Source organism: Pseudonocardia sp. Ae505_Ps2 (genome assembly GCF_001932425.1).
Lineage (GTDB): Bacteria > Actinomycetota > Actinomycetes > Mycobacteriales > Pseudonocardiaceae > Pseudonocardia.
Genome location: NZ_MCIP01000001.1, coordinates 1,132,320 through 1,188,415 on the forward strand (window position 1 = coordinate 1,132,320; position 56,096 = coordinate 1,188,415).

The 56,096-nt window shown below is 74.1% G+C and carries 54 protein-coding genes (2 of these 54 cut by a window edge); 15 read left to right on the forward strand and 39 right to left on the reverse strand.

Going from position 1 to position 56,096, the window contains the following annotated elements:
* On the reverse strand, positions 1-1,140 hold the 5' portion of the coding sequence (locus Ae505Ps2_RS05230) for an amidohydrolase family protein (RefSeq protein WP_249265373.1). The gene continues 447 nt to the left of window position 1, outside the view; 1,140 of the gene's 1,587 nt are visible here — the first part of the coding sequence; its start codon is at positions 1,138-1,140; the stop codon falls past the left edge of the window.
* Between the two features lie 84 nt (positions 1,141-1,224).
* Between Ae505Ps2_RS05230 and Ae505Ps2_RS05235 the strand changes: the two genes are divergently transcribed.
* Positions 1,225-1,869, forward strand: coding sequence for a TetR/AcrR family transcriptional regulator (locus tag Ae505Ps2_RS05235; RefSeq protein WP_075309673.1), 645 nt, complete (start codon positions 1,225-1,227; stop codon positions 1,867-1,869).
* Positions 1,870-1,969: 100 nt separating this feature from the next.
* Positions 1,970-2,629 carry a nucleoside/nucleotide kinase family protein gene (locus Ae505Ps2_RS05240; RefSeq protein WP_198932350.1) on the forward strand — a complete coding sequence of 220 codons (660 nt, stop codon included), beginning with the start codon at positions 1,970-1,972 and terminating at the stop codon, positions 2,627-2,629.
* 69 nt (positions 2,630-2,698) lie between these two features.
* On the opposite strand, the gene Ae505Ps2_RS05245 is transcribed toward Ae505Ps2_RS05240, so the two are convergent.
* The 4 genes from Ae505Ps2_RS05245 to lysS all read right to left on the reverse strand — a co-directional run bounded on the left by Ae505Ps2_RS05245 (position 2,699) and on the right by lysS (position 8,462).
* Positions 2,699-5,242, reverse strand: coding sequence for an ATP-dependent Clp protease ATP-binding subunit (locus Ae505Ps2_RS05245; protein ID WP_060714044.1), 2,544 nt, complete (start codon positions 5,240-5,242; stop codon positions 2,699-2,701).
* A 232-nt stretch (positions 5,243-5,474) separates the two neighbouring features.
* The gene (locus Ae505Ps2_RS05250; protein ID WP_075309669.1) at positions 5,475-6,302 is read right to left on the reverse strand and encodes a siderophore-interacting protein; all 828 of its coding nucleotides are present in this window, start codon (positions 6,300-6,302) and stop codon (positions 5,475-5,477) included.
* Between the two features lie 78 nt (positions 6,303-6,380).
* Positions 6,381-6,728 (reverse strand): Lsr2 family protein, encoded by a 348-nt coding sequence (locus Ae505Ps2_RS05255; RefSeq protein WP_075553453.1) that lies wholly within the window; start codon positions 6,726-6,728, stop codon positions 6,381-6,383.
* 276 nt (positions 6,729-7,004) lie between these two features.
* Positions 7,005-8,462 (reverse strand): lysine--tRNA ligase, encoded by a 1,458-nt coding sequence (gene lysS, locus Ae505Ps2_RS05260; RefSeq protein WP_075312687.1) that lies wholly within the window; start codon positions 8,460-8,462, stop codon positions 7,005-7,007.
* A gap of 180 nt (positions 8,463-8,642) precedes the next feature.
* On the opposite strand from lysS, the gene Ae505Ps2_RS05265 reads away from it, so the two are divergent.
* Complete coding sequence (locus Ae505Ps2_RS05265; protein ID WP_075309667.1) at positions 8,643-9,404, forward strand: class I SAM-dependent methyltransferase; 762 nt, start codon at positions 8,643-8,645, stop codon at positions 9,402-9,404.
* A 17-nt stretch (positions 9,405-9,421) separates the two neighbouring features.
* Here the strand turns inward: Ae505Ps2_RS05265 and Ae505Ps2_RS05270 are convergent, their stop codons facing one another.
* From Ae505Ps2_RS05270 to ftsH, 11 genes are all read right to left on the reverse strand, one after another.
* Positions 9,422-10,225: a type III pantothenate kinase gene (locus tag Ae505Ps2_RS05270; protein WP_075309665.1), complete on the reverse strand. Its 804-nt coding sequence runs from the start codon at positions 10,223-10,225 to the stop codon at positions 9,422-9,424.
* Positions 10,226-10,235: 10 nt separating this feature from the next.
* Positions 10,236-10,646, reverse strand: coding sequence for an aspartate 1-decarboxylase (gene panD / locus Ae505Ps2_RS05275; protein WP_020622271.1), 411 nt, complete (start codon positions 10,644-10,646; stop codon positions 10,236-10,238).
* Positions 10,647-10,667: 21 nt separating this feature from the next.
* Positions 10,668-11,510, reverse strand: a complete 843-nt coding sequence (panC, locus tag Ae505Ps2_RS05280) for a pantoate--beta-alanine ligase (protein WP_233147811.1) — start codon at positions 11,508-11,510, stop codon at positions 10,668-10,670.
* Positions 11,511-11,551: 41 nt separating this feature from the next.
* Positions 11,552-12,475, reverse strand: coding sequence for a DUF2520 domain-containing protein (locus Ae505Ps2_RS05285; protein WP_075553454.1), 924 nt, complete (start codon positions 12,473-12,475; stop codon positions 11,552-11,554).
* Between the two features lie 232 nt (positions 12,476-12,707).
* Positions 12,708-14,696 (reverse strand): PrsW family intramembrane metalloprotease, encoded by a 1,989-nt coding sequence (locus Ae505Ps2_RS33125; protein WP_075553455.1) that lies wholly within the window; start codon positions 14,694-14,696, stop codon positions 12,708-12,710.
* A gap of 47 nt (positions 14,697-14,743) precedes the next feature.
* Positions 14,744-15,280 carry a DUF3180 domain-containing protein gene (locus Ae505Ps2_RS05295; protein WP_075553456.1) on the reverse strand — a complete coding sequence of 179 codons (537 nt, stop codon included), beginning with the start codon at positions 15,278-15,280 and terminating at the stop codon, positions 14,744-14,746.
* A complete protein-coding gene (folK, locus tag Ae505Ps2_RS05300; protein WP_075309657.1) occupies positions 15,277-15,792 on the reverse strand; it encodes a 2-amino-4-hydroxy-6-hydroxymethyldihydropteridine diphosphokinase in 516 nt (171 codons plus the stop codon). The genes Ae505Ps2_RS05295 and folK overlap by 4 nt, the downstream gene beginning before the upstream one ends.
* Positions 15,789-16,154 carry a dihydroneopterin aldolase gene (gene folB, locus Ae505Ps2_RS05305; protein WP_020626240.1) on the reverse strand — a complete coding sequence of 122 codons (366 nt, stop codon included), beginning with the start codon at positions 16,152-16,154 and terminating at the stop codon, positions 15,789-15,791. The genes folK and folB overlap by 4 nt, the downstream gene beginning before the upstream one ends.
* Positions 16,151-16,981: a dihydropteroate synthase gene (gene folP / locus Ae505Ps2_RS05310; protein WP_075554180.1), complete on the reverse strand. Its 831-nt coding sequence runs from the start codon at positions 16,979-16,981 to the stop codon at positions 16,151-16,153. Before folP ends, folB begins: the two co-directional genes overlap by 4 nt.
* A gap of 49 nt (positions 16,982-17,030) precedes the next feature.
* The gene (gene folE / locus Ae505Ps2_RS05315) at positions 17,031-17,645 is read right to left on the reverse strand and encodes a GTP cyclohydrolase I FolE (RefSeq protein WP_020626238.1); all 615 of its coding nucleotides are present in this window, start codon (positions 17,643-17,645) and stop codon (positions 17,031-17,033) included.
* Between the two features lie 32 nt (positions 17,646-17,677).
* Entirely contained in the window at positions 17,678-20,260 is a 2,583-nt protein-coding gene (gene ftsH / locus Ae505Ps2_RS05320) for an ATP-dependent zinc metalloprotease FtsH (RefSeq protein ID WP_084786205.1), read from the reverse strand.
* 345 nt (positions 20,261-20,605) lie between these two features.
* On the opposite strand from ftsH, the gene Ae505Ps2_RS05325 reads away from it, so the two are divergent.
* Entirely contained in the window at positions 20,606-21,616 is a 1,011-nt protein-coding gene (locus Ae505Ps2_RS05325; RefSeq protein ID WP_084786206.1) for a hypothetical protein, read from the forward strand.
* Between the two features lie 7 nt (positions 21,617-21,623).
* Here Ae505Ps2_RS05325 and hpt read toward each other — a convergent pair whose 3' ends face one another.
* The 4 genes from hpt to dacB all read right to left on the reverse strand — a co-directional run bounded on the left by hpt (position 21,624) and on the right by dacB (position 25,885).
* Positions 21,624-22,184 (reverse strand): hypoxanthine phosphoribosyltransferase, encoded by a 561-nt coding sequence (gene hpt / locus Ae505Ps2_RS05330; protein ID WP_020623080.1) that lies wholly within the window; start codon positions 22,182-22,184, stop codon positions 21,624-21,626.
* 58 nt (positions 22,185-22,242) lie between these two features.
* Positions 22,243-23,373, reverse strand: a complete 1,131-nt coding sequence (gene tilS / locus Ae505Ps2_RS33130; RefSeq protein WP_083695361.1) for a tRNA lysidine(34) synthetase TilS — start codon at positions 23,371-23,373, stop codon at positions 22,243-22,245.
* Positions 23,352-24,329, reverse strand: coding sequence for a zinc-dependent metalloprotease (locus Ae505Ps2_RS05340; RefSeq protein ID WP_233147812.1), 978 nt, complete (start codon positions 24,327-24,329; stop codon positions 23,352-23,354). Before Ae505Ps2_RS05340 ends, tilS begins: the two co-directional genes overlap by 22 nt.
* A gap of 146 nt (positions 24,330-24,475) precedes the next feature.
* Positions 24,476-25,885, reverse strand: a complete 1,410-nt coding sequence (gene dacB / locus Ae505Ps2_RS05345; RefSeq protein ID WP_020628414.1) for a D-alanyl-D-alanine carboxypeptidase/D-alanyl-D-alanine-endopeptidase — start codon at positions 25,883-25,885, stop codon at positions 24,476-24,478.
* Positions 25,886-26,111: 226 nt separating this feature from the next.
* Here dacB and Ae505Ps2_RS05350 point away from each other — a divergent pair, with 226 nt between their 5' ends.
* On the forward strand, positions 26,112-26,600 hold the full coding sequence (locus Ae505Ps2_RS05350; protein WP_020628413.1) for an inorganic diphosphatase: 489 nt from the start codon (positions 26,112-26,114) through the stop codon (positions 26,598-26,600).
* 43 nt (positions 26,601-26,643) lie between these two features.
* Here the strand turns inward: Ae505Ps2_RS05350 and Ae505Ps2_RS05355 are convergent, their stop codons facing one another.
* Both Ae505Ps2_RS05355 and Ae505Ps2_RS05360 read right to left on the reverse strand, forming a co-directional pair.
* Positions 26,644-27,852 carry an acetyl-CoA C-acetyltransferase gene (locus Ae505Ps2_RS05355; RefSeq protein ID WP_075309655.1) on the reverse strand — a complete coding sequence of 403 codons (1,209 nt, stop codon included), beginning with the start codon at positions 27,850-27,852 and terminating at the stop codon, positions 26,644-26,646.
* Positions 27,853-27,865: 13 nt separating this feature from the next.
* The gene (locus tag Ae505Ps2_RS05360; protein WP_075309653.1) at positions 27,866-28,318 is read right to left on the reverse strand and encodes a MaoC family dehydratase; all 453 of its coding nucleotides are present in this window, start codon (positions 28,316-28,318) and stop codon (positions 27,866-27,868) included.
* A 222-nt stretch (positions 28,319-28,540) separates the two neighbouring features.
* On the opposite strand from Ae505Ps2_RS05360, the gene Ae505Ps2_RS05365 reads away from it, so the two are divergent.
* Entirely contained in the window at positions 28,541-29,503 is a 963-nt protein-coding gene (locus Ae505Ps2_RS05365) for an ATP-binding protein (RefSeq protein ID WP_075309651.1), read from the forward strand.
* A gap of 19 nt (positions 29,504-29,522) precedes the next feature.
* Positions 29,523-30,350 carry a transglutaminase-like domain-containing protein gene (locus tag Ae505Ps2_RS05370; protein WP_075309649.1) on the forward strand — a complete coding sequence of 276 codons (828 nt, stop codon included), beginning with the start codon at positions 29,523-29,525 and terminating at the stop codon, positions 30,348-30,350.
* On the opposite strand, the gene Ae505Ps2_RS05375 is transcribed toward Ae505Ps2_RS05370, so the two are convergent.
* Positions 30,351-31,727, reverse strand: coding sequence for an ATP-dependent 6-phosphofructokinase (locus tag Ae505Ps2_RS05375; protein ID WP_075554182.1), 1,377 nt, complete (start codon positions 31,725-31,727; stop codon positions 30,351-30,353).
* Between the two features lie 301 nt (positions 31,728-32,028).
* On the opposite strand from Ae505Ps2_RS05375, the gene Ae505Ps2_RS31785 reads away from it, so the two are divergent.
* Positions 32,029-32,205: a hypothetical protein gene (locus tag Ae505Ps2_RS31785; protein WP_020624792.1), complete on the forward strand. Its 177-nt coding sequence runs from the start codon at positions 32,029-32,031 to the stop codon at positions 32,203-32,205.
* Here Ae505Ps2_RS31785 and Ae505Ps2_RS05380 read toward each other — a convergent pair.
* The 11 genes from Ae505Ps2_RS05380 to Ae505Ps2_RS05430 form a co-directional block, all read right to left on the reverse strand.
* Positions 32,165-32,707: a flavin reductase family protein gene (locus Ae505Ps2_RS05380; protein WP_051050218.1), complete on the reverse strand. Its 543-nt coding sequence runs from the start codon at positions 32,705-32,707 to the stop codon at positions 32,165-32,167. The genes Ae505Ps2_RS31785 and Ae505Ps2_RS05380 overlap by 41 nt on opposite strands.
* Complete coding sequence (locus Ae505Ps2_RS05385) at positions 32,704-33,303, reverse strand: superoxide dismutase (RefSeq protein ID WP_075309647.1); 600 nt, start codon at positions 33,301-33,303, stop codon at positions 32,704-32,706. Before Ae505Ps2_RS05385 ends, Ae505Ps2_RS05380 begins: the two co-directional genes overlap by 4 nt.
* Positions 33,304-33,361: 58 nt before the next feature.
* Positions 33,362-34,111: an amino acid ABC transporter ATP-binding protein gene (locus tag Ae505Ps2_RS05390; RefSeq protein ID WP_075309645.1), complete on the reverse strand. Its 750-nt coding sequence runs from the start codon at positions 34,109-34,111 to the stop codon at positions 33,362-33,364.
* Positions 34,108-34,971, reverse strand: coding sequence for an amino acid ABC transporter permease (locus Ae505Ps2_RS05395; protein ID WP_020627017.1), 864 nt, complete (start codon positions 34,969-34,971; stop codon positions 34,108-34,110). The genes Ae505Ps2_RS05390 and Ae505Ps2_RS05395 overlap by 4 nt, the downstream gene beginning before the upstream one ends.
* Complete coding sequence (locus Ae505Ps2_RS05400; RefSeq protein ID WP_075553457.1) at positions 34,968-35,828, reverse strand: ABC transporter substrate-binding protein; 861 nt, start codon at positions 35,826-35,828, stop codon at positions 34,968-34,970. The genes Ae505Ps2_RS05395 and Ae505Ps2_RS05400 overlap by 4 nt, the downstream gene beginning before the upstream one ends.
* A gap of 62 nt (positions 35,829-35,890) precedes the next feature.
* Positions 35,891-36,331: a hypothetical protein gene (locus Ae505Ps2_RS05405; protein WP_020627019.1), complete on the reverse strand. Its 441-nt coding sequence runs from the start codon at positions 36,329-36,331 to the stop codon at positions 35,891-35,893.
* Between the two features lie 532 nt (positions 36,332-36,863).
* Positions 36,864-38,273 carry a fused MFS/spermidine synthase gene (locus tag Ae505Ps2_RS05410; RefSeq protein ID WP_212567610.1) on the reverse strand — a complete coding sequence of 470 codons (1,410 nt, stop codon included), beginning with the start codon at positions 38,271-38,273 and terminating at the stop codon, positions 36,864-36,866.
* A 22-nt stretch (positions 38,274-38,295) separates the two neighbouring features.
* On the reverse strand, positions 38,296-39,315 hold the full coding sequence (locus Ae505Ps2_RS05415) for an NADP-dependent oxidoreductase (RefSeq protein WP_075309639.1): 1,020 nt from the start codon (positions 39,313-39,315) through the stop codon (positions 38,296-38,298).
* A 92-nt stretch (positions 39,316-39,407) separates the two neighbouring features.
* Positions 39,408-40,568 (reverse strand): acyl-CoA dehydrogenase family protein, encoded by a 1,161-nt coding sequence (locus Ae505Ps2_RS05420; protein WP_020627022.1) that lies wholly within the window; start codon positions 40,566-40,568, stop codon positions 39,408-39,410.
* Complete coding sequence (locus Ae505Ps2_RS05425) at positions 40,565-42,646, reverse strand: biotin carboxylase N-terminal domain-containing protein (protein ID WP_075309637.1); 2,082 nt, start codon at positions 42,644-42,646, stop codon at positions 40,565-40,567. Before Ae505Ps2_RS05425 ends, Ae505Ps2_RS05420 begins: the two co-directional genes overlap by 4 nt.
* Before the next feature lie 8 nt (positions 42,647-42,654).
* Positions 42,655-44,253, reverse strand: coding sequence for a carboxyl transferase domain-containing protein (locus tag Ae505Ps2_RS05430; protein ID WP_139318899.1), 1,599 nt, complete (start codon positions 44,251-44,253; stop codon positions 42,655-42,657).
* Between the two features lie 103 nt (positions 44,254-44,356).
* Here Ae505Ps2_RS05430 and Ae505Ps2_RS05435 point away from each other — a divergent pair, with 103 nt between their 5' ends.
* A complete protein-coding gene (locus Ae505Ps2_RS05435; RefSeq protein ID WP_075309635.1) occupies positions 44,357-45,046 on the forward strand; it encodes a response regulator transcription factor in 690 nt (229 codons plus the stop codon).
* A gap of 15 nt (positions 45,047-45,061) precedes the next feature.
* Here Ae505Ps2_RS05435 and Ae505Ps2_RS05440 read toward each other — a convergent pair whose 3' ends face one another.
* Positions 45,062-47,263 carry an ATP-binding protein gene (locus Ae505Ps2_RS05440; protein WP_249265374.1) on the reverse strand — a complete coding sequence of 734 codons (2,202 nt, stop codon included), beginning with the start codon at positions 47,261-47,263 and terminating at the stop codon, positions 45,062-45,064.
* 96 nt (positions 47,264-47,359) lie between these two features.
* Between Ae505Ps2_RS05440 and Ae505Ps2_RS05445 the strand changes: the two genes are divergently transcribed.
* Entirely contained in the window at positions 47,360-47,983 is a 624-nt protein-coding gene (locus Ae505Ps2_RS05445; protein ID WP_075309631.1) for a TetR/AcrR family transcriptional regulator, read from the forward strand.
* 10 nt (positions 47,984-47,993) lie between these two features.
* Here Ae505Ps2_RS05445 and Ae505Ps2_RS05450 read toward each other — a convergent pair whose 3' ends face one another.
* Complete coding sequence (locus Ae505Ps2_RS05450; protein WP_083695364.1) at positions 47,994-49,922, reverse strand: heavy metal translocating P-type ATPase; 1,929 nt, start codon at positions 49,920-49,922, stop codon at positions 47,994-47,996.
* 100 nt (positions 49,923-50,022) lie between these two features.
* On the opposite strand from Ae505Ps2_RS05450, the gene Ae505Ps2_RS05455 reads away from it, so the two are divergent.
* From Ae505Ps2_RS05455 to Ae505Ps2_RS05465, 3 genes are all read left to right on the forward strand, one after another.
* A complete protein-coding gene (locus Ae505Ps2_RS05455; RefSeq protein ID WP_020623405.1) occupies positions 50,023-50,340 on the forward strand; it encodes a metalloregulator ArsR/SmtB family transcription factor in 318 nt (105 codons plus the stop codon).
* 64 nt (positions 50,341-50,404) lie between these two features.
* Positions 50,405-51,250: an alpha/beta hydrolase gene (locus Ae505Ps2_RS05460; RefSeq protein WP_020623406.1), complete on the forward strand. Its 846-nt coding sequence runs from the start codon at positions 50,405-50,407 to the stop codon at positions 51,248-51,250.
* A gap of 72 nt (positions 51,251-51,322) precedes the next feature.
* Positions 51,323-51,604, forward strand: coding sequence for a helix-turn-helix transcriptional regulator (locus Ae505Ps2_RS05465; protein WP_075309627.1), 282 nt, complete (start codon positions 51,323-51,325; stop codon positions 51,602-51,604).
* Positions 51,605-51,607: 3 nt separating this feature from the next.
* On the opposite strand, the gene Ae505Ps2_RS05470 is transcribed toward Ae505Ps2_RS05465, so the two are convergent.
* The 3 genes from Ae505Ps2_RS05470 to Ae505Ps2_RS05480 form a co-directional block, all read right to left on the reverse strand.
* Positions 51,608-52,219 (reverse strand): ATP-dependent Clp protease proteolytic subunit, encoded by a 612-nt coding sequence (locus tag Ae505Ps2_RS05470; RefSeq protein WP_075312677.1) that lies wholly within the window; start codon positions 52,217-52,219, stop codon positions 51,608-51,610.
* A 5-nt stretch (positions 52,220-52,224) separates the two neighbouring features.
* Positions 52,225-52,842, reverse strand: coding sequence for an ATP-dependent Clp protease proteolytic subunit (locus Ae505Ps2_RS05475; protein WP_075309625.1), 618 nt, complete (start codon positions 52,840-52,842; stop codon positions 52,225-52,227).
* Positions 52,843-52,921: 79 nt separating this feature from the next.
* Entirely contained in the window at positions 52,922-54,583 is a 1,662-nt protein-coding gene (locus Ae505Ps2_RS05480; protein ID WP_075553458.1) for a putative PEP-binding protein, read from the reverse strand.
* Positions 54,584-54,682: 99 nt separating this feature from the next.
* Here Ae505Ps2_RS05480 and Ae505Ps2_RS05485 point away from each other — a divergent pair, with 99 nt between their 5' ends.
* Entirely contained in the window at positions 54,683-55,444 is a 762-nt protein-coding gene (locus Ae505Ps2_RS05485; protein ID WP_020621686.1) for a DeoR/GlpR family DNA-binding transcription regulator, read from the forward strand.
* A gap of 26 nt (positions 55,445-55,470) precedes the next feature.
* Positions 55,471-56,096: the 5' portion of a 1-phosphofructokinase gene (gene pfkB, locus Ae505Ps2_RS05490; RefSeq protein WP_020621687.1), read on the forward strand. 322 nt of this gene lie beyond the right edge of the window; 626 of the gene's 948 nt are visible here — the first part of the coding sequence; the start codon lies at positions 55,471-55,473; the stop codon falls past the right edge of the window.

A 56,096-nucleotide genomic window follows, 5' to 3' on the forward strand; every position in this document is an offset into this window, starting at 1 on the left:
GTCGGCGGGCGCGCGCTGCAGCCAGGGATCCTCCCGGAACTCCGGGCCATCGGGGCGGTACTTGCCACGCAGGCCGACGAGGGTCGGGCAGTGCCAGACCCCGTTGTCCGCGAAGGAGCGACCCAGCGCGTCGGTGCGCTCCTCGGAGTAGGTCTCGAAGGCCCGTCGGAGCAGGGCGATCTGTGCCTCGTCCGTGGTGCTCGTGGCGGGGCCGAGGAAGCTCTCCTTCAGGAACGCGTCGAAGAACTCGGCCGCGAACGGCAGCCGGGCCACCCAGGCCTGGAACGGCAGGCCGGTCGGCTCCTGGGCCCACAGCGCCTGCGACTCCGACGACAGGGTCAGGAACACGCTCTGGCCCGTCCCGAGGTGCTCGATCGAGTCGAAGCCCGCCGCGGCCGCGTCCTCGATGTGGACCGCCGGTGGCAGGTGACCCGCGATCCGCAGCCCGCGCCGGTGCACCTCGTCCACCGCGGCGAAGAAGACCTCCGGTTCCGTGAGGATCATCTTGATGAAGTCCGCGCCCTGGTCCCACTGCCGGGCGATCTCCTCGCGGACGCCCTCGACCGAGGCCGCGTTGAAGGGCAGCAGCAGGTCGCCGGGCATCCCGAGCAGCTGCGGGGCGTACTCGTCGAGGCCGAGCCGCTGCTGCGCGCGGTCGGCGAGCAGCTCGGGCGATCCCTCCATCTGCCGCATCCCGGTGATGCCCTGGGCCAGCATCAGGGTGAGGCCCAGCTCGGTGTCCGGGAGCTGGAGCACGTGGGTGTGCATCTCGTTGTAGCCCGGCACCGCGAAACGGCCCGTCCCGTCGATCACCCGGGCGCCCGACGACGGGGCGTCCGCCGTGGCCGTGACCGCGCGGACGCGGCCACCGTCGACCAGGATGGACCGGCCGGCGACCCGGCTCCCGTCCGCGGGGTCGACGACGGTCACACCGTCGATCCGGACGGCGCTGGACGGCGCGACGACGGCCCGCGGGCGAGGCTCGGACACGGTCGCCGCCCGGATGGCCTCCGCACCCGCCGCGCCGAGCCCTACGAGTGCCACCCCCACGCCCGCTCGTGCGAGGAACCGCCGTCTGCTGCTCACCCGGGAGGGGCCCTCCACCTCGAGCTCCGCCGCCTCGTCGCCGTCGGCCGGCATCGGGTTCACCCCTCTCGCCTTTCCGATGGAAGCATCATTACTGATGATATCATCAGATTTGGCGTCGGTGCTACGTTCCGGGGCATGCCGGACACCCCGGAGGAGCCGCGCGGCGGGCGTCGGGAGCGCCGCAAGGAACGCACTCGCACGGCGCTCGTCGGGGCTGCTCGACGCCTCCTCCTCGAGCGGGACGGCAGGCAGGCGAGCATCCAGACCATCACCGAGCTCGCGGACGTGGGGTTCGGCTCGTTCTACAACCACTTCGCTTCGAAGGAAGACCTCTTCGAGGCGGCGAGGGACGAGACCGTCGCGGACTACTTCGCCTGGCTGGACGCGCGTCTCGAGGCCGATGCCGACCCGGTGCGGCGGCTCACCGAGAGCATCCGGCTCACCGGCAGGCTCATCGTCGAACGACCCGAACTGGCGCAGGCCCTGAGCCGCGCAGACCGGCCCGCGGGCACGGACGCCCTGTCGCGACGGATGGAGGCGGACGTGCGCGCCGCCCTGGCCGCGGCCGACATCGTCGTGGGTGCGGCCGAGTTCGAGACGCTCCTGGTGGCGACGCTGGGGGCCATCCGCGCCGTCGTCGAGCGCGCGGCCGACTGGACGCCGACGGAGACCGCCGCGAACGCCGAGGTCCTCGCCCCCGCCGTCACCCGGCTGTTGGGCCTGCCCGAGAACGCCGGTCGGCCCGGATCCCGTGCGGGCTCCGGGCCGTCGTCTGGATGAGCGGTCAGCCGGTCAGGCGTACTCCTCGGAGGAGGTGCTGCCACGGGCGGAACCCGGCCGCAGGGGGGCAAGAATGACGGCCGTGGACACCCCGGCACGGATCGACCGCTTCGACGAGCTGGTGGAGCGCGCGCGGGCACTCACCGCCGGACGACGACGGGCGCTGCTGGGCATCGCGGGCCCGCCCGGGGCCGGGAAGACGACCGTCGCACTGGCCCTGGTCCGCGCGCTCGCCGCCGCGCCCCCGGCCGGGCTCGGCCCGGGCCGGGTCGCCCACGTCCCGATGGACGGCTACCACCTCGCCGACGTCGAGCTGGACCGGCTGGGCCGCCGTCACCGCAAGGGCGCTCCGGACACCTTCGACGCCGACGGCTACGCCGCACTGATCGCCCGCCTGCGGGCCACCCCCACCGACGGCGCGGGCCCCGTGTACGCCCCGGCGTTCGACCGGGAGATCGAGCAGCCCGTGGCCGGGTCGATCCCGGTGCACCCGGAGTGCCGCCTCGTGGTCAGCGAGGGCAACTACCTGCTCCTCGACACCCCCACCTGGCGGGCGGTGCGGGCCGGGTTCGACGCGGTGTGGTTCCACGAGACCGACGAGGCGCTCCGGCTGGAACGCCTGGTCGCCCGGCACGTGCACTTCGGCAAGACCCCGGAGGCGGCGCGGGCCTGGGTGGAACGGACCGACGAGCCGAACGCCCGCCTGGTCGAGGCCTCCCGGGGCCGGGCCGACCTGGTCGTCGCGCTGCGCTCGGCGTAGAGCCCGCACACGACGGCGGGCCGCCCCGGAACTCCCGGGACGGCCCGCCGTCGTCGTGCGTGGGTCCTGCTACTCCTCGCCGGCCAGCGCGGTCGGCGGGGAGTCCGGCACCGGCTCGGACGGCTTGCGCTCACCACGGAAGGTGAACTTGGCCTTGTCCGACCAGGCGTTGGAGCCCTCCTCCGCGGAGGTGTCGAGGCCCTCGACGTCGACGATGACGATCTGCCCGGCCTCGATCTCGCCGAACAGGATCTTCTCCGACAGCTGGTCCTCGATCTCCCGCTGGATCGTCCGGCGCAGCGGCCGGGCGCCCAGGACGGGGTCGAACCCGCGGTGGGCCAGCAGCTTCTTGGCGTTGTCGGTGAGCTCGATGCCCATGTCCTTGTTCGCCAGCTGCTTCTCCACCCGCCCGATCATCAGGTCGACCATCTGGATGATCTGTTCCTGGTTGAGCTGGTGGAAGACGATGATGTCGTCGATGCGGTTGAGGAACTCCGGCCTGAAGTGCTTCTTCAGCTCGTCGTTGACCTTCGTCTTCATCCGCTCGTAGTTCGACTTCTCGTCGCCGCCGGAGGAGAAGCCCAGCCCCACGGCCTTCGAGATGTCCTGGGTGCCCAGGTTCGAGGTGAAGATCAGCACGGTGTTCTTGAAGTCGACCGTGCGGCCCTGGCCGTCGGTGAGACGGCCGTCCTCGAGCACCTGCAGGAGCGTGTTGTAGATCTCCTGGTGCGCCTTCTCGATCTCGTCGAACAGCACCACCGAGAACGGCTTGCGCCGCACCTTCTCGGTGAGCTGGCCGCCCTCCTCGTAGCCGACGTACCCGGGAGGGGCGCCGAACAGCCGCGAGGCGGTGTAGCGGTCGTGGAACTCACCCATGTCGATCTGGATGAGGGCGTCGTCCTCGCCGAACAGGAAGTTCGCGAGCGCCTTGGACAGCTCGGTCTTACCGACACCGGACGGGCCGGCGAAGATGAACGAGCCGGACGGGCGCTTCGGGTCCTTCAGACCGGCGCGGGTACGACGGATCGCCTGCGAGACGGAGCGGACCGCGTCCTCCTGGCCGATGATCCGCTTGTGGACCTCGTCCTCCATCTTGAGCAGACGGGTCGTCTCCTCCTCGGTCAGCTTGAACACCGGGATGCCGGTCCAGTTCCCCAGCACCTCGGCGATCTGCTCGCCGTCGACCTCCGCGACGACGTCGAGGTCGCCCGACTTCCACTGCTTCTCGCGCTCGGCCTTCTCGCCGAGCAGGGTCTTCTCCTGGTCGCGCAGGTGCGCGGCCCGCTCGAAGTCCTGCGCGTCGATCGCCGACTCCTTGTCCCGGCGGACGTTCGCGATCTTCTCGTCGAACTCCCGCAGGTCCGGCGGAGCGGTCATCCGGCGGATGCGCATCCGGGCGCCGGCCTCGTCGATCAGGTCGATCGCCTTGTCCGGCAGGAAGCGGTCGTTGATGTAGCGGTCGGCCAGCGTCGCCGCCGAGGTCAGCGCGTCGTCGGTGATCGTGACGCGGTGGTGCGCCTCGTACCGGTCACGCAGCCCGCGCAGGATCTCGATCGTGTGCTCGACCGACGGCTCGGACACCTGGATCGGCTGGAAGCGGCGCTCCAGCGCGGGGTCCTTCTCGACGTACTTGCGGTACTCGTCGAGCGTCGTCGCACCGATGGTCTGCAGCTCGCCGCGGGCCAGCATCGGCTTGAGGATCGAGGCGGCGTCGATCGCGCCCTCGGCGGCACCCGCACCCACCAGGGTGTGGATCTCGTCGATGAACAGGATGATGTCGCCGCGGGTGCGGATCTCCTTGAGCACCTTCTTGAGGCGCTCCTCGAAGTCACCGCGGTAGCGGGAACCGGCGACCAGCGAGCCCAGGTCGAGGGTGTAGAGCTGCTTGTCCTTCAGCGTCTCCGGGACCTCGCCCTTGACGATCGCCTGGCCGAGGCCCTCGACGGCGGCGGTCTTGCCGACGCCGGCCTCACCGATCAGCACCGGGTTGTTCTTGGTCCTCCGCGAGAGGACCTGCATGATCCGCTCGATCTCCTTCTCCCGGCCGATGACCGGGTCCAGCTTGCCCTCACGGGCCTGCTGGGTGAGGTTGCGACCGAACTGGTCCAGCACCAGCGACGAGGACGGGGTGCCCTCGCCACGGCCACCGGTGCCGCTCTCCTGCGGCTCCTTGCCCTGGTAGCCGGACAGCAGCTGGAGCACCTGCTGACGGACACGGTTGAGGTCGGCGCCCAGCTTGACCAGCACCTGGGCCGCGACGCCCTCGCCCTCACGGATGAGCCCGAGCAGGATGTGCTCGGTCCCGATGTAGTTGTGGCCGAGCTGCAGCGCCTCGCGCAGCGATAGCTCCAGCACCTTCTTCGCCCGGGGCGTGAAGGGGATGTGGCCGGACGGGGCCTGCTGCCCCTGGCCGATGATCTCCTCGACCTGCTGTCGCACGCCCTCCAGAGCGATACCGAGGGACTCGAGCGCCTTCGCGGCGACGCCCTCTCCCTCGTGGATCAGGCCAAGGAGGATGTGCTCGGTCCCGATGTAGTTGTGGTTGAGCATCCGGGCCTCTTCTTGGGCCAGGACGACAACACGTCGCGCTCGGTCGGTGAACCTCTCGAACAATTCGCACTCCTTGCCTGCTGCGCCTCACTGACGGCGCGACCAGCATCTGTCGTACGGTCCGGGGCTCGCCCGAACCGACACTGCGCCCTCGCGTGACACCGCGCCAGGCCACCCTCGCGGGAGACCTCATACCACTGTATCGGTCGAAGGGGCCCCGGCGCCTCCACCTGACGTGCACCGGGGTACGTGCCGGCGGTAACACGGGGGACACCTGCCGTGTTCCCGGCGACTGTCAGCCGGTCGTGGCGGCGGCCTCCTCGCGTTCCCGCTCGGCCGCCTTGAACTGCCGGAACCCTTCCTCGTCGCGCCCGCGACGCCAGTAGCCGGAGATCGACAGGTCGTCCTTGGCGACGCCGCGCTCGCGGGTGAGATGCCTGCGGAGTTCGCGCACGGCGATCGCCTCGCCGTGCACGAAGGCGTGGACACGGCCGGGGAGGAACTCCAGATCCGCGACGACGGCGGGCAGCTGCTCCGAGTCCGGGTCGCCCCCGGCGTCGCTGCGGTACAGCCACCGCACGTCCACGTCGGGGCCGGTCGGCACGGCGATCTCGTCGCCGGGGGCCTCCACCTGCAGGACGGCGACGACCGGCCGGCCGGCCGGGATCCGCTCGAGCGCGGCGCAGATCGCGGGCAGTGCGGCCTCGTCGCCCACGAGCAGGTGCCAGTCGGCGTCCGGGTCCGGGGCGTAGGCACCGCCAGGGCCGACCATCCGCAGCCGGTCACCCGGGCGGGCGGCGGCCGCCCACGGGCCTGCGAGACCGGTGTCGCCGTGGTGGACGAAGTCGATGACGAGCTCGCCGGCGGCGTGGTCGAGCGAGCGGACGGTGTAGGTCCGCTGGGCGGGCCACTGGTCACGCGGCAGCTCGGCGTGCACCCGGTCCATGTCCAGCGGCTCGGGGTACTCGACGCCGGGGAGCGGGAAGAGGATCTTGACGTAGCGGTCGGTGTACTCCGTGTCGGGGAACGCCGCCAGGCCGTCGCCACCGGCGACGACGCGCACCATGTGCGGGCTCAGGCGTTCGGTGCGGAGCACCCGGAGATCGGTGACGGGGCGGGCCATCGGGCTGCCTCCCAACGACGAAGGGGAAGGGGCCGTCGCGACGGTACCCCTCCCCCGACCCGTTCGGTGAGGTAGACCTTAGTTCTCCTGGTGGTAGGCCTCGAGGACCTCGGTCGGGATGCGGCCGCGGTCGGAGACCTTCATCCCGCGGTTGCGGGCCCACTCGCGGATCGCCTGGTTCTGCTCGCGGTCGACCGACGGACGGCGGGCCGCCGTGCTCGCCGAGCCGCTGCCGCGACGCCGGGTCGCGCCCCCGGCCCGGCGGGCCGCGGCGACGTAGTCGGCGAGCACGTCGCGCAGCTTCTTCGCGTTCCCGTCCGACAGGTCGATCTCGTAGTTGCGCCCGTCGATACCGAACTCGATCGTCTCGTCCGCCGCGTCACCGGTCAGATCGTCGACGAGCCGGACTTCCTTGATCTGCGCCATCTCCGCAGCCTCCTTGAATGGCCGAACACGTTCATGATGAGGGACCGGGGCCGACATCGGCGACTGCGCGACGCAATAGCAGGACGCAATACGACACCACCGGGTACCGGTTCCGACTCGAATCAGAGAGTATCCGAGAAATGATCGTGGCGTCGACCCGGGTCGGGAGAATGCGGCGAAACGAGCCCCACACCACTCGTACGGGTCCGACAAACACGACGTTCCCGGTCGCCGTTCGCGGCCGGGGACGTCGTCGGATGTGCGTTCGGAACCGGTTCAGGACTCCCCGCGGACCAGCGGGAACAGGATCGTCTCGCGGATTCCGAGGCCGGTCAGCGTCATCAGCAGACGGTCGATACCCATTCCCATGCCGCCGGTGGGCGGCATGCCGTACTCCATGGCACGCAGGAAGTCCTCGTCGAGCTGCATGGCCTCCGGGTCGCCCGCCGCGGCCTTGAGCGACTGGGCGTACAGGCGTTCCCGCTGCTCGACGGGGTCCACCAGCTCGGAGTAGGCCGTGGCCAGCTCCACCCCGAAGACGATGAGGTCCCAGGACTCCGACAGCCGGGGGTCGTCGCGGTGCGCACGGGTCAGCGGCCGCACCTCGACCGGGAAGTCCCGCACGAAGGTCGGCTCGAGCAGGGTGTGCTCGACCAGCTTCTCGAACAACTCGAGCACGATCTGGGCAGCCGTCGGATAATCGGTGATGTCGACGTCGTGCTCGTGCGCGATCCGTTGCAGTTCAGTCAGTTCGGTGTCCGGCGTCACATCCTGGCCGACGGCCTCGGACACCGATCCGTAGATGGTCACCGAACGCCACTCGCCACCGAGATCGTGCTCCGTGCCGTCGTGGTGGCGCACCGTGGTGGAACCGAACAGCGCCCGTGCCGAGGCCTGGATCAGCTCACGGGTCAGGACCGCCATGTCGTCGTAGGTCGCGTAGGCCTGGTAGGCCTCCAGCATCGCGAACTCCGGGGAATGCGTGGAGTCGATGCCCTCGTTCCGGAACACCCGGTTCAGCTCGAAGACGCGCTCGATACCGCCGACCACGCAACGCTTCAGGAACAGCTCCGGGGCGATCCGCAGATACAGATCGGAGTCGAGTGCGTTCGCGTGCGTGACGAACGGGCGCGCGGTGGCGCCGCCGTGCAGGTTCTGCAGCATCGGCGTCTCGACCTCGATGAAGTCGCGGCCGGTGAGCGACTCGCGGACGGTCCGCAGCACGGTGGACCGCGCGCGCACGGTCTCGCGGGCCTGCGGACGCAGGATGAGGTCGACGTAGCGCTGCCGGACCCGGTTCTCCTCGGAGAGCTCCTTGTGCGCGGTCGGCAGCGGCCGGACCGACTTCGCGGCGACCGACCACTCGTCGACCATCACCGAGAGCTCGCCCCGCCGCGAGGTGATGACCTCGCCGCGCACCGCGACGAAGTCACCCATGTCCACGACGGCCTTCCAGCCGGCCAGCGCGTCGGCGCCGACCCGGTCGAGGGAGAGCATGGCCTGCAGCTCGGTGCCGTCGCCCTCGCGCAGCGTCGCGAAGCAGAGCTTGCCGGTGTTCCGCACGAAGATCACCCGGCCGGCGACGGCGACGGTCTCGCCCGTCGCGGTGTCCGCGGGCAGGTCCGGGTGGGCCTCGCGGACCTGGCGCAGCGAGTGCGTGCGGGGGACCTCGACGGGGTACGGGTCGGTGCCCGCGGCGATCAGCTCCGCGCGCTTGGCCCGGCGCACCCGCATCTGCTCGGGGAGGTCGGCCTCGGTCGCCGGGTCGGTCGGGGTGCCGGGAGTGTTCACGGCAGGTCAGGCTATCGGCGGTACCCGGGAGCGCCCGTCGTCACCCCCCTGCCCGGCGACCGGCGCACGCGGCGGGGCGTCGGGACATCGCGCGGCGGCCGATCACCGGCCTACCGTGGGACGGTGCCCGACGACGAGGTGGACCGCGGCCGCACGTTCGGCGCCGTCGCCCCTGCCTACGACGACCACCGGCCCTCCTACCCCGACGCCGCCGTCGACCTGGCGCTGGCCGGGACCGGCCCGGGGCGGGTGCGGGTCCTCGACCTGGGCGCGGGGACCGGCAAGCTGACCCGGTCACTGGTGGCGCGCGGGCTCGACGTCGTGGCGGTGGAACCGGACCCGGAGATGCTCGCGGTGCTGCGGGCGCGCACCCCCGGCGCCGACGCCAGGGCCGGGTCCGCGGAGACGATCCCGCTGCCCGACGGCGACGTCGACGCCGTGCTGGTCGGGCAGGCCCTGCACTGGTTCGACCTGGACCGGGCCGTACCGGAGATCGCCAGGGTGCTGCGCCCCGGCGGGGTGCTGGCCGGGCTGTGGAACAGCGGCGACCCCGACGTCGGCTGGGTCCGCGAGCTGGGCGAGGTGGGTGAGCGTGGACGGCGGGTCCCCGGGAACGCGGCCGGGGGCGGCACCCCGCCCCGGATGCCCGGCGAGCCCTGGTTCACCGACGCGCACCAGGAGCAGGTCACCTGGCCGCGGGCGACCGGCGTCGAGCAGCACGTCGCCGACATCGCCACCCACTCCTGGGCACTCCTGAGCACCCCCGACGAGCGCGACGCGGTGTTCGCCGCCGTGCGTGGCTTCCTGCGCGAGCGGGTCGCCGACGCCGACGGCCGGTTCACGATGCCGATGCGCACCATCGTGTGGCGGGCCCGGCGCGCCTGAGCCCCGTCGGCAGCCCGTCAGCGGGTCCGGTGGTGGCGCAGGTGGGTCAGCCGCAGCCCGTGCAGGGTCAGGTCCGGGACATGGTGGGTGACGGTGTCGGCGCGCCCGTGGACGAGTTCCGCGAGCCCGCCGGTGACGATCACGCTGACCGGCAGCGCGTCCGGCCCCAGCTCGGCCAGGATCCGGCGGACCAGCCCGTCGACCTGACCTGCCGCCCCGTAGAGCACCCCGGCCTGGACCGCCTCGACCGTCGTGCGGCCGATCACCGAGCGCGGCTCGACCAGGTCCACCGGCCGCAGCGACGACGCCCGCTCGGCCAGCGCCTGCATCGCGATGTCGACGCCCGGGGCCAGCGCGCCGCCGAGGAACTCGCCCTTCGCGGTGACCACGTCGATGTTCGTGCAGGTCCCGAGGTCGACGCAGATGCAGGTGGTACCGAACAGGTGGTGCGCGGCGAGCGAGTTCACCACTCGGTCCGCGCCCACCTCGCGCGGGTGGTCCACCAGCAGCGGCACGCCCGTCCGCACCCCCGGCCCGACGACGAGCGTCCGCATCCGGTCCGACCAGCGCGCGAGCAGGGTGCGCAGCTCCCGCGACGGCCCGGGCACCGTGGACAGCGCGGCGACCGCGGTGACCTCGGGGAAGTGCGCGCCGAGCATCCCGGAGACGGTGAGGTCCAGCTCGTCGGCGGTGGCGGAGGTGTCGGTGCGCAGCCGCCAGCGCCGCTCCGGCACCGGGTCGAGCCCCTCCGCATCGGTCCCGGTGTCGGGGTAGAGCCCCAGCGAGACGTGGGTGTTCCCGACGTCGATGCAGAGCAGCACCGCGTCGTCCCTACCGGGCCGCGCTGGTCAGCAGACCCGAGCCTGCCGGGGCGTGCCCCGGGTCGGCGCCCAGGTCCGCGATCCGGTTGTCGGCGTCGACGAAGACGACGCGCGGGCTGTAGTCGCGCAGCTCGGCCTCGTCGTAGGAGCCGTAGGAGATCAGGATGACCAGGTCACCGGGGTGCACCAGGTGCGCGGCGGCGCCGTTGATGCCGATCACCCCGGAGCCGGGCTCACCGGTGATCACGTAGGTCTCCAGGCGGGCGCCGTTGGTGATGTCGACGATGCTGACCTGCTCGCCCTCGAGGAGGTCGGCGGCCGCCATCAGGTCGGCGTCGACGGTGACCGAGCCGACGTAGTGCAGGTCGGCCTGCGTCACGGTGGCGCGGTGGATCTTGGACTTCATCATCGTGCGGTTCACGGCGGTTCTCCTCGGAGGCGGTCAGAACGCGATGGGGGCGTTGTCGATGAGCCGGGTGGTGCCGACCCGGGCGGCGACGAGCAGGCGGCCGTCCCCGCCGCCCGGAGCGGGAGCGGGGCCGAGGTCGGCGTCGCGCAGCTCCAGGTAGTCGACGTCGACCTCCGGCTCGGTCGCCAGCTCGGCGCGGGCGGCCTCCAGCACCGCGTCGTGCCCGCGGACCGACACCGCGGCACCGGCGGCCAGCGCCCGCGACAGCACGGCGGCAGCGCGGCGCTGACCGGGGTCGAGGTAGACGTTGCGCGAGGACAGGGCCAGCCCGTCGTCCTCGCGGACGGTCGGGACGCCGACGACCCGGGTCGGGAAGTCCAGGTCGCGCACCATCCGCCGGATCAGCGTGAGCTGCTGGTAGTCCTTCTCGCCGAACAGCGCGACGTCCGGGCCGACGATGTGGAACAGCTTCGACACGACGGTGAGGACGCCGTCGAAGTGGCCCGTGCGGGAGGCGCCCTCCAGCTCGTCGCCGAGCGGTCCTGCGGTGACCCGAGTCTGCGAGCCCGGCGGGTACATGTGCTCGACCTGCGGGGTGAACACCAGCTCGACTCCCTCGTCGCGGCAGGCGTCGAGGTCGGCCTCGATCGGGCGCGGGTAGCGGTCGAGGTCCTCGTCCGCACCGAACTGCAGCGGGTTCACGAAGATCGACACGACCGGGACGACGGCGCCGGGGATCCGCTTGGCGTGCCGGATCAGCTCGCGGTGGCCCTCGTGCAGCGCGCCCATCGTGGGGACGAGGACGACCTTGCGGCCGGCGCCGCGCAGCGCACGGGTGACCGCGGCGAGCTTCGCCGGGTCGCTGTGCACGGTCAGCCGGCCGGTGCCGTACCCGTTCCGGGTGGAGCCGGGGGTGCTCACTTCTCCTCCAGTGCGGTCTCGATGTCGCGGACGCCGTCGGGGCCGAGGAGCCCGGCGGCGGCGGCGCGGTGGGCGGTCCGCCCGGCCAGCGCGCGGTAGACGGCGGCCAGGTCGGGGTCGGCGTCGCCGATGCGGGCCAGATGGGTCCGGACGGTGCCGGCGTCGCCGCGGGCGACCGGTCCGGTCAGCGCGCGGTCGCCGTGACGCAGCGCGTTGTCCAGCGCGGCCGACAGCAACGGCGCGACCAGACGCTCCGCGGGCGCGATGCCCGCGGTCTCCAGCAGCTGCACGCAGTCCCCGACCAGCGTGGTCAGGTGGTTGGCGCCGTGGGCGAGTGCGGCGTGGTACAGCGGACGCATCGCCTCCGGGATGCGGACGGGCTCGGCCGACATCTCCAGCACGAGCGCCTCGGCGACGCTCCAGCCGACGGCGTCGCGCGGGTCGCCGTGCTCCGGGTCGCCGGGTGCGGTGACGCCGATGCAGCAGGCGGCGAGCCGCTCGACGTCCTCGGGGCGGCCGGTCACGGTCATCGCCGGGTGCAGCGCCAGCGGCAGTACGCCCTGCTCCGTCGCCGGGTCCAGCACCGCGACGCCGCGCGACCCCGCCGTGTGGACGGCGATCTGGCCCGGGCGGAAGCAGCCGGCGGCGGCGAGGCCGCGGACCAGGCCGGGCAGGACGTCGTCGGGGACGGCGAGCAGGACCAGGTCGGCGCGGGAGCAGACCTCGTCGGGCGGGAGCAGGGGGACGTCGGGGAGCAGGGTCTCCGCCCGGCGCACCGAGGCCTGGGAGACCCCCGAGGCCGCGACGACGACGTGGCCCGCGCGGGCGAGCGCCGCACCGAGCACCGGGCCGACCCGACCGGCCGAGACCACCCCGACCGCGAGCCGCGCGGGGCGACCGCCATCGATCGCAGAGTCCATCACGAGAATCCGTTTCCTCCCGTTCCGGTCCTGGTGGGGTACCGGTCGGGCAATCCGCGGTCGGCGCGACCTCCGGTGGCCGCGCGCCGGAGGCGAGGGTAGACGGGCCCCGGGTCCGGGGCGCGCTCCTGAGACCGGCCTCACCCCGGCCCCGCCCGTGATCGACGGTTGTGGAGCGGAGCGTTCGCGAGGCGGACGCAGGGCTCCACGACCGGTGATCACCGGCTGGTGGTCAGCGGGGGCGGTCCGGCTCGTCGTCCGGGCGGCGCATCGGGCGGGTCGGGCCGGGGTCGGACGGGTCGTCGTGGTGGCGGCCCCGGTGCTCGGTGGCCGGGGACTCGGGGCGGCCGACGGGCCGGGTGACGCCGTCTCCCGTCCCCGGTCCGGTGCCCGCCGAGACCGGCCCGCTACCTGGCCCGGGCACGGGGCCGGGGCTGGGAACGGGGCCGGGGCCGGAAGGCCCGGACGTGCCGGGGCGGAACCCGCGGGCAGCGCCGTCGTGCCCGGCGGAGCGGGCCGTGGTGGGACCGGATCCTCCCGAGCCAGGCCCCCCTGAGCCAGGCCCACCTGAGCCAGGCCCACCTGAGCCAGGCCCACCTGAGCCGGGCCCTCCCGAGCCGGGCACTCCGGAGCCCGAGGCCGGGGAGGCCGGGGCCGGGGAGCCGGACTGCGCGGACCGAGCGCCCGGGGAGCCGGGGGCCCGGAAACCGGGTCCGGTGCTGGAGCTGGATCCGGTGCCGGTGCTGGGGCGCGCGGTCGGGTCCTGTGGGCGACCGGGAGCCCCCGGGCCACCGGCGGGCCGGGTGTCCGGCGCCGGCGGGGTGGGGCTCCGCCGGGCCTCCGCCCACCGGGGCGGGCGCAGCTCGTCGGGCCGTCCCCACGGCGCGGCGGCCGCCAGCGTGACGGGGCCGGGCGGGAGCGGCGGTACGGGCGGGCCGGCGGCGGCCGAGCCGCCGCCGTCGGGGAAGGTCGGGATGCGGAACTGGCCCGAGAAGCTGCCGTCCGGCGCGGCCGGGGGCGGCGGCTCCCAGTCCGACGGACGCTGCCGCGCCCAGGCCGCGACCAGCGCCTCCGGCACCCCGACGGCGACGGCGCGGGCCCGCAGCAGCGCGGCCAGCTTCTCGTCGTGCAGGGCGTGGGCGCTCTCCCGCACCGCGCCGCGCGCGATCCGGTTCCGCATGAACGCCAGCTCGGTGACCGCGGACTGGTAGTCGGCGACGGCCTTCGCCGCGGCCGGGCCGGAGCGGCGCCGCACCAGCGTGCGCCAGCCCCTCCGCCGGGACAGCCGGGCCAGCAGGGGCACCTCGCTGGGCGCGATCCACCCCGCGGCGGCGAACCCGGGCAGCTGGGCGGCGACGATCCGCGCCTCGCGGCGACGGGCGAACACCACGAGCAGGATCAGCCCCACGAAGATCGGGACCATCACGAACAGGTAGATCTGGTAGAAGCCGCCGGGCGTCGCGGCCAGCACCGACGCGCCGTTCCAGAGCGCGTGCAGCACCACCGCGGCGATGTAGCCGGCGATCATCGCCAGCACCCGGACCCCGATGCTGCGGCTGGCCGCCGCGATCCCGGCAGCGATGCCGATCATGCAGGTGAACAGCGGGTGCGCGAACGGCGAGGCGACGCCGCGGACGAACAGCGTCGCGAGGACCCCGGCCGACTCCGGCTCGGACACCGCGCGGCCCAGGTAGAGGATGTTCTCGCTGAACGCGAACCCGGCGGCGACGATCCCGGCGTAGACGACGCCGTCGACGATCCCGTCGAACTCACGGCGCCGGAACAGCAGCAGCCCGATCAGGAACAGTCCCTTGGTGAACTCCTCGACGACCGGGGCGACCACGACCGGGCCGAACAGGTCACCCGCGCCGCGGCCGGCGGCCGCGTCGAGCACCGCCGAGGCGCTGGTGTTGATCAGCAGGGCGACCAGTGCGGCGAACCCGGCGCCCCAGAGGAACGCACCCATCAGCATCCGCGGCGGCTCGGGCTCCCAGCGGTCCACCCAGAGGAACGCCGCCACCACCGGCACGACCGGCAGCAGCGCGGCCAGGGTCCCGACGACCACTCCCGGCGTCCCGATCGCGCGTTGCAGCACCCCGAGCGTGATCACCGCGAGCAGGGCCAGCACCACCAGGCCCACGACCGGCAGCAGCACGCCCCGTCGCTTGGCCGACGGCGCCGGCACCGGGGCGTACGGGCGGCCGAGCGTCGGGGACGTCATGACCCTCCAGCGTAGAGAACCGCCCCCGCCGCGCGGGGGGACGCGCCTCAGCCGGCACGGATCCCACCGTCGGTGTCGTCCGGGTCGTCGGGGGAACGGCAGCAGTACTCCAGCCAGAACGCGGCACCGACCAGCAGCAGCGCGCTGACCAGGCCGACCCCGGCGACGACGCTGTCCCGGAACGCGGCCACCACGACCGCGGCCCGCGGCAACGTGTGCATCAGCACGCCCACCCACAACCCGGCGACGACCGCGCCCCCGACCGCGGAGGCCTTCGCGAGCAGCACCGCCCGGGCCGCGACGAGCGGCGGCACCGGCGCGGCCCCGTTCCGGCGGTCGATCCGGCGCCGCACCACGACCCCGCCCGCGGCCTCGGCGGCGGCGAGCACCGCGACGACGACCGCCGCGGCGACCGGCAACGTCGGCAGCATCCCGTAGGTCAGCTGGACGAGAATGTTGCCGAGCAGGGCCGCGACCACCGCGATGGCGGCGACGTCGCGGACCCGGGTCGGGCGCACGGTCGGGCGCGGGTCGTCGTCCGGGCCGCGCCCGGGGCGCTGACCGCCCGGTCCGGGCGCGGTCATGCCGGGTCCCGCAGCACGACGTCGTCGCGGCGGTGCACGCCCGCGCAGCCGTCCGGGCCGAGCCGGTCCAGCAGGTCGGCGACCGGGCCGTGCCCGTGCAGGACGGCGCCGGGCTCGGCGAGCAGCCACGGCAGCAGCACGGTGGCCCGGTCGGGGGTGCCGGGGTGCGGCAGGAGCAGCTCCGGGTCGTCCGAGGTCACCGGGGCGCCGTCGTCGGTCACCTGCACGATGTCGACGTCGAGGGTGCGCGGCCCCCACCGCTGCTCGCGGACCCGGCCCGAGGCGTCCTCGAGTGCCTGCCCGCGGCGCAGCCAGCCCCGGGCGTCGAGTGCCGGGTCGTCGGCGACGAGCACCGCGTTGAGGAAGTCCGGTTGGTCGGTCACGCCCCAGGGCGCCGTCTCGAACACCGGCGACACCGCCACGACGGCCGACCCCAGGTCCGCGACGACCGTACGCAGGTGCGCGGCCCGGTCACCCAGGTTGGAGCCGAGGGACAGGACCGCGCGGGTCACGCCCGGCTCCGGGTCAGGACCACCGCGACGTCGTCGAAGGTCAGCGGGATCGGCGCCGACGGCTTGTGCAGCGTCACCTCGACGGCGGCGATCCGGGCGTCGAAGTCCAGCACGGCCTGCGCGATCTCCCCGGCGACGGCCTCGATCAGGTCGCGGGCCGGGCCGCCGACGATGCCCGCGGCCAGCTCGGCGAGCTCGCCGTAGTGCAGCGTGTCGGCCAGGTCGTCCGAGGCGGCGGCGGGCGCGAGGTCGGCGTGCACCACCAGGTCGACGACGAACTCCTGGCCGTCGCGGCGCTCGTGGTCGAACACGCCGTGGTGGCCGCGGACCCGCAGCCCCCGCAGCTCGATCCGGTCGCTCACCGCCCGGTCTCCCGCGGGGAGCGGGCGCGCGAGGCGCCGAGCCGGCAGGCGGCCGCGACCGCGATGGCGTCCATCGTGGACTCGACGTCGTGCACCCGCACACCCCAGGCGCCCGCGTTCGCCGCGAGCGCGCTGATCGCGGCGGTCGCGATGTCGCGGCCCGCCGGCGTGCGCGGCTCGCCGTCGGCCGAGGCCAGCAGCTCGCCGAGGAACCGCTTGCGCGAGGCCCCGACCAGCACCGGGAAGCCCAGGTCGACGAACACGTCCAGCCGCCGCAGCAGCGCCCAGTTGTGCGAGGCGTTCTTGGCGAACCCGAGCCCGGGGTCGAGCACGATCCGGCCGGGGTCGACCCCGGACATCACGGCGTGGTCGACCCGGGCGACGAGCTCGGACCGGACCTCGCCGATCACGTCCTCGTAGCCCGCGAGCTGGGCCATCCCGGCGCTGTGCCCGCGCCAGTGCATGATCACCCAGGGCGTCCGGGACTCGGCGACGACCGCGGCCATCCGCGGGTCGGCGAGGCCGCCGGAGACGTCGTTGACCATCGCCGCACCGGCCTCGACGCAGGCCAGGGCGACCTCGGACCGGGTCGTGTCGACGCTGACCCGCACGCCCGCGGCGACGAGCTCGCGCACCACGGGCAGCACGCGCTCCCGCTCGGTCTCCGCGTCGATCCGCTGCGCGCCGGGCCGGGTCGACTCCCCACCGACGTCGACGAGGTCGGCGCCGGCGTCGCGCATCGCGACGCCGTGCGCGGCGGCGTGCGACCGGTCGACGTAGCGGCCGCCGTCGGAGAACGAGTCGGGGGTGACGTTCAGGATCCCCATGACCGCGCAGCGGCCGAGCTCGGGCAGCGCCCCGCCGGGGGCGACCACGTCAGCGCCCCCTGATCAGCGACAACGCCTCCGCGCGGGAGGACGCCGAGCTCTTGAACAGCCCGCGCACCGCCGAGGTGGTGGTGCGCGACCCCGGCTTGCGGATGCCGCGCATGGCCATGCACAGGTGCTCGGCCTCCAGCACGACGATCACCGCGCGCGGGTTCAGCTTGCGCACCAGGGCGTCGGCGATCTGCGCGGTCAGCCGCTCCTGCACCTGCGGGCGCTTGGCGTACAGGTCGACCACCCGGGCCAGCTTGGACAGGCCGGTGACCTGCCCGTCGACGGCCGGGATGTAGCCGACGTGGGCCACCCCGTGGAAGGGCACCAGGTGGTGCTCGCAGGTGGAGAACATCGGGATGTCCTTGACCAGCACGAGCTCGCCGTGGCCCTCGTCGAACGTCTTCTCCAGCACCGAGTCCGGGTCGACGAACAGCCCGGCGAAGATCTCGCCGTAGGCGCGCGCGACCCGGGCCGGGGTCTCCTTGAGGCCCTCGCGGTCCGGGTCCTCCCCGACCGCGATCAGCAGCTCGCGGACGGCGCGCTCCGCACGGTCCAGGTCGATCCCGCCGGGCACGGCCTGGGTCACCCCGGCCGCCACCGCGGCGGACTCCACCGGACCGAGGCGTCCGTCCGTCGTCGACGTGCTCAGTGTCCTGCCTCCGGGTCGTGTCCGCGCCGCTGCTCGCCGGCGCCGGAGTCGTCCGCACCACCCGGCGCGCCGTTGCCGTGCGCACCGTTGCCGTGCGCACCGTTGCCAGTGCCGTCACCAGTGCCGTTACCAGTGCCGTTACCAGTGCCGTTACCAGTGCTGTTACCACTGCTGTTGCCACTGCTGTTGCCACTGCCGTTGCCGCCGTTGCCCGGCCCGGACCACGGACCGCCCTGGGCCGGCCCCTGCGGGCCGCCCTGCTGCGGCGGCTGCGCCCAGTTCGGCGGCGGCCAGCTCTGCCCCTGCGGGGTCGTCGCGGGCCGCCAGTCCGGCGGGGCACCGTAGTTCGGGGCGACGGCGGGCGGCGGGGGCTGCCCCGGGCCGCCGTAGGAACCGGCCCGGCCGTAGCCGTGTGCCGGGGCGCCGTGCCCGTTGCCGGGCGCGCCGTAGCCGTTGCCGTTCCCGTTGCCGGCACCGTTCCCGGATCCGTACCCGCCGTCGTTCGGGGCGTCCGGGCGGCTCGGGACCGGGCCGCCGGCCGGGAACGGGGAGGCACCGGGGGTGCCGGGCGCGTCGCCGTAGCCGTTCGCGGAGCCCGAGCCGACCTCGGCCGGGGTGCGCTCCTCCTCCTCGGGAGGCAGCACCTCGCCGCGCTCGTACGCCAGCTCGCGCCGGGTCTTGATCGGCGGCTTCTCCGACGGCGTGCGCACGCCGAAGTCGTCGAACGCGGTGATCCGCGGCCGCTTCTCCACCGACCCGAAGATCCGCTCGAGGTCCTTGCGGTTCAGGGTCTCCTTGTCCAGGAGCTCCAGCACCAGGTCGTCGAGCACGTCGCGGTAGGTGTTGAGGATCTCCCACGCCTCGGTGTGCGCGGCCTCGATGAGCTTGCGCACCTCCTCGTCGATCTCGTGGGCGACCTCGAGCGAGTAGTCGGCCTGGTTGCCCATCGAGCGGCCGAGGAACGGGTCGCCCTGCTCACGGCCGTAGCGGACGGCGCCGAGCTTGGCGCTCATGCCGTACTCGGTCACCATCGCGCGGGCGATCTTGGTGGCCTGGTCGATGTCGGAGGACGCACCGGTCGTGGGCTCGTGGAAGACGAGCTCCTCGGCCGAGCGGCCGCCCATCGCGAACACCAGCCGCGCGATCATCTCGGCGCGGGTCATGAGGCCCTTGTCGTCCTCGGGGACGACGAGCGCGTGCCCACCGGTGCGACCGCGCGGCAGGATCGTGAGCTTGTAGACCGGCTCCAGGTCCGGCATGGCCCACGCGGCCAGCGCGTGCCCGCCCTCGTGGTAGGCGGTGATCTTCTTCTCGCGCTCGGAGACGATCTTCGACTTGCGCCGGGGGCCGCCGACGACCCGGTCGACCGACTCCTCCAGCGCGGCGCCGTTGATCAGCGTCCCGTGCTCGCGGGCGGTCAGCAGCGCGGCCTCGTTGATCACGTTGGCCAGGTCGGCGCCGGACATGCCCACGGTGCGCTTGGCCAGCGACTCGAGGTCGACGTCGTCGGCGAAGGGCTTGCCCTTGGAGTGCACGGCCAGGATCGCGCGACGGCCCGCCAGGTCGGGGGCACCGACCGGGATCTGCCGGTCGAACCGGCCGGGACGCAGCAGCGCCGGGTCCAGGATGTCGGGCCGGTTCGTCGCGGCGATCAGGATGATCCCGCCGCGGGCGTCGAAGCCGTCCATCTCGACGAGCAGCTGGTTCAGGGTCTGCTCGCGCTCGTCGTGACCGCCGCCGAGACCGGCGCCGCGCTGGCGGCCGACCGCGTCGATCTCGTCGACGAAGATGATGCAGGGCGCGTTCTGCTTGGCCTGCTCGAACAGGTCACGCACGCGGGAGGCACCGACGCCGACGAACATCTCGACGAAGTCGGAGCCCGAGATCGTGTAGAACGGCACGCCCGCCTCGCCGGCGACCGCACGGGCCAGCAGCGTCTTGCCGGTGCCGGGCGGGCCGTAGAGCAGGACGCCCTTGGGGATCTTCGCGCCCAGGGCCTGGTAGCGGCCCGGGTTCTGCAGGAAGTCCTTGATCTCGTAGAGCTCCTCGACCGCCTCGTCAGCGCCCGCCACGTCCGCGAACGTGTTCTTCGGCATGTCCTTGTTCAGCTGCTTGGCCTTGGACTTGCCGAAGCTCATGACCCGGTTCCCGCCGCCCTGGGCGTTGTTCAGGAACCAGAACAGCAGGATCAGCACCAGCGCCAGCGGGATCATCGTGATCAGCAGCGTGGACAGGAAGGAGTCCTGGCGCACGACGGTGTCGTACTCGGCGATCCCCGGGACCTGGCGGATCTGGTCGAAGATCTGGCCGGAGATCTGCGCCGGGTACTGGGTGAGGATCTGGGTGGTCTCGTTGCCGTTGACCTCGATCGGGCGGTCCAGCGTCAGGCGGAGCTGTTGCTCACGGTCCTCGACGAGGGCGTCCTTGACATTGCCCGACTGCACCTGGGAGAGCGCGACCGACGTCGTGACCTCGGTGTATCCACGGGTGTCGTCGAACAGCTGGCTGAACCCGAGATAGATCAGGAGCGCGACGAGGATCCAGATCAGCGGGTTGCGGAGCAGGCGCTTGCGGTCCATGCAACGTCGGCCTGGGTGGCCTTCACCTTCCCGGGAGTGGTTCTCGGCAGCGGCGGCGGACGGTGTACCGCCCCGCCGGAGGGCCCTGACCCGTCAGGATAGCCCCACGGTGGGTGGAGTGCTCCGGACGGACCTGGCCGGACCGCCCGGTGTGCGGGCGGACGTCCGGTGAACGAACCGGCGAGCTGCCCGGTTCCCCCACAGGGGTGTCCCGGCGCACACGTCGGCACCGTCGTGTGGGACAACTGTGCAGCACGCTCGGTACCCGGACGGCGGCGGAGGGCAGCGGCGCCCTGCTCCGTCCGGACCAGCGGCGACGATCTGCGGGCCGGGAGGGACGATCGGATGGCGCTCGACACGGTGGCCGGACCTCGGCGGACGGTGTCGCTGCTCGCCACCGGACTCGCCGCCGCGGCGGCACTGGCGGTCTTCACCGCGCCGGCCGGGGCGGCCGTCGCCGTGCCCGTGACCGCGCCGCCCGCGGCCGCCGCACCGGCGCCGCCGGTGGTCACCGCGCCGCCGGCGACCACCGCCCGGGCCGACGCCGGCCCGCTCGCGTCGCGCCCGGCCGTCGTCGCGGGGCCGGGGTCGATCGGGCCGGGCACCGTCACCGAGACCACCGGCGCGGGCCTGTGCACGGCCGGGTTCGTGTTCACCGCGGGCGAGCGCACCTTCCTCGGCCAGGCCGCGCACTGCGGCGGCACCGGCGACGAGACCGAGACCGACGGCTGCACCTCCGACGCGGTGCCGCTGGGCACCCCGGTGCTGGTGCACGGCCGCGGCGGGACCGTCACCGGGACGCTGGCCTGGAGCTCGTGGAACACCATGCAGGCCCGGGGCGAGCGCAACCCCGACGTCTGCGCCTACAACGACCTCGCGCTCGTCGAGCTGCCCGCGGGCGCCGGCCCCTCGGTGGGTACCGCGGTGCCGTTCTTCGGCGGCCCCGGCGCGGTCCGCACCGCGCCGCTGCCCGCAGGAACCCCGGTCTTCGGCCTCACCAACCCGCCCGACGCCGACGGCGTCCGCACGGTCGGGGTGCGCGCCGGTGCGGCCGCCGCCGAGGTCGGCGGCGGCTGGGGGCACGCGATCTTCGCCGTGCAGGACGGTGTGGCCGGGGAGTCGGGCAGCCCGCTGCTCGACGCGCAGGGCCGCGCGATCGGCGTGCTGTCCAGCCTCACCACCACCGACGACCTGCCCAGCATCGAGTACACCGACCTGGCGAAGGCGCTGGACTACGCCGCCCGCACCGACGGCCCGGCCGGTCTCGCGCTCGCCGGCGGGCACGCGTTCACCGCCACCCCGCCCGGGGTGGACCCGCGGGCGCTGGCCACCCCCGCCGGGCCCGGGCTCGGCTGAGCCGCCCTCAGGCGTAGACCGACGGGTCGAGCGTGCCGATGTAGGGCAGGTCGCGGTAGCGCTCGGCGTAGTCGAGGCCGTAGCCGACGACGAACTCGTTCGGGATGTCGAAGCCGACGTAGCGGACCGGGACGTCGACCTTCACCGCGTCCGGCTTGCGCAGCAGCGTCACGACCTCCAGCGACGCGGGCGAGCGGGTCTGCAGGTTGCCCAGCAGCCAGTTCAGGGTCAGCCCCGAGTCGATGATGTCCTCGACGATCAGCACGTGCCGCCCGGCGATGTCGCGGTCGAGGTCCTTGAGGATCCGCACGACGCCCGACGACGACGTCGACGAGCCGTAGGAGCTGACCGCCATGAACTCCAGCTGGGCCGGGATGGGCAGCGCGCGGGCGAAGTCGGTCATGAACATGACGGCGCCCTTGAGGACGCCGATCAGCACGAGGTCGGACTCGCGGCCGTCACGCACGAGGTCGGCGTAGTCACCGGCGATCTGCTGCGCCAGCTCCGCGGTCTTCTCGCGCACCTGCTCCTCGGTGACCAGCACCGAGGAGATGTCCCCGTCGTACACCCGACCCCCTCGCACGGACCGTGTGTCGGTCCGGTCGACGCCTCCACCGGGTCCGCGGTCACGCCCGGTCACGCGGCCGGCTGTGGCGGCGCAGCACGAGCCTGCCACGGGCGCGGGTCAGCACCAAGCCGCCGCCCAGCGCCGGCCCGCCCTGTCCGCGCCACGCCCCGACGAGGTCGTCGGCGGCCCGCAGCTGCGCGTCGGTGAGTGCCCGCGCGCCGGCTCCGGCGAGCCATTCCCGCAGGACCCGGCGTCGTACGGCGGGCTCGGCACCGGCCAGGACCCCGGCGTCGAGGGGGGTGCCGACGGCCTCACCGGCCCCCGCCCCGGGCCCGGCCGGCTCCGTCACGGCGGCACCCGGCGGTGGGCCGTTGTCACCGGAATCACCCGGCCCCGGCTCCCCCGCCCGCGCGGCCCGCTCACCGTCCGTGGCCACGCGGGCCGCGGACAGCAACCGGGCAGCGGCGGCGGAGAGGGCGGCGTCGTCGTCGTGGAGCTGGTCCGCGGTGCGCGCCAGCGCAGCCGCGACCCCGCCGCCCAGCACGTCCTCCAGCAGCGGCAGCACCTCGTGCCGCAGCCGGGAACGGGCGAAGCGGGGGTCGGCGTTGTGCGGGTCGGCCCACACCTCGACGCCCGCGGCCGCACAGGCCGCGACCGTGTCGGCCCGGCGCACCCCGAGCAGCGGGCGCAGCCACGGCTCGGACCACTCGCGCATCCCGGACAGCGACCGGGCCCCGGAGCCCCGGCCGAGGCCCAGCAGCACGGTCTCGGCCTGGTCGTCGAGGGTGTGTCCGAGCAGCACCGGGGACGACGGCGACGGCCGCGCGGCCCGCAGCGCCGCGTACCGGGCGGTCCGGGCCGCACCCTCGGGGCCGCCCTCGTCACCGACGACGACCGGGCACACCGACGCCGTCACGCCGAGCCCGCGCAGCCACGCCGCGAGCGCGGCCGACCGCCCGGCGGACCCGTCCTGCAGCCCGTGGTCGACGACGACGGCGTGCACCGGCCCCGCGACGACCTCCCGGACCGCGAGCAGCAACGCGGTGGAGTCGGCACCGCCGGAGCAGCCGACCAGCGGCGGGGCGGCGGCCACAGCGGCGGGCAGCCGGGTCAGTGCCGCCCGCACCGCCCGCCGGACCCGGGCCGCCGCGGCGGACTCATGATCCGTCAGGCTACGCGGCGCAGCCACGCGGGCGGGTCGTCCAGCTCGGCGCGGGTCGGGAGCGTCTCCGGCGACTCCCAGGCCCGGTTGATCCCGGCCATCCCGGCCTCGCGCTCGACGGCCCGGCAGAACGCGGCGCCGACGGCGTACTGGCGCATCTTCGCCTCGACCCCGAGCAGCGCGCGCAGGATCCGGTCGATCAGCCCGCCGCCGCGGCGGCGCTCGGTGAACCGGCGCCGGATGAGCGCGACGTCGGGGACCACGTCCGGCCCGACGGCGTCCATGACGTGGTCCGCGTGTCCCTCCAGCAGCGTCGACAGGGCCAGCAGCCGGTCGAGCACGGCCCGCTGCTCGGGGCCCTGCAGCAGCTCGACCAGGGCGAGCACGTCGGCCTTGCGGCCGTCCTCGCCGCGCAGCGCGCGGATCGCGTCGGGCAGCCGGGCGAGCCGCGCGGTGTCGGGCTCCTGCAGCGACAGCAGCTCGGTGACCAGCCCGGCGAAGTGGTCGCGCAGCCAGGGCACCGCGGTGAACTGGAGCCGGTGGGTGGCCTCGTGCAGGCAGACCCAGAGGCCGAACTGGTCGCCGTCGACGTCGAGCGAGCGGGAGGCGGCGTAGACGTTCGGGGCGACGACGACGAGCCGGCCCGCCCCGCCGGGCCCGCCGAACGGGTCGTACTGGCCGAGCACGCGGGCGCCCATGTAGGCGAGCAGCGCGCCGAGCTGGACCCCGGAGCCGGCGGCGGTGACCGTGCGCAGCGGCCACGGTGAGTCGGGCAGCCGGGCGCCGGAGGTCAGCGCCTCCATCCCCCCGACGGCGGCACGTGCCCAGGCGGGCCGGTCCAGCACGTCGGCGGGCAGCAGCGGCAGGTCCGCCCCGAGGCCGGTGACCTCGCGGACGTGCCCCTCGGCGCGGGCTGAGTCGGCGCGCAGGCGCTCCACCAGCGCACCCGCCACCGCGGGGGTGGTGCGGGGCCCGGCGGGCATCAGCGAGGCCGCCGTCGACGCGGCCAGGGACCAGTTCACCGGCAGCCCGGCGCCGGGACGGGCGGGGCTGCGGCCGGTGACCGGGCCGGTCGTGTCGGTCTCCATGCGGCCCACGCTACCCGCGACGACGGGTGCGCGAGACCGGGTCAGCCGCGGCAGCCGCAGCGCGACAGCGTCGCCGCGATGCGGTCCAGCGCGGGCCGGGCGTCGGCCGGCGAGGTGCCGTTGGACAGCAGCGCGAACACCAGCAGCCTGCCGTCGACGTCGGTGACGACCCCGGCGAGGCTGGAGGCGCCGGACAGCGTGCCGGTCTTCGCTCGCACGACGCCGCGCCCGGCGACCGACCGCGGGTCGCCGAACCGGTCGGCGAGCGTGCCGCCACCGCCGGCGACGGGGAGCCCGGTGAGGATCGGGCGCAGGAACTGCACGTCGGTGGGGCTGTCGGACTGGGCCGCGGCCGAGGCCAGCACCGCGCCGAGCAGCCGGGCCGGGATCAGGTTGTCCCGGGACAGGCCGCTGCCGTCGGCGAGCCGGAGCCCGGACACGTCGTAGCCGGCCTGGACCAGGGCCTCGGTGACGGCCTTCGAGGCGCCGTCGAAGGACGCCTCGGCGTCCTTCGACACCGCGACCTGGCGGGCCATCGCCTCGGCGGTGACGTTGTCCGAGGCGGTGAGCATGTACTCGATGAGGCTCGCGACCGGCGGGGAGGACACGCTGCCGAGCACCGGCGCGTTCGCCGCGGCGACGCCCTCGCGGACGTCGGAGGCGCCGAGCGCGCGGGCCAGCGCCCTCCCGGCGGCCGCGGCGGGGTCGGTGCTGCGCGGGCCGTCCTGCTGCAGCGGGTCGGTGCGGCCGCCGTCGAGCATCAGCGCCGACATCGGGGGGACGTAGCCGTCCGCGACGTCGGTGGGCCCCCAGCCCGGGGACTCGGCCGGGCCCTTCCAGAGGCTCGCGTCGGTGTAGACCGTGGTGATCGGCCGGCCGACGGCCTTCTTCACCTGCTCGGCGAGGTCGGCGATCCGTGCGGGCTCCGGGTAGAGCCCGTCCTGGCCGTCGGGCAGCGCGGTCAGCGACGGGTCGCCGGACCCGACGAGGACCACCGAGTCCGGGGTCGGGCCGGGCACGACCCGGGTCGCGAGCCGGTCGGTCGGGTTCAGCGACAGCAGCGCGGCCGCGGCGGTGAGCAGCTTCGTCGTCGAGCCGGGGACCATCCCGCGGTTGCCGTCGCGCTCCCAGATCGGCTTCACCCCGCGCGGGGCCGCGGAGTCCATGACGACCCCGGTGACCTCGCCGAGCTCGGGCGCGTCGAGCTGGGAGGACAGGGCCTGGGTGATCCCGGCGGCGCTCGGCACCGGCGCCGTCGGCGTGAGCGGGCGCAGGGCGGGCATCGGGACCGGCGGGTACTGGGCCGCGGCGGTGCCGAGCCCGAACGAGCTGCGGGCGTCCGGCCCAGCGAGTGCGACGGCACCGAACAGCGAGGCCAGTGCCATCACCGCGACGGCGACCACGGCGAACCGCCGGTAGCTGCGCTCCGGCCGGCGATGCCTGCGTCCCACGGACCCTCCTGTACCTGCTCGTCCGGCGGCCGACCTGCCCGCACGGGGGTGCGACGCGGGCCACATCGGCCCGCTCCGCCCTCACCGGCGTGCACCCGTGCCCACCCGGTCCCTCACACTAGGGGGCAGCACCGACACCGCCGGAGCGGGCGGGCCAGCGGCCCCGCCCCGGATCCGGTGGAGCCGTGACACAAGACCGCTGACCCTCTTCAAGGAGCAACGAACCGTGGACTTCGACGTCACCATCGAAATCCCCAAGGGCGGCCGGAACAAGTACGAGGTCGATCACGAGACCGGACGCATCCGGCTCGACCGCACCCTGTTCACCGCCACCCAGTACCCCGCCGACTACGGGTTCATCGACGACACCCTGGGCGAGGACGGGGATCCGCTGGACGCCCTGGTCCTGGTCCAGGAGCCGACCTTCCCGGGGTGCGTCATCCGCTCCCGCGCGATCGGCATGTTCCGGATGAAGGACGAGAAGGGCGGCGACGACAAGGTCCTCTGCGTCCCCTCGGACGACCCCCGTCAGGAGCACCTGCGCGACATCCACCACCTGGCCGAGTTCGACCGGGCGGAGATCCAGCACTTCTTCGAGATCTACAAGACCCTGGAGCCGGGCAAGAGCGTCGAGGGCGCGTCCTGGGTCGGCCGGGCCGACGCCGAGCGCGAGATCAAGGCGTCCTACGAGCGCGCGAAGAGCGCCGGGCACTGATCGGTCGCCGGGGCGGCCGTCACCGGCCGCCCCGGGCACCGGGTCACACCTTCTCGAACACCGCGGCGAGGCCCTGGCCACCGCCGATGCACATCGTCTCCAGCCCGTAGCGGGCGTCGCGGCGCTGCATCTCGCGGGTGAGGGTCGCCAGGATGCGGCCGCCGGTCGCGCCGACCGGGTGGCCCATCGAGATCCCCGAGCCGTGCACGTTGGTGCGCTCGAAGTCGGCGTCGGTGAACTTCCACTCCCGCGTGCAGGCGAGCACCTGCGCCGCGAACGCCTCGTTCAGCTCGATCAGGTCGATGTCGGCCAGGGTCAGCCCGGCCGCGTCCAGGGCCTTGGCCGTCGCCGGGACCGGGCCGATGCCCATCGTCTTGGGCGGGACCCCGCCCAGGCCCCAGGACACGACCCTCGCCAGCGGGCGCAGCCCCAGCTCGGCGGCCTTCTCCGGGCTGGTCACCACGCAGATCGCGGCGCCGTCGTTCTGGCCCGAGGCGTTGCCCGCGGTCACCGTGGCGTCCGGGTCGTCCTTGCCCAGGATCGGGCGCAGCGTCGCCAGCTTCTCGACCGTCGAGTCGGGGCGGACGTGCTCGTCGCGCTCGACGACGGTGTCGCCCTTGCGGCCCGGCACGGTCACCGGGACGATCTCCTCGCCGAACACCCCGGACTCCTGGGCCGCGGCAGCCCGCCGGTGCGAGCGGACGGCGTACTCGTCCTGCTCGGCGCGCGGGATCGCGTACTCACGGCGCAGGTTCTCCGCGGTCTCCAGCATCCCGCCCGGCACCGGGAAGTTCTTCCCGCCCGCGGTGACGCGGCCGCGGGCCAGCGAGTCGTTCAGCATGACCCCGCCGCCCTTGACCCCCCACCGCATCCCGGTGGAGTAGAACGACGCGCCCGACATCGACTCGGCACCGCCGGCCAGCACGACCTCCGCCGCGCCGGTCCGCACCTGGGCGGCCGCGTAGAGCACCGCCTGCAGACCCGAGCCGCAGCGACGGTCGATCTGGATGCCGCCCGCGGTCACCGGCAGGCCCGCGTCGAGCGCGGCGACCCGACCGATCGCCGGGGCGTCCATCGTCGGGTAGCAGTGGCCCAGCACGACGTCCTCGACCAGGTCGGGGTCCAGCCCGGTCCGGTCCATCACCGCGCGGATCACCGTCGCGGCCAGGGTGTGCGCCGGGACGTCGCGCAGCGCCCCCCCGAACCCGCCGACCGGGGTCCGCAGCGGTTCACAGATCACCGCATCACGCATGGGGTCTCTCCTCCTAGACGAACTGCCGGGTCAGCCACTCGGCGACCAGGGCGGGCTTCTCGGATCCCTCGACCTCGACGGTCACGCCGATGGTGAGCTGGACACCGCCGGGAACGTCGCTGACGTCGGTCAGCTCGACCCTGGCGCGGATCCGGCTGCCCACCGGCAGCGGGCTGGTGAACCGGACCTTGTTCAGGCCGTAGTTCACGCCCATCTTGACCCCGTCCACCTTGTAGACGGACTGGACCAGCTTGGGCAGCAGCGACAGGGACAGGAAGCCGTGGGCGATCGTGGTCCCGAACGGGCCGGACGCGGCCCGCTCGGCGTCGACGTGGATCCACTGGTGGTCGTCCGTGGCGTCGGCGAAGCCGTCGATCCGCTCCTGCGTGACGGTCAGCCAGGGCGAGGTCCCGATCTCGGTCCCCTTGGCCGCCCGCAGCTCGTCCACTCCGTCGAAGACGCGCATCTGTCACTCCGTTCGTGGTGCGTGGTCGGTGATCTGTCTCCCGCTCTCCCTACCGCACCGGGGGCCGTCCGGGGTGCGCCACGTCGTCGAACACACATGCCCCGGACCACACAAGGCGTGCAGCTTGGTTATGGTCACCTCGTCAGGAGCCGCCTGGAGCAGACGGGCACCGCTTCGACGTGGAAGGCCGACCCCCATGACCCCGACCGCCCGCCACCGCCGATGACCAGCACCACCGCCCCGCCTCCCGGCCCGGACGGTCTCGTCCACCGGGCCGTGCCCTACCGGGACCCCGAGCACCAGGCCGTCGCGATCGCCGGGCCGGTGACCGAGGCGCTGGAGACCGGCCGCCGTGCGCTGGTGATCGTCGACCCGCGGTGCGCGGCGGTGCTGCGCCACTCCCTCGGCCACGACGCCGGGGTGGAGTTCCGCTCGCCGGACCGGATGCACTCGGCCCCGCCGTTCACGGTCGCGGGGCGCTGGAGCCGCGCGGTGCGCGAGGCACTGGCCGACGGCGCGTCCGGGGTCTGCACGGTCGGCCAGCCGGTCGAGCTGCCCCATGCGGACCCCGCCTACTGGACCCGCCTCGATCTCGCCCTCTCTCACGCCCTGCGCGCGCTGCCCGTCGAGCTGCTGTGCTGCTTCCCCGACGCCGAGGCCGACCGGGCGCGCGCCGGGGCCCTGCACGACGAGTTCCTCGTCGACGGCGTCCCGGTCCCGAGCGACTGCCGGCGCGACGACCACGAGCTGCTGGCGGAGAACCCGCAGCGCCCGCCGGACGAGCTGGGGCCGCCGATCATGACGCTCCCGGTGACCCTGGACGACCTCGGGTCGATGCGGCGCATCGTCGAGCGGCAGGCCGAGCTGTCCGGGCTGGGGCCCACCCGTGTCTCCGACCTCGTGCTGGCGGTCAACGAGCTGATCAGCAACGGCGTCGAGCACGGGTCGGGCCACCCGGTCCTGCGGATGTGGCGCACCGAGGCGGGGCTGGTCTCGGAGATGAGCGACGCCGCGACGTGCCGGCTCGCGTTCCCCGGGCTGGCCGCGCCGCCGGTCTCCGGGGAGCGTGGCCGCGGGATGTGGCTGGCCTCGGAGCTGTCGGACGTGCTGCAGGTGTGGACCGCGGAGGACGATCCCGGTCAGGTGACGGGCACGGTCGTGCGCGTCACGATGTCGCCCCCGTGAATCCCGGTACGGTCCCGGGGTGACCCGGCACGACCGCGCCGACCCGGTGACCCGCTTCCTGCGGATGGTGACCGGGCCGGAACCGCCGCTCGACGAGGCCGCACTGGCGATCGCCGCCGGCGGCGCCCCGGACCCGGAGGTCGCGGCGCTGTCCACCGCCCGGGCCCGCGCGACGCTCGACGAGCTCGCCGACGGCGTGACCGGGTTCGAGTCGCTGCTGCACCGGCTGTTCACCGAGGCCGGGTTCCGCGGCAACTCCACCGACTACGCCGACCCGCGCAACTCCTTCCTGCCCGACGTCCTCGAACGCCGCACCGGCATCCCGATCACGCTGTCGGTCGTCGCGATCGAGGTCGGCCGCCGGGCCGGGGTGCCGCTGGAGGGCGTCGGCATGCCCGGGCACTTCCTCGTGCGGGTCCCCGGCACCCAGCGCCTCGTCGACACCTTCGACGGCGGCAGACGCCTCGACCCGGCGGGCTGCGAGGAGCTCTTCCGCGCGACGACGGGCGCCGGCCCGGAGGTGCCCTTCGACGCCGGCATGCTGCCGCGCAGCTCGACCCGCCAGATCCTCGCCCGGATGCTGGAGAACCTGCGGGCGACCTACGGCCGCGCCCGTGACCACGACGGCCTGGAGTGGGTGCTCCGGATGCGGCTGGGCCTGCGGCACCAGGGCCCGGAGCTCATCCGCGAGCTCGGCGAGGTGCTCGCCGCGCAGGCCAGGTGGGACGAGGCGGCCCGACTGATGGAGTCCTGGGTGGACGGTCCGGGGCGCGGGTCGCGCTCGAGCGCCGAGGTGCTGGACGAGGTGCGCACCGAGGCGATGCGGCACCGGGCCCACCTGAACTGATCAGGTGTGCGGGGCCCGGGTCGGCGCGCCGGAGTCCTCGCCGAAGCGCCACGGCTGCCCGGTCGACTCCAGCACGGCCATCCACAGGTCGCCGTGCGGGTCGACCTGGTTGCGACGGCTGACGGCCAGGCTCATCGGGATGTGCACGAACCGGCGTCGCACCCGTCCGACGACCATCGCGGTGCGCCCGGACATGGCCGCGTGCACCGCGGCCTGGGACAGCCGGACGGTGTAGACGCTGTCGTAGGGGTTCGCGGGGACGCTGCGGATGATGTAGCTGGGGTCGACGTAGCGGACGGTGGTCTCCATCCCGGCCTCGGCGAAGGAGTCGGCGATGCGCTCCTTGAGCCACGGGCCGACGTCGGAGAGCTTGGCGTTGCCGGAGGCGTCGGTGCGCCCCACCGGCTGCAGCATCTCCTGCCCCGCCCCCTCCGCGACGACGACGACCGCGTGCCCGCGCTGGGACACCCGTCGTCGCAGGTGGTGGAGCAGGCCGGTCTCGCCGTCCAGCTCGAAGGGCACCTCGGGGATCAGGACGGCGTCGGCGTCGGAGCGCACGAGCGATGCATAGCAGGCGATGAAGCCGGAGTGGCGGCCCATGAGCTTGACCAGCCCGACCCCGCCGGGGGTGGACTTGGCCTCCACGGTGACCGACCGGATGGCCTCGCTGGCCTGGGAGAACGCCGTCTGGAAACCGAAGGACTGGTCGATGAACGGGATGTCGTTGTCGATCGTCTTCGGGATCCCGACGACGGCGATCCGCAGTCCCCGCTCCCCCACCACGCGCGCGATCTCCATCGCACCGCGCATGGTGCCGTCGCCGCCGATCACGAACAGCACGTTGAGGTGCATCTGCTCGAGGCAGTCGACGATCTCCTCGGGGTCCTGCGGACCGCGCGAGGTGCCGAGGAAGGTGCCGCCGTCGACCGGGATGTCGCGCACCGACTCCGGGGAGAGCTCGACGACGTCGTGGCCGTAGGAGGAGACGAAGCCGCGGTAGCCGTTGCGGAACCCGACCACCCGGCGCACGCCGTAGTGGTAGGTGAGGGTGCGGACCAGGCCGGAGATGACGTCGTTCAGGCCCGGGCACAGGCCACCGCAGGTGACGATCCCGGCCCGGGTCTTCGACGGGTCGAAGTAGATCTGCCGGCGGGGCCCGCACGGCTCCAGCCCCGGCAGCTCCTCCGGTTCGACGCCCCGGGCGCGGATCCCGGCGGCGGTGTCGTCGAGCAGGACCCGGTCGCCGGCGTCGACGTAGTGCTCGGTGGTGCGGCGGGCGTCGAGCAGCGGCGCCAGAGGTGAGGTGATGCGGGCCGGACCGAGCGTGTCGATGGCCAGGTCCCCGGGGGTGATGCTGCTGTACTCCGAGGTGGTCACGCGCACACTCCGTCTGGATCGATTCGCCCGGGGGCCGGGCGATCATCGTGACGCACACCGGCCCGCTCGTCGATCCGACCCTCCGGGGACTCCGCGGCGGGACCACCCGCGGGTGCGCCGGATCCGGCCGATCGGACCACCGTCGTCGCCGCAGGGTCATCGGCCGGTGCGCGGACCGCCCACATCGTTGCGTCGAGCATCGTCAGAGGTCACCGGTTTCGCCCACCCGATCGCACACGCGCTGTGAACGGTTCGAGCACCCGGGGTGAAAACCGCAGGTCGCATAGGGCAAAATTCGTCCATGCGGAGCAACGACCCCCGTCACACCTGGTCCACCGGATTCGCCCGCACCATCGCCGAGGAGCTGCGTCACGGCGTCGCGACCGGCGCGGTCACCTGGAGCGAGGCCGACGAGCTGCTCAACCGCCTGCGCACGGTCATCGACCAGGCGCTGGACGTGCATCCGCAGCCGCTGTGACGGCGTCGGAGTCCCCGACGGGGACGGCGCGGTAGGACCGGCCGACCCACACCAGCGGACGGCCGCGGCGGCGCAGCCCGAGCAGCTCGACGACCTCGGCCGCGACCAGCAACGACGCGCCGACCTCGGTGACCGACAGGACCCGGCAGCGCAGCGCGGTGCCCACCTCGACCAGCCACGGCTCCCCGGTCGGCAGGGTCACCCACCGGACACCGGAGCCGAACCGCTGCGCGCCCGGGACGGCGAACGCCGCGGCGAGCCCGGTGTCGGCGTCGTCGAGCAGGTGTACGACGACCGTCCCGCCCCCGGCGAGCGCACGGGCCAACCGTGAGTCGCGGGCGGTCGAGAACGACACCGCCGGCGGGTCCACCCCGACCGAGGCGACCGACGAGGCCGTCATCCCGACCGGCCCGTCGGGCCCGGTCGCGGTGAGCACCGCGACCCCGGCGGGGTGCCCGCGGAACGCCGTCCGCAGGCCCCCCGCCGGATCCGCGACGGTCACGCCCGCGCCAGGGCGAAGCGCTGGGCGGCGTCGGCCCAGTTCACGACGTTCCACCAGGCCTTGACGTAGTCGGGCTTCACGTTCTTGTACTGCAGGTAGAAGGCGTGTTCCCACATGTCGAGCAGGACGATCGGGGTCTGTCCGGCGGGGAGCTGGGACTGCTGGTCGTAGAGCTGGTGGATCAGCAGGCGGTCGCCGAGCTGGTCGTAGCCGAGGATGGCCCAGCCGGAGCCCTGGATGGTGGTGGCGGCGGCGGTGAAGTGGGCCTGGAATCCGTCGAAGGAGCCGAAGTCCTCGTCGATGGCGGCGGCGAGGTCGCCGGTGGGCTTGTCGCCGCCGTCGGGGGAGAGGTTGTTCCAGAAGGCGGAGTGGTTGACGTGGCCGCCGAGGTTGAACGCGAGGGTCTTCTCGAGTCCGACGATGGCGCCGAAGTCGTTGCGGTCCCGGGCCTCGGCGAGCTTGTCGAGGGTGGTGTTGAGGCCCTGGACGTAGGTGTTGTGGTGCTTGGAGTGGTGCAGCTCCATGATCTCGGGCGCGATGTGCGGGGCGAGCGCGGAGTAGTCGTAGGGCAGGTCCGGAAGCGTGTAGTCGGCCATGCCAGGAGCCTGGTAGCTGAACCCCACTTCAGGTCAAGTGTGACGGCGGCCGCAGCCGTCAGCCGAGCCGTCCCGCGGCGATGATGCGGGCGAGGAACCGGCGGGTGCGCTCCTCGACCGGTTCCCCGAGCACCTGCTCCGGCGGGCCCGACTCCAGGACGACGCCCTCGTCGAGGAAGCAGACCCGGTCCGCGACCTGGCGGGCGAACCCCATCTCGTGGGTGGCCATCAGGATCGTCACCCCGTCCCGGGCGAGCTCGCGCACGATCTCCAGGACCTCACCGACCAGCTCCGGGTCGAGCGCGGAGGTGATCTCGTCGAGCAGCAGCAGCCGCGGCTGCACCGCCAGCGCCCGCGCGATCGCGACCCGCTGCTGCTGACCGCCGGAGAGACGGTCCGGGTACGCGTCCGCGAAGTCGCCGAGCCCGACCCGCTGCAGGAGCTCCCGGGCACGCCCGTCGGCCTCGTCCGACCCGACGCCGTGCACGACGTGCGGGGCCAGCGCGACGTTCTGCAGCGCCGTCATGTGCGGGAACAGGTTGTAGGACTGGAAGACCACCCCCATCCGCCTGCGGGCCGCGGCGTCGTCGGCGCGGGGGTCGGACACGTCGGTGCCGTCGAGCAGGATGCGGCCGTCGTCGATGTCCTCCAGCAGGTCGACGCAGCGCAGCAGGGTGGACTTGCCCGAGCCGGAGGCCCCGATCAGGGTGACCACCTCGTGTTCGGCGACGGTCAGGTCGATGCCGCGGAGCACGACGCGGTCGCCGTAGGTCTTCACCAGACCCGACACCTCGAGCACCGGGGTCACGAGCCGCTCCGGGCGCGGGTGGCGCGGCGGGCGAACGCGTCGGCGATCCGCCCGGTCGGGGCGGCGAGGGCCACGAACAGCAGCGCGGCGACCACGTAGGGGGTGAAGTTGAACGTGCGGGCGGACTCGATCTGGGCGGCCCGGATCGCGTCCACCGCACCGAGCACGGAGATCAGACCCACGTCCTTCTGCAGCGCGACGAAGTCGTTGAGCAGCGGCGGCAGCACGTTGCGCACCGCCTGCGGGAGCACCACCAGACGCAGCGACTGCCGGTGGGTCAGCCCGAGCGAGCGGGCGGCGGCACGCTGGGAGGGGTGCACCGACTCGATGCCGGCGCGGAACACCTCCGCCACGTAGGCGGAGTAGACCAGCACGAGCGTGAGGGTGCCGAGCACGGCGGCGTCGGTGGGGACCCCCTGCAGACGCAGGGCCGGGAGCCCGAACCCGATGAGGTAGAGGGCCACGAGCAGCGGGACACCGCGGAACAGGTCGACGTAGCCGGTCGCGAGCAGCCGCACCGGGAGGAAGACCGGACCGCGCAGGGTCCGCAGCACCGCGATCAGCAGGCCGAGGACGAGCACCCCGATCTCGGCGACGACCAGGACCCGCAGGTTCAGCCACAGACCGGACAGCACGGTGGGCAGCGATTCCCAGGCGATCTGCGGGTCCAGGAAGGTCTCCCGGACCCGTGGCCAGCCGGGTGATCCGGCCACCGCGGCGACGAGCAGTCCCGCGAAGACCAGGGTCGACGCCAGTGCGATCAGCGTGGACCGGCGGGACCGGGAACGGCGGTACGCGGCGCGTTCCCGGGCCAGCGGGCTCGGGGGCGGCGGCCCGGCGGCCGCGGCGGATGCGCTCATCGCAGCTCGGGAGCCGCCCCGTCGGCCTGGATCCACTGCTGCTCCAGCACCGCGAGGGTGCCCCGTTCGCGGAGCCGGTCGACGGCGGCGGAGACGCACCCGGTCAGCGGGCTGTCCTTGTCCAGCACCGCACCGAACTGCTCGGGGGTCCACCCGGCGGGGAGCTGCCCGACGATCGTCGCCTCGGGCAGGTCACTGCCGACGATCTGGAACGCGGTGGGCAGGTCGACGACGAGCCCGTCGATCTGTCCGTTGGACAGCGCGAGCTTGCCGCCGTCGTTGGTGTTGTAGACCGCGGCCGGGGTGGTCGGGGCGACGGAGGCGTTCAGCTGCTCCAGGCTCGTCGTACCGATCTGGGCGCCGAGCCGGGCGCCCTTCAGCTGGGCGACGGTCGTGGATCGGGCCAGCGGCGAGGTCTTCAGTGCGACGACGGCCTGCCGCACGTCGTAGTACGGGCTGGAGAAGTCGACCGCCCGCCTGCGCTCCTCGGTGATGGAGAACTCGGTGAGGTTCAGGTCGTAGGTCTTGGGGCCCGGTGCGATGGCGGCGTTGAACGGGACGCGCACCCAGGTGACCCGGTCGCGCGGGTACCCGAGATCATCGGCGACGGCGTAGGCCACGGCGGACTCGAAACCGCGGCCGGACGTCGGGTCGTCGTCGAGGTACCACGGTGGGTAGACCGGCTGGTCGGTGCCGATCGTCAGGGTGCCCTGCGCCAGGGTCGGCAGGGCACCGGGCGCGCAGTCCGCCGCGGCGCCTCCACCCGTCGCGGCCGGGTCGGGCTGTGGCGCACACCCGGCGATCGTGGCCGCGAGCAGCGCTGCGAGCAGGATCGTCGTCGTCCGGGCGCGCGTCATCCCCACATCCTTCACAGGGCGGCGGCCCCGGTCTTCGTGAACCGGGTCACGACACGGTGACGTCAGTGGTCGTCGCGCCCGGTGAGCGCGTGCTCCAGCTCGTCGGCGAGGTGGACGACCTGGCGGAACGGGAACTCGAACCCGTCGAGCGCGGCCGGGCCGAGCGGGATGGAGTGCCGGAACACCACGACGCCCTCCTCCGCGGCCAGCCCGCCGACCACCGACGGCCCGGCCAGCTCCAGGGCACGGCCGAGGTCGACCTCGCCGAGCCGGGCGACCGGGGACTCGATCTGCACCCACTCCTGGTCCGGGTCCGCGACGGCGGCCGCCGCGTCGGTGACCTCGACGCCGGGCCGGCCCGCGCCCTCCCGCACCCGCTTCACGACGACGAGCTGGTCCCGGTCCTCGGTCGTCGGCAGCCGGAAGCGCAGCTCGTCCGCACCCTGGCGCACGATCTCGTACCGGACCACGACGTAGGCCTTCAGGTCCTCCCAGGTCGCCACGCCCGTCTCCCCCTCGATCGTCCGACGGGGCCCACCGGACCCCGTCGCCGACCCTAGCGTGATCCGGCCCCCGCACGGCCGGCCTCAGCTTCCCCGGTGGTGCGCCTCGCCCCGGTGGGCCCCCGCCGCACCCGAGGCTGCTCGGCAACTGCACCGAATCGTCCGAGCCCGGACTGATTCCACCGAGACGAACGGCCGGCAGGCCGACGGATCGTCCGTGCTCGGATCACCGGTGCCGAGATGCAGCTCAGCGGGCACTGAAGATCCACAATTCCCGCTGAGCTGCATCTCGGCGGGTGTGGTCGCGGGGTGTGGCGGGACGCGGTGTGGCGGGACGCGGTGTGGCGGGGCGCCCGGCCGGCCGGCGACGGAGGCGCGGCACAGCGGGCCCCGGCGTGCAGCCGAGCGGGGCGGGGGCGGGCCACGCGGGACAGGGCGAGCGGGGGCACAGCACCCCGGGGCACGGAGGGGTCGGCGTCCTACCCCGCCAGACCGGTGGTGATCAGCTGGTCCACCGGGGCGCGGTCGTCGGTCAGGACCGGCATCCCCTCGGTGAACGCGGCGGTGCGGGCCGGGTCGAGGACCGCGCCCGCTTCGCCGGAGCGGGCGACGGCGGCGTCGAGCGCGGCCGGGTCGAGCGGCCGGTCCGAGGCGACGACCACGACGTTCCCGCCCCCGCCGGGGCGAACTCGTCGGGGCGGGCGAGGAGCATCGTCGTCGCGAACCGGGACTCGACGGTCGCGGTGGCGGCCCGGACCAGGTCGAGCGGGTACCGGTCGATCACGTTGAGCACGTACACCCCGCCCGGGCGCAGCACCCGCGCCACCTCGTCGAGGAACTCCGCGGTGGACAGGTGCCAGGGCACCGAGCGGGCACCGAAGGCGTCGCCCACGACGAGGTCGGCGGAGTCGTCGGGCAGCGCGGCGAGGTTCACCCGGGCGTCGCCGGTCCGGACGGTCGTGCCGGGGATCGCGCCGGCTTCGAGCGACCGGACCCCGAGGTCGATCACGCCGGGGTCCAGCTCCAGCACGGTCGAGGTGCTGCCGGGGCGGGTCGCGGCGAGCCAGCGCGGCATGGTCAGCGCGCCGCCGCCGACGTGCACCGCGTCGACCGGGCGCGGCTGCGGGAACGCGGTGTCGATCGCGGCGGCGAACCGCTTCGTGTAGGCGAACTCCAGGTGCGCGGGATCGCCGAGGCGGACGTAGGAGTGACGCAGGTCGTCGAGCACCAGGTAGCGACCGGCCGGGTCCGCGGGGTCGGTCCGGACGGCGGCGCAGTAGTAGGTGGTGTCGGCGTCGCAGCGTCCCGAGAGCGCGACGAGCGCGACGGCCAGCAGGAGCGCCGCGGCGCCGCCCTTCGCGATGTCCGAGCGCCGCCGACGGGGCGCGAGGACGAGCCCGAGCACGAGGCAGGCGGCTGCGGTGACCAGCAGGATCGCGCTCACCGGCAACAGTGCGACCAGCACGAACCCGGTGAGGAAGGTGCCGGCGAGCGACCCGAGGGTGCCCGCGGCAGACAGCCCGCCGACGACCTCGCCGGAGCGGTCCAGCCCGGTCAGCCGGGCCTTGGTGACGGCCGGGGTGACCGCGGCCAGCGCCGTCACCGAGACCAGGGTGGACGCGGCGACGAGCACGACCGCGGCGTACGGCCCGGCGCCGAGCAGCGGCCCGAGGAGCCGGACCACCGGCCGTACGGCCAGGGTGCCCAGCCCGCCGACGACCAGCATCAGCGCGGCGACGGCGACCGGGTCGCGCTCGTCGGCCCACCGCCCGCCGAGCGAGGCCCCCGCCGCGATCCCGGCGAGGGCCACCCCGATCACGGCGGTGGTCGACTCGAGGGTCAGTCCGACGTAGGGCGCGACGAGCCGGGTCGCGAGGGTCTCGACGACGAGGATCGCCGCCCCCGAGACGACGACGGCGGTCCGGGCCATGGCGAGGCGCACCCCGCCATGGTGCCGGTCGGGGTCAGCCCTGCTTCAGCCGGAGCACGAGCTTGCCCGTGTTCTCGCCGCGGAACAGCTTTCCGAAGACCTCCGGGAAGTCGTCGACGGTGCCGTCGACGACGTCCTCGCGGCTGTGCAGGCGGCCCTCGGCGAGCCAGCCGGCGAGCTCCTTGCCGGCCTCGCCCCAGCGGGGGACGTAGTCCCCGACCAGGAAGCCCTCCATCCGGGCCCGGCTGACCAGCAGGTTCATGTAGTTCTTCGGGCCGGTCATGCCGCCCTCGGCGTTGTACTGGCTGATCGCGCCGCAGAGGACGACGCGGGCGTGCATCGCGAGCCTGCCGAGCACGGCGTCGAGGATCTCCCCGCCGACGTTGTCGAAGTAGACGTCCACGCCGTCGGGGGCGAGTTCCTTCAGCCGCTGCGACACGTTCTCCGAGCGGTAGTCGATCGCGGCGTCGAACCCGAGCTCGTCGGTGATCCACGCGCACTTCTCCGGACCGCCCGCGATGCCGATGACCCGGGCGCCCTTGACCTTCGCGAGCTGCCCGACCACCGACCCGACGGCACCGGCCGCACCGGAGACGACGACCGTCTCCCCCTCTGAGAGGGCACCGACGTCGAACAGCCCGAAGTAGGCGGTCATGCCGGTCATGCCGAGCAGCGCGAGGTAGCGCTCCGGCGGCACGTCCGCGGTCGGGGAGACCTTCTGGAGGCCGCGGCCGTCGCTCTCGGTGTACTCCTGGACGCCGAGCACGCCGGTGACGGTGTCGCCGACGGCGAAGTCCGGGTTCTTCGAGGCGACGACCTCACCGAGGCCGAGCGCGCGCATCACCTCGCCGATCCCGACCGGGGGCGCGTACGAGCGACCCTCGTTCATCCAGCCGCGCATCGCCGGGTCCAGCGAGATGTGGCTGACCCGGACGACGATGCGGCCCTCGCCGGGCTCGGGCACCGGCTCGGTGGTGTGGTCCCACACCTCCGGGCCGGGGGTGCCCTGCGGGCGCGCGGCGAGCCGTACCTGGTGGTTGACCTCGTTGCTCATGACACCGGTCTACCCCGGACACGGGCGCGGCACCGCATCACGGTCGTCACGCGCGTGACGGGAATGTCGTTCGGTGACCGAACGGATCGTCGTCACAGGCCCAGGTGGCGCGCGATCAGCATCTTCTGCACCTCGGAGGTGCCCTCGCCGACCTCGAGGATCTTCGCGTCGCGGTAGAACCGCCCGACCGGGTACTCGTTCATGAAGCCGTAGCCGCCGAAGATCTGGGTGGCGTCGCGCGCGTTGTCCATCGCGGCGTTCGACGACACGAGCTTGGCGATCGCCGCCTCCTTCTTGAACGGCGCGCCCGCGACGAGCAGCCGCGCCGCGTGCTGCCAGGCCAGCCGGGCAGTGTGCGCGCGGGCCTCCATCTCGGCGATCTTGAACTGGATCGCCTGGTAGGACCCGATGGTGTTCCCGAACGCCTCGCGCTCACCGGCGTAGCGCACGGACTCGTCGACGCAGCCCTGGGCCAGCCCGGTCGCCAGCGCCGCGATCGCGACCCGGCCCTCGTCGAGGATGGACAGGAACTGGGCGTAGCCGCGACCGCGCTCGCCGAGCAGGTTCGCCTCGGGGACGCGGACGTCGTCGAAGAAGAGCTCGCGGGTGTCGGAGCAGTTCCAGCCGACCTTGGAGTACTTCTCGCTCACCGTGAACCCGGGGGTGCCGGCCGGGACGAGGATCGCCGAGATCTCCTTGCGGCCGTCCGGCTTCTCACCGGTGACGGCGGTGACGGTGACCACCGAGGTGATGTCGGTGCCGGAGTTGGTGATGAAGCACTTCGATCCGTTGATCACCCATTCGCCGCCGTCGAGCCGGGCGGTGGTGCGGGTGGCGCCGGCGTCGGAGCCGCCGCCGGGCTCGGTGAGCCCGAAGGCGCCCAGCGCGCGGCCCGCGGCGAGGTCGGGCAGCCAGCGCGACTTCTGCTCGTCGGTGCCGAACCGCAGGATCGGCATGGCACCGAGCCCGACGCCGGCCTCGACGGTGATCGCGACCGAGGAGTCGACCCGCGCCAGCTCCTCCAGGGCCAGGCAGAGGGCGTGGTAGTCGCCGCCCTGCCCGCCGTACTCCTCCGGGACGGGCAGGCCGAACAGGCCCATCTCGCCCATCTTCGCGGTGATCGCGTACGGGAACTCCTCGCGGATGTAGAGGTCCCCGATGACCGGGGCCACCTCGGTGCGCGCGAACTCCTCGACCGCGGCGCGCAGCGCCTCGTACTCCTCGGCGGTGGTGGTGTCCTGGGCGACGGTCATGCCTGCTCCTCCGATACGGGCTCGACCACGAGCAGCACCGCGTCCTTCGCGACGGTGGCTCCGGCCCGGGCCCTCAGCTCGCGCACCGTCCCGTCGACGGGGGCGGTGAGCACGTGTTCCATCTTCATGGCCTCGACGACGACCAGCTTCTGACCTGCGACGACGGCGTCCCCGTCGGTGACCTCGACGACGGTGACCGTCCCCGGCATCGGCGAGACGACCGGCCCGCCCGCGCCGCCGGCGATCGCGGCGGCCTCCGTCGGCGCCTGCTCCCGCAGGCTCCAGGCGTGCCCGTCGCGGCCGATCCAGACGACCCCGTCGGCACCCTCGGCGACGGCGAACCGGCGGGTGCGCCCGTCCTGGGTGTGCTCCACGACCCCCGGTGCGACGGCGGCGGTGCGGCACCGGACGACGGCCGCGGCGGGTGATACCGACGCCGGGACGGCGATGTCCCCCGGAACCCCGTCCGCCGGCCCGTCCGCGGCGGGCAGCGCCAGGTCGAACCCGGCCGCCCGGCCGCGGGCGCGCACCTCGGCGGCACCGTCGGCGCCCCCGGTGACCAGGCGGCTCACCGTCCAGGCGGGCTCCCCGACCCGCCAGCCACCGGGGACGTCGAAGGGGTCCACCACGGGCCCGGCCGGCTCCCGGCGCAGCAGCCCGAGACCGGCGAGGGCACCGAGGACGTCGGCGGGCACCGTGTCGTCGACGAGTGCGGCGCCGCGCCGGGCGATCAGCCCGGTGTCGAGGCGCCCGGCGCGGACGTCGTCGTCGGCGAGCAGGGCCCGCAGGAACCCGATGTTGGAGTCGAGCCCGAGCAGCACCGTGTCGCGCAGCGCGGCGTCGAGCCGGCGCAGCGCCTCGTCGCGGGTGGCGCCGTGGGCGATCACCTTGGCCAGCATCGGGTCGTAGTCCGACCCGACCACGGTGCCGGTCTCGATCCCGGCGTCGACCCGCACCCCGGGCGGCGGCGTCCAGTCCAGCACCGGCCCGCCGGACGGGAGGAAGGTGAGCGCGTCACCAGAGACCGCGGCGGCCTCGGCGTACACCCGGGCCTCCACCGCGTGCCCGGTGAGGACCACGTCGTCCTGGGTGATCGGCAGCGGCTCTCCGGCGGCGACGCGCAGCTGCAGCTCGACCAGGTCCAGGCCGGTGACCTCCTCGGTGACCGGGTGCTCGACCTGCAGACGGGTGTTCATCTCCAGGAAGAAGAACTCCTCGGGCCGGTCGGAGCTCACGATGAACTCGACGGTGCCCGCGCCGGTGTAGCCGACCGAGCGCGCCGCCTCGCAGGCGGCGCGGCCCATCTCCGCGCGCTGCGCGGGGGTGAGCAGAGCGGACGGCGCCTCCTCGATGATCTTCTGGTGGCGGCGCTGCAGCGAGCACTCGCGCTCACCGAGGTGCACGACGGTGCCGTGCGCGTCGGCCATCACCTGGATCTCGATGTGCCGCGGCGTGGTGACCAGCCGCTCGACGAGCAGGGTGTCGTCGCCGAAGGAACCGCGGGCCTCGCGACGCGCACCGGCGATCGCGTCGGCCAGCTGATCGGGGGTGTGGACCTCGCGCATGCCCTTGCCGCCGCCGCCGGCCGACGGCTTGAGCAGCACCGGGTACCCGATGTCGGCGACGACGGCGGCCAGGTCGTCGTCGGTGAGGCCGGCGCCGTCGGACCCGGGCACGACCGGCACCCCGGCCTTCGCGACGGTCTGCTTGGCGCGGATCTTGTCGCCCATCGCCTCGATCGCCGACGACGGCGGCCCGACGAAGGCGATCCCCGCCCGTTCGCAGGCGGCGGCGAACGCGGTGTTCTCGGACAGGAAGCCGTAACCGGGGTGGATCGCCTGCGCACCGGTCGCCCGGGCGGCGGCGATCACGTTCTCCACCGACAGGTAGGACTCGCCCGCGGCGGCCGGGCCGATCCGGACGGCCTCGTCGGCGGCGCGGACGTGCGGGGCCGCAGCGTCGGCGTCGGAGTACACGGCGACCGACCGGACGCCCAGCGCACGCAGGGTGCGGATGACGCGGACCGCGATCTCACCGCGGTTCGCGACCAGGACGGTGTCGAACAGTGCCGATCCCATGGGGGGCCTCACATCCGGAAGACGCCGAAGGCCGGGTCGGCCAGGGGCGCGTTGGCGGCGACGGACAGCGACAGCCCGAGGACGGTGCGGGTGTCGGCGGGGTCGATGACGCCGTCGTCCCACAGCCGGGCGGTGGAGTAGTAGGGGTGTCCCTGCTCCTCGTACTGGGCGCGGATCGCGTCCGGATCGGCGTTGCCGACGGTGCCGAGCACGGTGGCCGCCTGCTCGCCGCCCATGACCGAGATGCGGGCATTGGGCCACATGAACAGGAACCGGGGCGAGTACGCCCGCCCGCACATCGCGTAGTTGCCGGCGCCGAAGGACCCGCCGATGACGACGGTCAGCTTCGGCACCCGGGTGGAGGCGACGGCGGTGACCATCTTCGCGCCGTTGCGGGCGATGCCGCCCGCCTCGTACTCGCGGCCGACCATGAACCCGGAGATGTTCTGCAGGAACACCAGCGGGATGCCGCGCTGGTCGCACAGCTCGACGAAGTGCGCGCCCTTGGTCGCGGACTCGGAGAACAGGATCCCGTTGTTGGCGACGATCCCGACCGGGTGGCCGTGGATCCGGGCGAACCCGGTCACCAGGGTGGTGCCGTACTCGGACTTGAACTCCGCGAACCGGGAGCCGTCGACGACGCGGGCGATCACCTCGCGCACGTCGTAGGGAGTGCGGGTGTCGGTGGGCACCGCGGCGTAGAGCCCGGCGGGGTCGACGGCGGGCTCCTCGGTGGGGCGCACCTCCCACGGCCGCGGGGCACGCGGGCCGAGCGTCGCGACGATCGCGCGGACCCGGGCGAGCGCGTCCGCGTCGTCGACGGCGAGGTGGTCGGTGACGCCGGAGACCTTCGCGTGCAGGTCCCCGCCGCCCAGCTCCTCGGCGGTGACGACCTCACCGGTCGCGGCCTTCACCAGCGGCGGGCCGCCCAGGAAGATCGTGCCCTGGTTGCGGACGATCACGGCCTCGTCGCTCATCGCGGGGACGTAGGCGCCACCCGCGGTGCAGGACCCGAGGACGGCGGCGATCTGCGGGATGCCCCGGCCCGACATCTGCGCCTGGTTGTAGAAGATGCGGCCGAAGTGCTCGCGGTCGGGGAACACCTCGTCCTGCTCGGGCAGGTACGCGCCCCCGGAGTCGACCAGGTACACACACGGCAGCCGGTTGTGCAGCGCCACCTCCTGCGCGCGCAGGTGCTTCTTGACCGTCATCGGGTAGTAGGTGCCGCCCTTGACGGTCGCGTCGTTGGCGACGACCACGACCTCCCGGCCGGCGACCCGCCCGACCCCGGTGATCATCCCGGCGCCGGGGGCCTGGTCGTCGTACATGCCGTGGGCGGCCAGCGGGGACAACTCCAGGAACGGCGACGACGGGTCGACCAGCGCGTCCACCCGGTCGCGCGGCAGCAGCTTCCCGCGTTCGACGTGCCGGGCCCGCGAGCGCTCCGGCCCGCCGAGCCGGGTCCGCTCCAGCCGGTCGCGCAGGTCGGCGACCAGGGCGCGGTGCGCGGCGTCGTTCTCTACGGCGCGCGGGTCGGCCGGGTCCACCGCCGTGCCGAGCCGCGGGGCCTCCGGGGCCGGCGCGGGTGGGGCCTGCGGTGCCGTCATCGGACCTCCCGGGGAACGCTGTCTGTTAATAACTGTTAACAGGTTAGCGGTTGTTAACACGCGTCGTCCAGGGCGGGCAGCGGCGACCTCTACTCTGGGAGACGTGCGCCTGCTGCTGGTCGAGGACGAGAAGCCGCTCGCCGAACTGGTCCGCCGGGGCCTGACCGGGGAGGGGCACGAGGTGGAGGTCGCACACGACGGCCCCACCGGGCTGCAGCTCGCGCTGACCGGCCGGCACGACGTGGTCATCCTCGACATCATGCTGCCGGGCCTGTCGGGCTACCGGATCCTGCAGCACCTGCGCGACCGGGGCGTGTGGACGCCGGTGCTCATGCTGACCGCCAAGGACGGCGAGTACGACGAGGCCGACGCCTTCGACCTCGGCGCGGACGACTACCTGACCAAGCCGTTCTCGTTCGTCGTGCTGCAGGCCCGGCTGCGCGCGCTGTTGCGCCGGGCCGGGGAGGCCGCACCGACCGTCCTGCGGGTCGGGGACCTCACGCTGGACCCGGGGACCCACCGGGTGCACCGCGGCGAGACCGAGATCCCGCTGACCCCGCGCGAGTTCGGCGTGCTCGAGCACCTGATGCAGAACACCGGGCAGGTCGTGACCAAGACCGACATCCTGCGCTCGGTCTGGGACGCCCACTACGACGGCGAGGTCAACGTCGTCGAGGTCTACGTCGGCTACCTGCGCCGCAAGATCGACGCTCCGTTCGGGACGCACAGCATCGAGACGCTGCGCGGCGTCGGCTACCGGATGTCCGAGCCCGCGCCCGCGACGCCCCGCTGACCTGCGGGGACCCGCTCAGCGACGACGGTCGGACGGCCGCCGCGGCGACGGCGTGACGACCGGCTCGCGCCCGGCCAGGGCGGGCTGGCGCCCGGCGTCCCGGGTGTCACGTGCCTCGCGGGTCGTCTCCCGGCCGGCGACGGCGGTGCCGGCGCGGCCCCGCTGCTCCCGCGGCGTGACGACCGGCAACGGCCGGGTGGCGTTCTCGTCGAACGGGCTGCCGACGGTGTTCGGCCGGATCGGCAGCGGGCCGGTCGGCGGGTCGAGACGACTGTGGGCGGGCGGTGCGGACACGTCGTCCTCCGGGTCGGGCGGGGCCGTCCCCTGAGCGCTGTCCGAGGGCCGACCGTCCGTGCCCGAGCCGTGGGTGACGGCCGGGTCACCGGGCGTGCGCATCATGCCACCCGGACCGGCGGTCCCGCGCGGCGACGCACCCTGCACCGCCCCGGACTGCACCGCCCCGGCCTGCACCGCCCCGGCCTGCACCGCGACATGCTCGGGCGCCCCGCGGTCGGCATCGTCCTGCCCGCCGTGCCCCACCCAGGCGTCCGGGCCGAAGTCGGCGGGCTCCTCCTCCCGCGCCCACCGGGACCTGGTGGTCACCCGCGGGATCGGACCGGAGGGCCGGTCGTCGCACAGCTCCGCGGAGGGCCCGGCGTCGGCGCCGGCGTGCTCGGCACCGACCGGCTCGGGGGTCTCCTCCTCGGGCAGCGGCGCCGGCGCGGCGGGCACGGTGACCCGGAACCGGGCCCCGCCCAGCTCCGGCGACGAGGTCGCCTCCACCGTCCCGCCGTGCGCCGCGACCAGTTCGGCGACGATCGCGAGGCCGAGCCCGGAGCCGCCGTCGCCGCGGGCGCGGGCCTCGTCGAGCCGGACGAAGCGCTCGAAGACCCGGGCGCGGTCGGCCTCGGGGACGCCGTTGCCGTCGTCGTCGACCTCGATCACGGCGACGCCGCCCTCGGCGCGGACCGACACCGCGACCATCGACGACGCGTGCCGCTTGGCGTTGTCGACCAGGTTGCGCAGCACCCGGACCAGCTGCCCGCGGTCACCGACCACCCGGACGGGCTCGCTCGTCACCCGGACCGCGACGGCGGTCTCGGCCGACGGACGCTCCCGCTCGGCGTCGGCGATCTCGTCGAGGTCGACCTCCTCGCGGCGCGGAGCGATGCCGCGCTCGTCCGCGCGGGCGAGGAACAGCAGGTTCTCGACCAGGCCGGTCAGCCGGGAGGCCTCCCCGCGCAGCACGTCGACGGTGGCCCGGTCCGCGGAGGACTCCGGCATCCCGGAGCCGAGCAGCTCCAGCCCGGTCGACACGGTCGCGAGCGGGCTGCGCAGCTCGTGGCTGGCGTCGGCGACGAAGCGGCGCTGGGTGGCCTGGGAGGACTCGAGCCGCCCGAGCATCTGGTTCATGGTGCGGGCGAGGCGGCCGACCTCGTCGCGCGCGACGGGTTCGTCGACACGCTGGGACAGATCCTTGTCCCCCATGCCCGCGACCCGGGCGCGCATGTCCTCCACCGGGCGCAGCGCGCGACCGGCGAACAGGTAGGTGAAGCCGCCGGCGACCAGCACCAGCAGCGGCACACCGCCCGCGACGAGCCAGGTGACCAGGTCGACGGCCCGGTGCATCTGGTCGGTCGGCTGGGCGGAGTAGATCGTGATCGGCCGGTCGAAGGCCCGCACACCGAGCCCGACGACCATCATGTCCTCGGTCTCCAGCGGGCCGGACCGGGGGTCGAGCCCCGGGCCCCCGGCGTCGTGGTAGGTGACCGGCACGTCCATCTGGGACCGCGTCTCGTGCGGGGCCAGGACCCAGTCCACCAGCTGCGGCCGGTCGTCCAGCGGCTCGGAGGCGGCGAACACCTCGATGTTGCGCCCCTGGCCGTTCGACCCGACGCGGTCGTCCGGGGCACCGGTCCGGTCGCTCCAGGCGGTCACGACCTGCACGAAGTCGGTCCGGCGGGCGGTGGTGACCACCGCGTTCTCCTTGGCCGGGTCACCGGGGCGGTAGTCGGCGAAGTTCGCCTGGATCCGCTCGGCGACCTGCTGGGCGTTCGCCAGCAGCGCCTCCTCGGTGTTGCGCTTGAGCTGGCCCTCCAGGATCAGCACCAGCGACACACCGGCGACGACGAGCACCATCGCGACCGCCGCGGCCGCCGCCAGGGCGGACGCCGCGCGCACGCCGAGACGCTCACGCATCCGGCGCAGGGTCCTCATCACGCCCACGAGGGTATCGCCGTCGACCTGTGCGCAACCTGAGACGGACCGCACCAGGCGTTAACATCCGTTAACCGACGACGCTACGATCACCCGATGGCCGCAGCAGGAGCCTCTCCCCCGGACGGCGCGGGCACGCGCACGGAGGCCCCGTCGCGGCGCGAGCAGATCCTCACCGAGGCGGCCCGACTGTTCGCCCGGCACGGCTTCCACGGGGTGAGCATCGCCGACCTGGGCGCCGCGGTCGGCGTCAGCGGCCCCGCGCTCTACCGGCACTTCCCCGGCAAGGAGGCGCTGCTCGCGGAGCTGCTCATCGACATCTCCGAGCGGCTGCTCGACGGCGGGCGGGCCCGCGTGCACCACGACGACCCGCGGGCCGCGCTGGCCGACCTCGTCGACTTCCACGTCGCGTTCGCGACCCGCGAGCCGGAGCTGATCGTCGTGCAGGACCGGGACCTCGCGAACCTGCCCGAGGAGCCGCGCCGCACCGTGCGACGGCTGCAGCGCACCTACGTCGAGCTGTGGGTGGACACCCTGCGCCGGGTGCACCCCGACGTCGCCCCGGCCGAGGCCCGCACCGTCGCACACGGGGTGTTCGGCCTGCTCAACTCCACGCCGTACGCACCGCGGGCCGAGCAGCCGTCCGCGCGCGGGGCGGACGCCCGGGCCGCGGTGCTGCGCCGGATGGCGCTGGCCGCGCTGGACGCCGCCCCCGCGTGAGGGGCGGGCCTCAGACGCCGACGCGCTCCCGCTCGACCGGCACGGCCGGCGCGACGGCGGACCGGGCCCGCCGGTCCTCCCGGCGCGCGACGACGAGCAGCCGCAGCCCGTTCAGGCACACCAGCACCGTGGACAGCTCGTGCCCGGCGACGCCGACGACCAGGGGCAACGTCCCCACCAGGTCCCACCCGACCAGGACGACGATCACCGTGGCGGCGAAGGCCAGGTTCGCCCGCGCGATCCGCCGTGCCCGCCGGGCCAGCACCACCAGCGGCGCGAGCGAGCCGAGCGGATCCCGGGTGAGCACGCCGTCGGCGGCCTCCAGGGACAGCGCCCCCGCCCCCTCGGAGACGACGAGCCCGACGTCGGCCGAGGCGAGCAGCGGTGCGTCGTTGATGCCGTCACCCGCGGCGAGCACTCGGCGACCCTTCGCCTGCTCGGCGCGGACGACCTCGACCTTGCCGTCGGGCAGCAGCCCGGCCCGGACCCGGGTCAGGCCGAGCCGGCCGGCGAGCACCCGGGCCGGGCGCTCGGCGTCGCCGGTGAGCACCTGCGGCTCGCCGCCGACCTCCCGGCGCAGCGCGGCCAGCGCGTCCGCGGCACCCGGGCGCGGCTCGTCGGACAGCCCGAGCACCCCGGCGGGCTCGCCGTCCACCAGCACCACGACGGCGGTCCGCCCCGCCTCCTGCAGCGCCGCGACCCCCGGGACCTCGACGTCGCCGGCCAGCTCCGGGCGCCCGACGGCGATGCTCCGCCCGTCGACGACCGCCCGCACCCCCTCGCCCGGGACCGCGGTGAACCCTTCGGCCCGTGGCAGCCGCAGGCCGCGTTCCATGGCGTGCGCGCGGACCGCCCGGCCCAGCACGTGCTCACTGCCGGCCTCGGCGGCCCCGGCCAGGGCGAGCAGCTCGTCGGCGGACCGGGACCCCAGCGGGGTCACCGACACCACCTGCGGGCGGCCGGAGGTCAGCGTGCCGGTCTTGTCCAGCACCACGGTGTCGACCTCGGCGAGCGCCTCCAGCACGGTGACGTCCTTGACCAGCGTTCCGCGCCGGCCGGACACCGCGACCGCGGCGAGCAGCGGCGGCATCGTCGCGAGCACGATCGCGCACGGCGAGGCCACGATCATGAAGACGATCGCGCGGAGCAGTGTCTCGGTGAACGGGGCACCGAGCAGCAGCGGCACGGTGAGCAGCAGCACCGTCCCCGCGACGACCAGCACCGAGTAGCGCTGCTCGACGCGCTCGATGAACAGCTGGCGGCCCGCCTTGGTCTCCGCGGCCCGCTCGACCTGCGCCGCGACCCCCGCGACGACGGTGTCCGCCGCGTCCCGCGAGACCCGCACCCGCAGCACGCCGGTGCCGTTCACGGTGCCAGCGAGCACCGCGTCGCCGGGGCCGGTGCGGGCCGGGACCGGCTCCCCGGTCAGCGCGGAGGTGTCGACCTCCGACACACCGTCGAGCACGGTGCCGTCGCCGGGGATCCGCTCCCCGGGACGGACGACGACGACCTGTCCCGCGACGAGCCCGGCCGCCGGGACGGTGTGCTCGGCACCGTCGTCGTCGACGACGACGGCCTTCTCCGGGGCGAGGTCGAGCAGCGCGTCGATGCTGGCCCGGGTACGGGCGGTCATGACCGACTCCAGCGCCCCGGACGTCGCGAAGATGACGATGAGCAGGCCGCCGTCGAACCACTGTCCGATCGCCGCCGCCGCGACCGCGGCGACGATCATCAGCAGGTCGACGTCGAGCCGCTTCTCCCCGAGCGCACACAGGCCCTCGAGCGCGGGCTCCCAGCCGCCGAGGACGTAGCAGGCCAGGTACAGGCCGACGACCACCGCGGACGGAGCGCCGAGCAGGTCGGCCCCGAGCGCGGCCAGGAAGGCCAGCAGGGCGGCCCCGGCCCAGCGGACCTCGGGAAGGGTGAGAGCGGATCGCATGCGTGGAACCGTATCTGCGCATACACGAAGATACGCAGTCAGCCATCCAGATGCTGAGACGGTGGACCATCCGCGCAGTCACGCAGGTATTCTCGGCGGCGTGCACGAGTCCATTCCCGGCTTCGCGATGCCGCCCGAGGACGAGGTCCGCCGGGTGGCGGACGCGATGCGCATGCTCTCCGACCCGACCCGGGTCAAGATCCTCTGGGCACTGATGCAGGGCGAGTCCTCGGTGGCCTGCCTGGCCGACCTGGTCGGCGCCGCCCCCACCGCGGTGAGCCAGCACCTGTCGAAGCTGCGGCTCTCGGGCCTGGTGGAGAACCGGCGCGAGGGGACCTACGTCTACTACACGGTGGAGGACGCGACGGTCCGCGCCGTGCTGGAGCGCGTGCTCGGGCAGGTCGACACCGTCGAGTGATGACTCCTCGCCGGGGAGGCGTAGGCTTTCGGTTGCACACAACCGATCTCCCAGGGAGGGCCCCATGCCCCAGCTCAGCATCGGCACCGAGAGCGGCAGCCCGCTCGAGCTGCACTACACCGACCAGGGGTCCGGTGCGCCCGTCGTGCTGATCCACGGCTGGCCGCTCTCCGGCCGCTCCTGGGAGAAGCAGGTCCCGGCCCTGGTCGAGGCCGGCCATCGGGTCGTCACCTACGACCGTCGCGGCTTCGGGCAGTCCTCGCAGCCCTGGGACGGCTACGACTACGACACCTTCGCCGACGACCTGCACGCCCTGCTCGTGCACCTCGACCTGCGCGAGGCCACCCTCGTCGGGTTCTCCATGGGCGGCGGCGAGGTCGTCCGCTACATCGCGAAGCACGGCACCGACCGGGTCGCCCGCGCCGTGCTGGCCGCGGCCGTCCCGCCGTACCTGTACAAGTCCGACGACAACCCCGACGGCGGCCTCGACGACGCCACCATCGAGCAGTTCCAGGGTGGTGTGACCGGCGACCGGATCGCCTTCCTGGACGGGTTCACGACGAACTTCTTCGCCGCGGGTGACCGCACCGACCTGATCAGCGAGCCGAGCCGGGTCCACCACCGCACGATCGCCGAGTTCGCGTCGCCGAAGGGCACCCTGGACTGCATCGCCGCGTTCGGGCGCACCGACTTCCGCGGCGACGTGCAGAAGGTCTCCGACGCCGGCATCCCGACCCTGGTCATCCACGGCGACGCCGACGCGATCGTCCCGTTCGAGGTGTCCGGCAAGCGCTCCCACGAGTCGATCAAGGGCGCGCAGCTCGTGCTGATCGAGGGTGGCCCGCACGGCCTCAACGCCACCCACCCCGAGGAGTTCAACGCCGCCCTGCTCGACTTCCTGAAGGCCTGACCGCCCGTCCCCGGGTTCCGCTGTGGGCGGAACCCGGGGACGACGGGGACCGTCCGGCCCTACCGTGCCCCCATGAGCGAACCCCTCTGGCGGCACGCACTCGGCCGCGAGCTGCGACGACGCCGGCACGTCCGCGGCGAGACCCTGCACGCGACGGCCGGGCGCGCCGGGGTGTCACCGCAGTACCTCTCGGAGGTGGAGCGGGGCCGCAAGGAGCCCTCCAGCGAGATGATCGCCGCCGTCGCCGGGGCGCTCGGGACCGACCTGGCCGGGCTGACCCGCGGCGTCGCCGACGGTCTGGCGGCCGCGCCGCGACCCCGCGGGCCGCAGTGCGCCTACGCGCTCGCCGCCTGACCCTCACCGGCGTTCCCGGGTCCGCGGCGGCTGCGGCTCGAGCACCGTGTCGAGCAGGCCGTAGTCGCGCGCCGCAGCCGCGGTGAACACCCGGTCGTGGTCGGTGTCGGCACGCAGCCGTTCCACGGTCTGCCCGGTGTGGCGGGCCAGGATCTCCTCGATGTCGGCGCGGATCCGGACCAGCTCGTCGGCCTGCAGGATGAGGTCCGGGATGGACCCGCGGCCCTGCGCCGCGGGCTGGTGCAGCACGACCCGGGCGTGCGGCAACGCGCCCCGGCGGCCCTCGGTCCCGGCGGCGAGCAGCACCGCGCCCACCGACACGGCCTGGCCGACGCACGTCGTCGCGACCGGGCAGCGGACGTGGCGCAGCGTGTCGTAGATGCCGAGCATCGCGCTGGGGTCCCCGCCCCCGCAGTTGACGTAGAGCTGCACCTCGCGGTCGGGGTCGTCGGCCTCGAGGAACAGCAGCTGGGCGATCAACGCGTTCGCGACGCCCGCGTCGATCTCGGTGCCCAGGTAGACGACACGCTCGGTGAGCAGGTGGGAGTAGACGTCGAGGACCCGCTCGCCGCTCGGGGTGCGGGCGATGACGTTCGGGATCGTGTAGGTGCTCATCGCCGTCACCGCCCCACGCCGAAGCCGGTCGGGACCGCACCACGGCGCGGCACCACCTGGTCGAAGGAGTCCACGACGGCGTCGACGAAGCCGTAGTCGAGCGCCTCGGTCGCCGAGTACCAGCGGTCGTGCAGCGAGTCGGTGAAGATCCGGTCGACCGGCTGTCCGGTGTCCTGAGCGATCAGGCCGAGCACCGTGTCCCGGGTGTGGCGCAGGTCGTCGGCCTGCAGCTCGATGTCGACGGCGGTCCCGCCGATCCCCGACGAGCCCTGGTGCATCAGCACCCGCGAGTGCGGCAGCGCGCGCCGCTTGCCCGGCGTGCCCGCCGAGAGCAGGAACTGCCCGGCGCTGTAGGCGATGCCGAGCACGAGCGTCGACACGTCGCAGGGCACCAGCCGGAACAGGTCCCGCAGCGCCAGCATCGCCGGCACCGACCCGCCGGGCGAGTGGATCCAGAAGGCGATGTCGGCGTCCGGGTCGCGGGCGGCCAGTGCCACGACCTGGGTGGCGAGCAGAGTGCCGTTGTCGTCGTCGAGGGGGCCGTCGAGCACGACGACCCGCTGGTCGTAGAGGTCACGGCGGGCCCGGTCGTCGAAGCGTGGGGTGCGTGGTGAGTCGCTCATGACCCCACCGTGGCCGGAGGACGGCCCGGTCCGCGCCCGGTTCTGCCCTGGGCAGCTCCGCCCAGGGCGAACGGGGACCTCAGCCGTCGAGGGCGGCGACGGCCCGGCGGGCCGCGATCGGGTCGGCCGCGGCGCAGGCCGCCCTGGCCCGCTCCCGGCACTGCTCCACCGTCAGCCCGGCGAGGGTCGCCCCGACCGCGGCGAGCGCCCCCGAGCCCATCGACAGGCTCGCGACGCCGAGCCCCACCAGCACCGCGGCGAGTCCCGGGTCGGCCGCGGCCTCGCCGCACACCCCGACCGGGGTACCGGTGCGCGCCGAGGCCTCGCCGAGCAGCCCGATCAGCCGCAGCAGCGCCGGCTGCCACGGGTCGTTGAGCGCGGCCACCGGACCGGACTGGCGGTCCGCGGCGAACAGGTACTGGGCCAGGTCGTTGGTGCCGACCGAGACGAAGTCGACCTCGGCCATGATCTCGTCGGCGGTGAGCACCGCGGCCGGGATCTCGATCATCACGCCGGCCTGGGTGATCCCGTGCGCCCGGCAGCGCTCCACGAACCAGCGCGCCTCCTCGGCGGTGGCGACCATCGGTGCCATCACCTTGAGCTCGACGTCGGTCTCCTTCGCCGCGGCGGCGAGCGCGGCGAGCTGGCGATCCAGCACGCCGTCGCCGTTGCCGGGGACGCGGGCGATCCGCAGACCACGCACGCCGAGGGCGGGGTTGGGCTCGCCGTCGAGCGACAGGAACGGCAGCGGCTTGTCCGCGCCGGCGTCGAGGGTGCGGGCGGTGACCGGCCTGCCGGCGAACGCGGACAGCACCGCGGTGTAGACCTCGCGCTGGGCGGCCTCGGTCGGCTCGTCGGCCGCGGAGAGGAACGCGAGCTCGGTGCGGAACAGACCGACGCCCTCGGCGCGGGCGTCCGCGGCCTTCACCGCGCCGGGGCCGTCGCCGACGTTGGCCAGGACCGGCACGACCATGCCGTCGGCGGTGCGGCCGACGCCGTCCCACTCGGCAGTGACCGAGGCGGCGGCGGCGAACGCGGTCGCCTCGTCCAGGGTGGCGACCTCGACGACCTCGCCGGTCCCGCCGTCGACGGTCAGTGCGGCGCCCTCGGCGATCCCGGCCGCGCCCGCGCAGCCGACGACCGCGGGGATCCCCAGCGAGCGCGCGAGGATCGCGGTGTGGCTGGTCGGGCCGCCCTGCTCGGTGACCAGGGCGAGCGCGACTCCTGGCTTCAGCCCGGCGGTGTCGGCCGGGGCCAGGTCGGTCGCGACGAGCACGGCGGGCGCGTCCAGGTCGGCCACGCCCGGTGCGGGCAGCCCCAGCAGCTCGGCGACGATGCGGTCCCGCACGTCGTGGATGTCGCGGGCGCGCTCGGCCATGTAGCCGCCCATCGACGACAGCATCTCGGCGAAGGCGTTCGCCGCCTCCCACACCGCACGCGCGGCGGGCCGGCCCTGCCCGGTCACCAGGTTCTCCGCGTTCTCCAGCAACGTGGGGTCCCCGACCATCGACACGGTCGCCTCCAGCACCTCCTTCGCGGCGCCGGTGACGGTCGCGGCGCGTGCGGTCAGGCGCTGCGAGACCAGCTCGACGGCCGGCGCGATCCGCGCGGCCTCGGCGGCGGCGTCGGCCGGGGCGGGACCGGCGGCCGGCTCACCCGGCGGCTCGGCGACGCGGACGACGCGGCCGCCGGCGCGGCCGGGGCTGGCAGGGATTCCGGTGAGGGCGGTCGTGCTCGGCATGGAGTGGCTCCCGGGGTTACGTCGGCGTGACCCGTTGACAAACACAGTAAAACCCACATACTCAGACACAAGCAAGCATCGAAGCGGGAGCGAACAAAGATGTACGCAGCGGAGCGTCAGCAGTGGCTGCTCGACCGGACCCGGGACCGGGGCCGGGTCGACGTGGCCGCCGTCGCCGAGGAGCTCGATGTCACCCCCGAGACGATCCGCCGGGACCTCGGGGCCCTGGAGCGCCAGGGGCTCGTCCGCCGGGTGCACGGCGGGGCGATCCCGTCGGACCTGCTGAACTTCGAGCCCGGGGTCGGCCAGCGCGACAGCCAGTTCGGCGCGGAGAAGGAGCGGATCGCCAAGGCCGCACTCGCCGAACTGGGCACCGCCGCGACCGTCCTGCTCGACGCCGGGACCACGACCTCCCGGCTCGCGAGCACGCTGCCCCGCGAACGCGACGTCACCGTCGTCACCAACTCGCTGCCGATCGCGTCCTCGCTGGCCGGACGTCCGAACGTGGACCTGCGGCTGCTCGGCGGCCGGGTCCGCGGGACGACGCTGGCCACCGTCGACGACTGGGGCACGGAGGTGCTGGCCGGTCTGACGATCGACGTCGCCTTCCTCGGGACCAACGGCTTCTCCGTGGCCCGCGGCCTCACCACACCCGACACGGGCGAGGGCGCGACCAAGCGGGCGATGCTGCGCGCCGCGCGCCGCACCGTCGTCCTCGCCGACGCCAGCAAGTTCGGCTCCGACCAGTTCGTCCGCTTCGGCACGCTGGCCGAGGTCGACACGCTGATCACCGACACCGGCCTCGCCGCGGCGGACGCCGCCGTGCTCGAGGCCGCCGGCCCCAAGGTGGTACGCGCATGACACCCCGTTCCGTCCCCGCTCCGCGGATGTTCGTGACGGTCACCCCGAACCCGAGCCTGGACCGGACCATCGCGCTGCCGCACCTGGTGCGCGGCGAGGTCCACCGGGCCGGATCGGTCCGGATCGACCCCGGTGGCAAGGGCGTCAACGTCGCCCGCGCCCTGGCCTCGGCCGGGCACCGCACGGTGGCCCTGATGCCGTCGGGTGCCACGCCCGGCGAGCGGCTGGCCGCGCTGCTGGAGCCGACCGACGTCACGACCGTCGCGGTGCCGATCACCGAGGCCACCCGGGTGAACATCACCCTGGTCGAGCCGGACGGCGTCACCACGAAGATCAACGAGCGGGGTCCGCACCTGTCCGCCGACGAGGTCGAGGCCCTGATGGACCGGGCCTGCGCGCTCGGCGCGGGCGCGACCTGGCTGGTGGGCTGCGGCTCGCTGCCCTCCGGTGTGCGCGACGACTTCTACGCGGAGCTGGTCCGGCGCTGCCGCCGGCCCGGCCTGCGGATCGCCGTCGACACCTCGGACGCGCCGCTGCACCACGCCGTCACGGCGGCCCCCGACCTCGTGAAGCCCAACCACGCCGAGCTGGCCGAGCTCGTCGGGCGCCCGCTGGGCAGCCTCGGCGACGTGCTGCTGGCCGCCCGCGAGCT

Excerpts from the sequence above, each read along its gene's own strand:
- Ae505Ps2_RS05235 (WP_075309673.1), top strand. The coding sequence starts at position 1,225 with ATGCCGGACACCCCGGAGGAGCCGCGCGGCGGGCGTCGGGAGCGCCGC.
- Ae505Ps2_RS05250 (WP_075309669.1), bottom strand. The coding sequence starts at position 6,302 with ATGGCCCGCCCCGTCACCGATCTCCGGGTGCTCCGCACCGAACGCCTG.
- Ae505Ps2_RS05255 (WP_075553453.1), bottom strand. The coding sequence starts at position 6,728 with ATGGCGCAGATCAAGGAAGTCCGGCTCGTCGACGATCTGACCGGTGAC.
- lysS (WP_075312687.1), bottom strand. The coding sequence starts at position 8,462 with ATGCGGGTGCGCCGGGCCAAGCGCGCGGAGCTGATCGCCGCGGGCACC.
- Ae505Ps2_RS05285 (WP_075553454.1), bottom strand. The coding sequence starts at position 12,475 with ATGGACTCTGCGATCGATGGCGGTCGCCCCGCGCGGCTCGCGGTCGGG.
- Ae505Ps2_RS33125 (WP_075553455.1), bottom strand. The coding sequence starts at position 14,696 with ATGACGTCCCCGACGCTCGGCCGCCCGTACGCCCCGGTGCCGGCGCCG.
- Ae505Ps2_RS05295 (WP_075553456.1), bottom strand. The coding sequence starts at position 15,280 with ATGACCGCGCCCGGACCGGGCGGTCAGCGCCCCGGGCGCGGCCCGGAC.
- folP (WP_075554180.1), bottom strand. The coding sequence starts at position 16,981 with ATGGGGATCCTGAACGTCACCCCCGACTCGTTCTCCGACGGCGGCCGC.
- ftsH (WP_084786205.1), bottom strand. The coding sequence starts at position 20,260 with ATGGACCGCAAGCGCCTGCTCCGCAACCCGCTGATCTGGATCCTCGTC.
- Ae505Ps2_RS05325 (WP_084786206.1), top strand. The coding sequence starts at position 20,606 with ATGGCGCTCGACACGGTGGCCGGACCTCGGCGGACGGTGTCGCTGCTC.
- Ae505Ps2_RS05340 (WP_233147812.1), bottom strand. The coding sequence starts at position 24,329 with ATGCCCGCCGGGCCCCGCACCACCCCCGCGGTGGCGGGTGCGCTGGTG.
- Ae505Ps2_RS05355 (WP_075309655.1), bottom strand. The coding sequence starts at position 27,852 with ATGCGTGATGCGGTGATCTGTGAACCGCTGCGGACCCCGGTCGGCGGG.
- Ae505Ps2_RS05360 (WP_075309653.1), bottom strand. The coding sequence starts at position 28,318 with ATGCGCGTCTTCGACGGAGTGGACGAGCTGCGGGCGGCCAAGGGGACC.
- Ae505Ps2_RS05365 (WP_075309651.1), top strand. The coding sequence starts at position 28,541 with ATGACCAGCACCACCGCCCCGCCTCCCGGCCCGGACGGTCTCGTCCAC.
- Ae505Ps2_RS31785 (WP_020624792.1), top strand. The coding sequence starts at position 32,029 with ATGCGGAGCAACGACCCCCGTCACACCTGGTCCACCGGATTCGCCCGC.
- Ae505Ps2_RS05385 (WP_075309647.1), bottom strand. The coding sequence starts at position 33,303 with ATGGCCGACTACACGCTTCCGGACCTGCCCTACGACTACTCCGCGCTC.
- Ae505Ps2_RS05395 (WP_020627017.1), bottom strand. The coding sequence starts at position 34,971 with ATGAGCGCATCCGCCGCGGCCGCCGGGCCGCCGCCCCCGAGCCCGCTG.
- Ae505Ps2_RS05400 (WP_075553457.1), bottom strand. The coding sequence starts at position 35,828 with ATGACGCGCGCCCGGACGACGACGATCCTGCTCGCAGCGCTGCTCGCG.
- Ae505Ps2_RS05415 (WP_075309639.1), bottom strand. The coding sequence starts at position 39,315 with ATGAGCAACGAGGTCAACCACCAGGTACGGCTCGCCGCGCGCCCGCAG.
- Ae505Ps2_RS05420 (WP_020627022.1), bottom strand. The coding sequence starts at position 40,568 with ATGACCGTCGCCCAGGACACCACCACCGCCGAGGAGTACGAGGCGCTG.
- Ae505Ps2_RS05425 (WP_075309637.1), bottom strand. The coding sequence starts at position 42,646 with ATGGGATCGGCACTGTTCGACACCGTCCTGGTCGCGAACCGCGGTGAG.
- Ae505Ps2_RS05430 (WP_139318899.1), bottom strand. The coding sequence starts at position 44,253 with ATGACGGCACCGCAGGCCCCACCCGCGCCGGCCCCGGAGGCCCCGCGG.
- Ae505Ps2_RS05440 (WP_249265374.1), bottom strand. The coding sequence starts at position 47,263 with ATGAGGACCCTGCGCCGGATGCGTGAGCGTCTCGGCGTGCGCGCGGCG.
- Ae505Ps2_RS05445 (WP_075309631.1), top strand. The coding sequence starts at position 47,360 with ATGGCCGCAGCAGGAGCCTCTCCCCCGGACGGCGCGGGCACGCGCACG.
- Ae505Ps2_RS05450 (WP_083695364.1), bottom strand. The coding sequence starts at position 49,922 with ATGCGATCCGCTCTCACCCTTCCCGAGGTCCGCTGGGCCGGGGCCGCC.
- Ae505Ps2_RS05460 (WP_020623406.1), top strand. The coding sequence starts at position 50,405 with ATGCCCCAGCTCAGCATCGGCACCGAGAGCGGCAGCCCGCTCGAGCTG.
- Ae505Ps2_RS05465 (WP_075309627.1), top strand. The coding sequence starts at position 51,323 with ATGAGCGAACCCCTCTGGCGGCACGCACTCGGCCGCGAGCTGCGACGA.
- Ae505Ps2_RS05470 (WP_075312677.1), bottom strand. The coding sequence starts at position 52,219 with ATGAGCACCTACACGATCCCGAACGTCATCGCCCGCACCCCGAGCGGC.
- Ae505Ps2_RS05475 (WP_075309625.1), bottom strand. The coding sequence starts at position 52,842 with ATGAGCGACTCACCACGCACCCCACGCTTCGACGACCGGGCCCGCCGT.
- Ae505Ps2_RS05480 (WP_075553458.1), bottom strand. The coding sequence starts at position 54,583 with ATGCCGAGCACGACCGCCCTCACCGGAATCCCTGCCAGCCCCGGCCGC.
- Ae505Ps2_RS05485 (WP_020621686.1), top strand. The coding sequence starts at position 54,683 with ATGTACGCAGCGGAGCGTCAGCAGTGGCTGCTCGACCGGACCCGGGAC.